Below are 57671 nucleotides of genomic sequence, written 5' to 3'. Positions count from 1 at the left end.
CATGCTATCTTACCCTATGAGGAAAGAAAATGGATCAGAAGAGGAAACGGAGATACCTATTTATATATAAAAGTCTTATAACAAACAGGTTTTAGAGAGTGAAAACGCCACTCTTCCCCGTCTTCGGGAACAATTGCCTATTCAATGTGTGATATCGCTCTTTCCCGAGCAGCGATAAGCACCTATCTTTGCAACATCAGATTTAAACAACTAAAACAATCCCGCGAACGTTATGAAAAAGAATTTATTAATTTTAGTCGCACTGCTGACTTCGGCAACGATCTCGGCACAGAACGGAGGAACCATTATGAAGAAGTATGAGAACCAATTGCCGCAAGCCGGCAGGGGAAATGTGCACGTTGCCTACCAGGGCAAGGCCATCGACCAGATGATTTACGATTTTATGGAAGAACAGGGAATACCGGGCATGACGCTTGCCATCGTACAGGCGCCTTACATCCCCCGGGTGGTGGGCTACGGAGTGACTGATTTCACGAAAGGAAACCTCGCCGCCGCCAAGACGCTCTGGCCCATCGGTCCCATCTCGCAAGGATATGCTGCCGTGGCGGTGATGCAACTCTACGAACGGGGCAAACTCGACCTGAACGACCCCGTCGGCAAGTACCTGAAGGATGTGCCGGAAAGCTGGAAACCGGTCAGCATCCTCCAGTTGATGCAGCACAGCTCGGGCATCGCCGACTACCGCGCGCAGAAGGGTTTCGACGTCTCTGCCGATTATCGTCCGGAACAGTTGATCGAGACCGTAGCCGCACTGCCACTGGCCTTCGAACCGGGAACGGATGTGAAGCAGAGCGCCACGAACTTCCTGCTGCTGACTTCCATCATTGAGAAGGCGGGCAAAATGCCTTACCACGATTTCGTGAAGAAGTATCAGATTGACTACCTGGGACTGCGGCAGACTTTCTTCGGAGAAGACCTGGCGAAAGTAAAACAGGAGGACGTGACCACTACGGGCAACGTGCACCAGACATTCAAGAAGGACCGGGACTATATCAACCCCTCGGAAACAACGACCGGATACGTTGAAAAAGACGGCCGGCTCGTCGCAGCGCCTGCTGTCAGCCCTACGGCACTGAAAGGTTTCTCCGACATCTGGGCATCGGCGGAGAACGTTTCCCATTGGGACATCGGACTGGCGGGAAGCGCCTTGATCGAGAAACCGGAAAACCGTGACATCGTGTACAAGCCCACCCGGCTGGCCAACGGCAAGGTGGTCCCCGCCATGGCAGGCTGGCAATTCTATAACCACAACGGGCTGATGGACATCAAAGGCGACGTATCGGGACATTCGGCTTTCCTGAGCCGTTTCACCGATGCTTCGGAACTGGTATGCGTCACCCTGCTCGCCAATAAAGAGGGAGTGGACCTGACGAACCTGGGACGCCGCATTGCCGCCGCTTTCGACAGCGCCAAGATGGGCACGGGAGCCAACGATAACCTACTTTACACCTACGAGAGCCAGTTCAGCGTAGACGAAACCATGGGACGCATTGAGCAGACGCTCCGGGCAATGGGAATCCCTGTCTTCGCCAAATTCGACCACGGAAAGAACGCAGAAGAGGTAGGCTTGACGCTTCGCCCGAACCAAGTGATCGTCTTCGGTTCGCCGAAAGTGGGCACAAAGCTGATGCAGGACAATCCGAGCATCTCGATCGAATTGCCGCTGAAGATCTCCGTTTGGGAGGATAAGAACGGCAGTGTATGGGCCACTTTCCCACAGATGCAGGTGATGGCGGCCGAATACGGGCTGGAAGCGGAACCGGTGATCGGAAAGATGCAGGAATTGCTGGAAAAGATCGTGATTAAGGGGGCAAGCGTGTATTGACTCCATGCCCGAGGGCATTCTTAAAATAAACACAGAAACGGGGAAATCACAAGCGGTTATGGGACAACGCGCAACGTGACTTTCCCCGTTTCATTCGGGTCCTCCCCGTTTCTATTTTCCTCCTACCGGCAGGCAGACTTCAAACCTCGCCCCCTCACCCGCTTCGGACTCCGCACGAATCTCTCCGCCGAAATGTTCCACAATCGTCTTGCAGATGGCAAGTCCCAACCCCGTTCCTTGAACAAAAGAATCTCCTTTATAAAAGCGCTCAAAAACATGCGCGATCACCTCCTCCGACATTCCCTTCCCGGTGTCTTCGACAAACAGCTCTACGTCCTTCTCCCCCCTCCGGCGATAGCCTATCCGGATGCTGCCCCGGCTCGTAAACTTTATCGCGTTATTGATCAGATTGTTCACCACCTGCTCCAGCCTTACCGGGTCCGCAGTAATCGACACATCCTCTGCGGGCAGATCCGCAATCAGTTCTACACCGGGCTTCACGTTCAGACGCTGCATGCGGGCTATGTCGGCAAACATCTTGTTCAGTGAGAAAACCGAAACGTTAAACTCCATGGTGTTCGATTCAATCTTCGAAAGATCCAGAATATCCGAAATCAGGAACATCAGCAACTGCCCGTTCTTCTCTATCAACGCAGCATACTCCTCGATGTCCTCCGGCCTTAAATCGGACTGCTCGCTCACCAGCAGTGTGGAAAAGCCCACGATGGCATTCAGCGGAGTACGGATCTCGTGACTCATATTGGCCAGGAAAGCACTCTTCAACCGGTCGCTCCGCTGTGCCTTCCGGAGGGCATCGTTCAGCCTGTCCTCTATATCTTTATGCCGCTGCGTACTCATGCAGATACCTACAATACGGAACGGCAGATCTGACAGTTGCCCCACATAAGTAGACTGCCCCTCGAACCACTCCCAGCCCCCGTCTCCCCGGCGCAGACGATAAGGTACGGGTGCCTCGTACAAGTTTCCCGTCAACTGCCCGGCAAGGGCGTCGAAAAGTACCTTCCGGTCATCGGGATGCACCAAGTCGGAAAACTGTTCCATGGTCAGCGTATAATCTTGAGTCGGAATCTTCAGGTAGTCGAAATAACGCGGGTCAATCACCATCAGGTTCCGCTCCATGTCGAACGACCAGGAAAAGATATGTGTTTTGCTCAGGGCGATATTCAGCACATGCCGTTGCGTCCGTTCTTCAAGCACATTGCGCAGGTAGACGATCATCTTGATCAAGCGCCCGCTTTCATAAATCCCCACAATGCCGCCTTGAATCAGGAAGCTGATATTGGAACGGGGTTCGCGAATGAAGCAATTGGTAGAAAACAAAATGTTGCGCTTTCCGCTCTGTATCTCTTCCAGAAACCGGGGCAAAAGGTTCTCCTTGTCCTGGATCAGTTCGATGATGTCAACTGCCTGCCGCCCGGCAACCTGCCTCAAATCCAGTTGCAGTTCTTCCAGCAACAACTTGTTCATCCGTTCTATCTTCCCGTCAGCGCCGAGGACAAGAATGCTCAGCGGCCACACATCAAACAGTTGCCTGCATACGGCATCTCCCACCAGCGCCTTTTTGAGCGCCCGCCTCTGCCCGTAGAGGCACTTCACCGCCACACACAAGGCAAACACGACAATAAGCAGCAAAACAATAACCGTAATCAGACTATTGTCCCCAATGGCCAAAGAAGAAAAAAAGACAGGAAAAACAAAGGTGTTGAATGAAGATCGGTTCATATAAATTCAGTTGTGTCAAGGCACAAAGATCGTACTAATATCAGTTATCGGCAACGGATCGGGTTGGAAATAATATTCTATTATTCTCACAAAATATTCCATCGTGTACGGATTGACCACTTTTAACTATGACAGGAAAAGCCCCGTACAGAATTAACAAGTCATTAACTATATTAGACCGTAATATAATGACTTTTGCAACCAAAAAGGGATCTCAGCGTTATAGCAAACAAAAGAACATGCTTACTCCAGAATTAAATATATCGGCCAATTTCACCACTGCCGACCGCATCAGCAGCGAAACACTGTGGGCATATTGTGCCGAACTCAAAAAGACAAAAGCCGTCATATTTGCCCTCTGCATACGGGGGCGTGTCAAGGCAATGATCAACCTGGTGCAATACAATATCGGTCCCGGTACGATGATCGCTATCCCCTCAGAAAGTTTCGTACAAGTGCTGAAGACATCGGACGATGTGCAGCTGCATGCGGTACTCTTTTCACTTGCGTTCATCCACGAAACCCACTTGGACAGATCGATCATCCATACGTTCTACATCATCAACGAACACCCCTTGCTCCCATTGTCCCCGAAAATTTTCGGCATCTACGTCCAGACTTTCGCGCTTTTGACACACATCCATAAAGACGCTCCGTTCCTTTTCAGTCATGCCACACTGAAGTCTATGCTTGAAGCACTCCTACAGGGGTTCACAGAGCTCAGTCAGCGAAAAGCGTTGTCGCAGGTAGCGCCCGCCAACAAACATTCCGCCGTCTTTCGCCAGTTTGTCCGACTGGTACAGGAGAATCATGCCCGCCAACATCAGGTACAGTTTTATGCGGCCGAAATGGGAATGAAATCGACTACCCTCTGCCACATCATAAAGAAAGAATCGGGCGGACAGACAGCAATGGAAATCATCAACAGTATCCTGATCCTGGCTGCCCGAACCCTGCTGCGAACCACACCCACTCCGGTGAAAGACATTGCCTTGAACCTGGGATTCAACAACGCGGCGTTCTTCAATAAGTTTTTCAAGAAGCAAGTGGGGATGACCCCACAGAAGTTCCGGAACGCAGAGAAATAAGGTCAAACCTACGAAACAGGCGGACCGAAACGAGTTTCAACAACTATACAGTCATCTCAAACCCCGTATCCGTCCGCCTGTCCTATATTATTCACACTTATTGGATGGCCTGTGTGCGGATAGTGAAAAGTTTATTATCCTTTTTCCTTCAGAATCACGTCGTGTGCCCCGCCTTCTACGATACTGGTAGACGAAACCAATGTAATCTTGGCGTTTTGCTGCAAATCGGGAATGGTAACGGCACCGCAACTGCACATCGTAGCTTTGATCTTGCTCAGTGTGGCAGCCAGATTATCTTTCATCTTACCGGCATAAGGCACGTAACTATCGACTCCCTCTTCGAACTTCAAAGATTCCGTTCCGCCCATATCATAGCGCTGCCAGTTCTGGGCACGGTTCGAACCTTCTCCCCAGTACTCTTTCACATAATTGTTCTTGATGCAGAGCTTCTTTGTAGGCGATTCGTCGAAACGGGCAAAGTAACGGCCCATCATCAGGAAATCGGCCCCCATGGCAAGGGCAAGCACCATATGATAGTCGTGCACCAGTCCGCCGTCGCTGCAAATAGGCACATAGATGCCTGTGCGTGCCTGATATTCGTCACGGGCACGAGCCACGTCCTGCAAGGCAGTCGCCTGTCCGCGTCCGATACCTTTCTGTTCACGGGTGATGCAGATAGATCCACCGCCAATGCCCACTTTCACGAAGTCCGCACCGGCTTCCGCCAGATAGAGGAAGCCTTCTTTATCTACCACGTTACCGGCACCTACCAGTACTTTATCCCCATACTGCTGCTTGATCCATTGCAGAGTCTCATATTGCCATTCCGAATAGCCGTCCGAAGAATCGATGCAAAGCACATCCACTCCTGCTTCTACCAGAGCAGGTACACGTTCCTGATAGTCACGGGTATTGATACCGGCACCCACCAGCAATTTCTTATCGGGGCTTGACACCTCGTTAGGGTTTTCCTTGTGGCTGTCGTAATCTTTGCGGAAAACGAAATAAGCCAGACGGCCGTCCTTGTCGATGATGGGAAGAGTGTTGAGTTTGTGGTCCCAGATAATCTGGTTCGCTTCGCTCAGTGTCAGTCCCACTTCGCCTACAATCAGCTTGTCGAAAGGGGTCATGAAGTCTTTGATCTTTTTGTCCAGCGGATCTCTGGAAAGGCGATAGTCGCGGCTGGTTACCAATCCCAGAAGATGTCCGTTCGGTGTGCCGTCATCCGTGATTCCGATGGTAGAGTGTCCGGTCTGACGAAGCAGGCGAAGTACATCATCCAACGTATGTTCCGGTGTCAGGTTCGAGTCACTGGTCACGAAACCGGCTTTAAATTTCTTCACTTTCCGCACCATTTCCGCCTGACTGGCGATGGGTTGCGAGCCGAAGATAAACGAGAGTCCTCCGTTGCGTGCCAGCTCGATAGCCAGTTCGGGACCGGAAACCGACTGCATGATTGCCGAAACGAAAGGAATGTTCAATTCGATTGCTGCTTGTGTGCCTGCCGCATGTTTCACCAGCGGGGTGCGTAAAGATACATTGGAAGGTACACACTGTTTGGTGGTAAGACCGGGAATAAGTAAATATTCACCGAAAGTTCTTGATACTTCTTCTACGTAAACTGCCATAAGATAAGTTGTTTTTTGGCATGCAAAATTACATCTTTCTTTTTAATTATGTGACAGGGACAGGGGTATTTTTTTCAATTATCCCTTCACAGCATCCTATTCTTCTGCCGTCCGTCCATTCAGGCACGGATATTATTGATAAGTCTCAAACGTATGTCCCTCTTTCCGGAGTTGGTCGGCATATTGCTGCAAGGCGGCATCGGATATGCCCAAAGGTTCTGACAATACAGACATAGCCTGATTTCTTTAGTTCACCGGCAAAGGTAATACAAACCGGACTACGTCATGCTTTCCTTATAGATTTAATCCGAAACCGGCATCCCTGCTTTTAAATTAACAGAAAACAACGCCATTTAGCAAACACTTTTGTACCTCCGGTGTTATTCATTACCATACTATAAATAACTACCGCTTATGTCACAAGAAATGAAAGCATTCTCCGGAATGAAAACTACACGGAATTTCAGTTTCAGTCATTCCGAAGTCATTATCAACAGCACACCGGGCAGAAAAGTTGTTCTGGAATCGACTCTGTTGGAACAGTCGCCAATTGAAAAAGGATGTGGAGATACCTCTTCACAGGCATGGAAGGCGACTCCGGCAGAAAGCCGGACAAGGCCTGTGTATAACGAGATCTGGTATACATAAGCAACCGCCTTTCCTGTTTTTATTCAATCACACACAAGAACCGGATACTTCGGTTCCATCCGGAGAATGCGTCGTTTGGATACGCATCCTACAGGGGGACATCTGTTACCTTAAATGCCGACTTCATTTACGTGCCGGGATAACCGGTTTTACGTGCCGGGGTAAATGGTTTTACGTGCCGGGGTAAACGGTTTTACGTGCCGGGGTAAATGGCTTTACGTGCCGGGGTAAACGGTTTTACATTGAAAGAAAAATATAGGTAAATACAATCTGCTGATTATCAAGATTACCGGGACGGATGTCGCAACTACGCATTTCCCAGAGAACTCCTATTTTATACCCGCCAACCTCGCCCTGTACTCCATCGGCGAAACCCCTTCGTGACGTTTGAAATACCGGCCAAGATAAGATTGGTCGGGGAAGCTCAGGCGGTCGGCTATCTCCTGGATACTGAGATCGGTGGACTGGAGGAGGACTTTGATCTCCAAGGCCGTGAAATCATCAATCACTTTTTTGGCTGAGCCGCCCATAAGGGAGCGGCAGATGCTCGTCAGGTATTTGGTAGAAATGCAGAGACGGTCAGCGTAGAACACAACGTCGCGCTGCGAACAACAATGCTCGTGCACCAAGGTGACGAACTTATGAAAAAGCTCGTTCGGACGGTTGCCGCCTTCGATCTCTTTATGGGTGAAAAGGCGGTGCACTTTGTCGTATACATCGAGCAGGAAGCTTTGCAGGTGGTTGCGGGCTATCTGGTTGCGGAAGCGGTGGTCGGTGTCGGCGAAGATGGCGCCGGTGGCGTGCAGAAGACCATTGATGGGGGCGGTAAATTCGGGAGGGAGCGTATAGCAGGGCTTCTCCTTGAGGAAGCGGAAGAAGGAGGGTTCGAAGCGGATGCAGGCTTCACGGAACATCTCGATGTGGGAGGCGAAAAAGGAGATCTGCAGGTCTTCGCTCTTCTCTTCAAGGGTGATGACGGAGCCGGGCAGGAGGACAACCTGGGTATTGGGGGTGATCTCGTATTTCTTCAGGTCGATGGCAAGCGTGGCATGACCGCTGCGGCAGTAGAGAATGATGGCACAGTTGAGCTTGTGCAACCGGTTGTAGAAAGGGGCGAAGTCGTCGGTTCCTGCCACGAAGGGCTGGTCGAGAGTGAGAGTGAGCAGATTACTTTTTTCCATATCGTGTTCTTTATTTCGCCTGCAAAGGTAGGTCTTTTTAGTGAATTAGGCGAAAAGTTGTTCCGATTATGAACAATAGTGGGGCGGGTATGAAAAGCTGCCGAAGGGGAAAACGCTCTACCTTTGCCGCGACAAAATTAAATAGGAACTATGATTGAAAAGGTAAGTAAAGTGAAACAGGCCGTGATACTGGCCTGCTGTCTGGCCGTCGGGGGATGCAAGCAAGCACCGCAGGCAAACGTGGAGTCGGGATACAAAGTGATGACCCTCGCGCCTGCCGACCGGACGCTATCGAGTACGTATTCGGCAACGATACGCGGACGACAAGACATCGAGATCTATCCGCAGGTAGGCGGCACGCTGACGCAGGTGTGTGTCAGCGAGGGGGAACGGGTGAAACGGGGACAGTCGCTGTTCGTCATCGACCAAGTGCCTTACGAAGCTGCCTTGCAGACTGCCCTGGCAAACGTGGAGGCGGCAAAGGCGTCGCTGGCCACAGCACAACTGACGTATGACAGCAAGCAGGAATTGTACAGGCAGAACGTAGTGTCCGCCTTCGACATGAGCACGGCAAAGAACTCCCTCCTGGCAGCGCAGGCGCAACTGGCGCAGATGAAGGCACAGGAGGTGAACGCACGCAACAACTTATCGTATACGCTGGTGAAGAGTCCGGCGGACGGAGTAGTGGGCACGCTGCCCTACCGGGTGGGAGCACTGGTGAGCGCCAGCCTGCCGGAACCGCTGACTACCGTTTCGGACAACTCGGACATGTACGTCTACTTCTCAATGACGGAGAACCAGCTCTTAGGACTGATCCGCCGTTACGGATCGAAGGAGGAAGCCTTGAAACAGATGCCGGAAATCGGCCTGCAACTGAACGACCGTTCGGACTATCCGCAGGCGGGACGGATCGAGACGATCAGCGGGGTGATAGACCGCACGACGGGAACGGTGAGCCTGCGGGCGGTGTTTCCCAACCGGGAAGGGCTGCTGCATAGCGGCGGCGCCGGAAACGTGATCGTGCCGACGGAGAAGACGGGAGCGCTGGTGATTCCGCAAGCGGCCACATTCGAAGTACAGGACAAGGTATTTGTATATAAGGTAGTGGACGGCAAGGCGCAATCGGCTCCGGTACAGGTGACGCGCGTCAACGGCGGACAGGAGTACATCGTGGAGAGCGGGCTACAGACCGGTGACGTGATCGTGGCCGAAGGCGTCGGACTGCTCCGGGAAGGAACGGAGATCAAAGCGGTGAACGAGGAACGGTGAACGCTCATCGTATGCAATAAAACAAAGAACAAGGCTCACTACAGAGTGGCACAAAGGAAACATATAACCCTATAATTATGAACTTACGAACATTCATCGAACGGCCCGTCCTATCGGCCGTTATCTCCATCACCATCGTCGTGGTCGGGATCATCGGGCTGTTTACGTTGCCCGTCGAACAATACCCGGATATCGCCCCGCCAACCATCATGGTCTCCACCAGCTACTTCGGAGCCAGCGCGGAGACGTTGCAAAAGAGTGTCATCGCCCCGCTCGAAGAGGCCATCAACGGAGTGGAGGACATGACGTATATGACCTCCAGCGCCACCAACGCCGGAACGGTCTCCATCACTGTCTACTTTAAACAGGGAACCGACCCGGACATGGCGGCGGTGAACGTGCAGAACCGGGTCTCCAAAGCCACGGGACAGCTCCCCTCGGAGGTGAACCAGGTGGGTGTCACCACCTCGAAGCGGCAGACGAGTATCCTGCAAATGTTCTCGCTCCACAGCCCGGACGACTCTTACGACGAGGCTTTCCTGGCCAACTACATCAGTATCAACCTCAAGCCGGAGATTCTCCGCATCTCGGGCGTGGGCGACATGATGATCATGGGAGGCGACTACAGCCTGCGCATCTGGATGAAACCGGACGTGATGGCGCAATACCGCCTGATCCCTTCGGACGTTTCGGCGGTGCTGGCGGAACAGAACATCGAGTCTGCCACCGGATCGTTCGGCGAGAACTCCGACGAGACGTACCAATACACCATGAAGTACAAAGGCCGCCGCATCACCCCGGAGGAGTTCGGCGAGATCGTGATCCGCTCCACCGACGACGGGCAGGTGCTGAAACTGAAGGACATCGCCACCATCGAGTTAGGACAGGAAAGCTACGCCTACAGCGGAACGACGGACGGGCACAACGGTATCTCGTGCATGCTCTTCCAGACTGCAGGCTCCAACGCTACGGAGGTGAACAACCGCATCAACGACTTCCTTGAAGAGGCGCGCAAAGACCTCCCCCGTGGAGTGGAACTGACGCAACTGATGTCCAGCAACGACTTCCTCTACGCCTCCATCCACGAGGTGGTGAAGACGCTGCTCGAAGCCATCCTGCTCGTGATCCTCGTCGTATACATCTTCTTGCAGGACATCCGCTCGACACTGATCCCGCTGGTGGGCATCATCGTGTCGCTCGTCGGTACGTTCGCCTTCATGGCGATGGCGGGATTCAGTATCAACCTGATCACGCTGTTCGCGCTGGTACTGGTCATCGGTACGGTGGTGGACGACGCCATCGTGGTGGTCGAGGCCGTGCAGGCACGGTTCGACGTGGGCTACAAATCGTCCTACATGGCGAGCATCGACGCCATGAAAGGCATTTCGAACGCCGTCATCACCTCGTCGCTGGTATTCATGGCGGTGTTCATCCCCGTATCGTTCATGTCCGGCACATCGGGGACGTTCTACACGCAGTTCGGACTGACGATGGCCGTAGCGGTAGGCATCTCCGCCGTGAACGCCCTGACACTGAGCCCCGCCCTCTGCGCGCTGCTGCTGAAACCGTACATCAACGAGGACGGCACGCAGAAGCAGAACTTCGCCGCCCGCTTCCGCAAAGCGTTCAACGCGGCGTTCGACGTGGTGATAGACCGTTACAAGGGCATCGTGCTCTTCTTCATCAAGCACCGTTGGCTGACGGGCGGACTCCTCGTGGCAAGTATCGCCCTGCTGGTGGTGCTGATGAATACGACGAAGACCAGCCTCGTGCCCGACGAAGACCAGGGCGTAGTGTTTGTCAACGTCAGCACCGCCGCCGGCAGTTCGCTGCGCACGACGGACGAGGTGATGAAGCGCATCGAGCAGCGCATGGAACAGATCCCGCAAGTGGAACACGTGCAGAAAGTGGCGGGCTACGGACTGCTGGCGGGCCAGGGAAGCTCGTTCGGTATGTTGATCCTGAAACTGAAACCGTGGGACGAACGCCCCGGAAAGGAAGACAACGTGCAGTCGGTCATCGGCCAGGTATACGGACGGACGGGCGACATCAAGGACGCCACCGTATTTGCCATCTCACCGGGAATGATCCCCGGATACGGTATGGGTAACGCCCTCGAACTGCACATGCAGGACAAGACGGGAGGCGACGTGAACACCTTCTTCCAGACCACGCAGCAGTATCTGGGCGCGCTGAACCAGCGTCCGGAGATCGCCATGGCCTACTCCACGTTCGACGTCCGCTACCCGCAATGGCTGGTTGAGATAGATCCGTCGAAATACAAGCGCTCGGGCATCACCCCCGACCAGGTGTTGAGCACCCTCTCGGGCTACTACGGCGGGCAGTACGTGTCCAACTTCAACCGCTTCTCGAAAGTATATAAGGTGATGATCCAATCCGACCCGCAATACCGCCTCGACGAAGCTTCGCTGGGCAACACCTTCGTGCGGATGTCGAACGGCGAGATGGCGCCTCTGAGCCAGTTCGTGACGCTGACCCGCACCTACGGAGCCGAGTCGCTGAGCCGCTTCAACATGTACAACTCCATCGCCGTGAACGCCATGCCGGCCGACGGTTACAGTACGGGTGACGCCATCCGTGCCGTACAGGAGACAGCCTCCACCGCCCTGCCCAAGGGCTACGGCTACGACTACGGAGGCATCACCCGTGAGGAGACGGAGCAGAGCGGCACGACGGCGATCATCTTCGGCATCTGCTTCCTGATGATCTACCTGATTCTGAGCGCGCTCTACGAGAGCTTCCTGATCCCCTTCGCGGTGCTCCTGAGCGTGCCGTGCGGACTGATGGGTTCGTTCCTCTTCGCCCGCCTGTTCGGTCTGGAGAACAACATCTACCTGCAAACGGGACTGATCATGCTGATCGGCCTGCTTGCCAAAACGGCGATCCTGCTCACCGAGTATGCCGCCGAACGCCGCAAAGCGGGCATGGGGCTGATAGCCTCCGCGCTGAGCGCCGCAAAAGCCCGTTTGCGCCCGATATTGATGACGGCACTGACGATGATCTTCGGGTTGTTCCCGCTGATGGTGGCGAGTGGCGTAGGCGCAAACGGTAACCGTTCGTTGGGAACGGGCGCCGTGGGCGGTATGGTCATCGGCACGCTGGCACTGCTGTTCATCGTGCCGTCGCTCTTCATCGCTTTCCAGTGGTTGCAGGAACGCATTCGTCCGGTACAGGCCGAACCGACGCACGACTGGCAGATCGAGGAAGAGATCGCAGTGAGCGACCGGGAAAAGAAGGAAGCGAAAGGAGGGGCTTTGAAGGAATAAAGGGTTCTTTTCACCACAGAGGAACACAGAGTGACACAGAGGAAGACAGGTTATTGGTATGAATGATCAAAAGAGCAAGATTCACCCGGTGATACTCTACCCGGTGATACTCTGTACTACTCCGCGATACTTTACTTCGTATCGCTCTGTATGACTCCGTACCACTCCATATCACTCTGTGATACTCTGTGTTACTCTGCGGTGAAAAGAGTTCTTCCCCCGTTCAACCCTATTTATCATTAGCAGCCCCCTCCCCTCCTCTTTCACTGGAGGAACCGGGGGAGGGAGGCTCCCATAAAACAAGCAATCATGAAAAAGTTAATCATATCCCTTGCCGCCACGCTGGCACTCAGCAGTTGCGGCATTTACTCCAAATACAAACCCGCTACCGAGGTTCCCGACGGCCTTTACGGCCAAGAAGGCGCGAATCCTTCCGACTCCGCCTCCAACCTCGGCAGCCTCCCCTGGCAGGAGGTCTTCACCGATCCTTGCCTCCGCACGCTGATCGACACCGCCCTCGTGCGCAACACCGACCTGCGTACGGCCCACCTCCGCGTGAAAGAGGCCGAAGCCACCTTGCTCTCCGCCCGACTCTCCTATCTGCCCGCCTTCTCCCTCTCTCCGCAGGGAACGGCCAGCAGCTTCGACGGCGGGAAAGCCTCGCAAACCTACTCACTGCCCGTCAGCGCCAGTTGGGAGATCGACATCTTCGGCCGGCTGACGAACGCCAAGCGGCGTGCACAAGCTGTCGTGGCGCAGAGCCGTGATTATGAACAGGCGGTACAGACGCAACTGATTGCCGCCGTCGCCAACAACTACTATACGTTGCTGATGCTCGACGCCCAGATCGAGATCTCCACCGCCACCGAAGCCGCCTGGAAAGAGAGCGTCGCCACCACCCGCGCCATGAAAGCTGCCGGAATGGTGACCGAAGCCGCCCTCTCGCAGACTGAGGCCACATACTACAATATATGTACCACCCTGCTCGACCTGCGCGAACAGCTCAACCAGGTGGAGAACGCCCTTTCGCTCCTCCTTGCCGACGTCCCCCGCACCCTTCCCCGCGGACGCCTCGCCGAGCAGCGCCTGCCGGAGAACCTTTCGGTGGGCGTGCCCTTGCAGATGCTTGCCAACCGCCCCGACGTGCGCAGTGCCGAACAGGCGTTGGCACAGGCATTCTACACTACCAACGCCGCCCGTTCCGCCTTCTACCCCTCGATCACGCTGAGCGGCAGCGCCGGCTGGACAAACTCGGCAGGTGCGATGATCGTCAACCCGGGCAAGTTCCTTGCCACCGCCGTGGCCTCGCTGACGCAGCCTTTGTTCAACCGGGGAGCGAACATCGCCCAGCTCCGCATAGCCAAAGCGCAACAGGAGGAGGCACGCCTCAGCTTCGAACAGACGTTGCTCAACGCCGGAAGCGAGGTCAACAATGCCCTGGTGCAATATCAGACGGCACGGGACAAGGCAAACTACTTCGAGAAGCAGGTGGCTTCCCTCGAAAACGCCGCCCGCAGCACACAACTGCTGATGAAGCATGGCAACACGACTTATCTGGAAGTGCTCACCGCACAGCAGACGTTGCTCAATGCGCAACTCTCGCAAGTGGCCAACCGGTTTACTGAAATCCAGGGGGTCATCACCTTGTATCAGGCATTGGGGGGAGGAAGAGAGAGGAGTTAAGAAGCGGAACTCACCACAGAGTAACACAGAGGGAGTCAAGCCGATAACCAACGACTTGACATCCACTCTGTGCTACTCTGTGCCATTTTATGGTAACCCTCTTTTCTTTATACTCCCTTTGCAAACATTTTCATCTCAGTACCGTTGTCCCGAGATAAGAATGTTTGTAAAGACCCGATAAAGAAAGTGAGGAAGCAGTAAAAAGGAAAGAGAAGAAGAAACAAAACATCCTGCTTCATCGGACAGAGATAAAACAGGATGTAAAAAAAGACGAGGGAAGGGGGTTATGCGTTCAGTGCCTGTTCGATATCCGCTATAATGTCATCCGCATTTTCGATTCCTACGGACAGACGGATCAGGTCCGGACGGACACCGGCTTCGATCAACTGCTCGTCTGTCAGCTGCCGGTGCGTATGGCTGGCGGGATGGAGCACGCAGGTACGCGCATCGGCCACATGGGTGACGATGGCGGCCAGTTTCAACGAGTCCATGAACTTGATGGACAACTCGCGTCCGCCTTTCAACCCGAAAGAGATCACGCCGCAAGAACCATTCGGCATGTACTTCTGCGCCAGTTCGTAGTATTTATTACCCGGAAGACCGCAATAGTTCACCCAAGCCACCTTATCGTTCTGTGCAAGGTATTCGGCCACCTTCTGTGCATTGCCGCAGTGCTGAGGCATACGCAGGTGCAGCGTCTCCAGACCCAAATTCAGCAAGAAAGCATTCTGCGGACTCTGTATACTGCCCAGGTCACGCATCAGTTGAGCGGTTGCCTTGGTCATGTAGGCACCCTTGCCGAAAGCCTTTGTATAAGTCAGTCCGTGATACGATTCATCCGGTGTGCAAAGTCCCGGGAACTTATCGGCATGGGCTTCCCAATCAAAGTTTCCGCTGTCCACGATACAGCCGCCTACGCTGGTGGCGTGCCCGTCCATATACTTGGTGGTAGAGTGCACCACGATATCCGCTCCCCATTCGAACGGACGGCAGTTGATCGGTGTCGGGAAGGTATTATCAACGATCAGGGGCACTCCGTGGCTGTGGGCAATGCGGGCAAACTTCTCAATGTCGAGCACTTCGAGCGACGGATTGGAGATTGTCTCACCAAACAGCGCTTTCGTGTTCGGGCGGAAAGCAGCCGAAATCTCTTCTTCATCGGCATCGGGGCTGACGAATGTGACGTCGATGCCCAGTTTTTTCATTGTCACCCCAAAGAGGTTGAACGTTCCGCCATAGATGGCCGACGAACAGACGAAGTGATCGCCTGCCTGGCAGATATTGAATATGGCATAGAAATTGGCAGCCTGGCCGCTGGAAGTCAGCATGGCTCCCACACCTCCTTCAAGGGCGGCAATCTTGGCAGCTACGGCATCGTTCGTCGGATTTTGCAGGCGGGTATAAAAGTAACCGCTCTCTTCAAGATCGAACAGACGGGCCATCTGCTCACTGGTTTCGTATTTAAAAGTAGTACTTTGATAGATGGGCAGCACGCGCGGCTCGCCCTTTTTCGGAGTCCATCCTGCTTGTACACACAGGGTTTCGGGCTTGAATTGTTTTGCCATAATGTTATTGAGTTTACGATTATATTGCCTTAAAAAAGTTATATCGACGCAAAAGTAGAGAAAATTATTGGTTTAAAAGGCTATCTTTGCGGGCGAAAAAGCAAAAATTCACCATAGAAGTCAAACAATTAGGTACAGCAGCCAAGCCTGCATCTTTTATACGTAGCAATATGAAAAGGAAACTCTGTCTTCTCCTGTTCTTCTGTTCCTTATTTACTGCCCCTGCTTTATGGGCACAGCAGAAAGCCACTCCTAAATCCGGTGAGGGAATCTCTTCCTTCCTCCTGCGCCACAACCGTGCTCCAAAGAAATATTATGATGACTTTATCGAACTCAACAAAACCCGATTAGGCAAAAGCAGAACTCTGAAGATGGGTGTCACTTATCTGATTCCTCCCGTCAAAAAGGCATCGGACACCACTCCTGAGAAAGCATCCGAAACGGGGTCTGCACGCCGGCCCAAACGTACGGAAGTCAACGAACCGCTGTTCGGAAAATGGCTGGCTAACGTCAAGGTAACCTCCGACCGCCTTGCCGGTGCCTGTTTCTATGTGGTCAGCGGACACGGCGGCCCCGACCCCGGTGCCATAGGCCGTGTTGGTAAACACGAACTTCACGAAGACGAATATGCCTATGACATCGCCCTGCGCCTGGCACGCAACCTGATGCAGGAAGGTGCCGAGGTACGCATCATCATTCAGGATGCCAAAGACGGTATCCGCGACGAGGCCTACCTGTCCAACAGCAAACGGGAAACCTGCATGGGCTCTCCCATCCCTCTGAACCAGGTACAACGCCTTCAGCAGCGTTGCGATAAAATCAACACCCTCTACCGGAAGGATCGCAAGAAATTCAAGTACTGCCGGGCCATCTTCATCCATGTAGACAGCCGCAGCAAAGGCACCCAAACCGACGTCTTCTTCTATCACTCCAACCGCAAGGCCGAAAGCAAACGTCTCGCCAGGAATATGAAAGCAACTTTCGAATCCAAATACGGCAAGCACCAGCCCAACCGTGGCTTCTCGGGCACCGTAAGCGGACGCAACCTGTATGTTCTGGCACACACCACACCCGCCTCTGTATTCGTTGAGCTGGGCAACATCCAGAATACTCTCGACCAGCGTCGTCTGGTGATCCCTTCCAATCGGCAGGCACTTGCCAAATGGTTGATGGAAGGGTTTATAAAGGACTATAAATAAAGCCGAGTCTCTTGTTTTTCTGAAAGATTACAAAAGGATGTGAACACAGCAGGAACAGATAACCGGAATGAGCTGATTAATCCTATATTTGTCTCCGGATGTAAAGTAAAACTTCTAAAGTCATTCTTATGGATCAGCTATCTTTTGTAGAATCATTCCGGACTTCTCCTTTCATTCTCACCGAAGGCGCTATTGTAGAACGTTTGCGTCACGAATTCCAGATCCCGTTGGACAAACATATCGTCCATGCCGCACTGATTTACAATGACTCTTACCGTGAGACACTGGCGGAAATCTATCGCCAGTATCTGCAAATTGCCGCAGACTTCCGCCTGCCGCTGATGCTGATGACTCCTACCCGCAGAGCCAATATGGAACAAATCGCAGAATCGGACTACCGGCATAAGAATGTATTGGCAGATAACGTATCTTTCCTTTCCAGGTTCCGCACCGGAACTTCCATTCCGGTTTACATCGGTGGGTTAGCCGGATGCCGCGGCGACGCGTACGACGGCCGTTATTGCCTGTCCGTTGAAGAAGCGATGGAATTTCATTTTCCGGCAGTCCGCACGATGGCGGAGGCAGGAGTAGACTATCTGTTTGCCGGCATCATGCCTCAGCTGACAGAAGCCATCGGAATGGCCAATGCCATGGCGGCAACCGGGTTACCTTATATTATCAGTTTTATGGTATGCCGTGACGGACGCCTGATAGACGGAACCTTTATCCATGACGCCATTGATGCTATCGAAAAAGAGACTTCCACCCGGCCTCTATGTTATATGGCCAACTGTATACACCCCGATATCCTGCATCAGGCATTGCTCCATCCCCGGAATGACACTCCTCTGGTGCGTCAGCGCTTCCAAGGTATCCAGGCCAATGCGGCCAACCTTAGTCCGGAAGAACTGAACGGGTGTGAGCATCTGATTTCCTCTCCGCCGGAAGAACTGGCAGACAGGCTGATGACACTTTTGTGGGATTTCCCGTTAAAAATCTGCGGGGGCTGCTGCGGCACTAACCACCAGCATATGCGTCGTTTTGCCGAAATGCTGGCTTGCCGCCGTGACAAGATGGGGCGATAATGGTCCGTACCGGGCCTGCAATACCCCCATCATTCCTTCCTTCTACGGTTCAGATACCTCCGCAACAGGGTAGGTGTAAAGCAAAACACTAACTGAGCCTTGCTCCATTTATAACACTGCTGAAAGACAAGCATGCCAATAGTAATAAACAAAGCGGCACCTATGGCAGCCTGCAAAGGTAACCAACGTATTCCCTCCTGTGGGATAATCAACGGTATCAGTGCCAACGCACCGGCAGGGGCAAAATACTTTCCGGTCCATTCGAAGATGGCAAACAAACAACAGATAACAGACAAGGCGACAATTGTTTCGGGCAAATGCAAATAAGAGTGTCCGACGATCTGAAAGGCAGTACCCAGACTGGCTCCGGTCACCAAAAACAGAAACACCTGCATGGGACGGTTTCTGAAGCCCGCTTTGGAATTGACAATCTCGGTAAAGGTGACAATCAACGGAGGAATAATGAAATAAGCATATCCGCAGAAAAGCGAAAAGGCAGCGACCAGAGAAACAAAAAACAGCAAAGCTCCCCAACGACAACTCTCTTTTTTCCACTCACGCTCCGGTACGGCATAATTGGTTTCTTTACGCAAACCAGCTTTTTCCATAAGTCTCTGCCCGCTGACAAGAATCACGGTAAGGAAAAATACGGCTGTCGGATAGATCCATGTCTCAGTATGCAGCAACACAGGCAGCATGCAAGCCGAAATCAATGGGATCAATGTGGTCCGGCTGAACATCAGGCAACAGGCAGCAAAGGTAAAAGCCATACATAAATTGCAGAGCAACGGCAAAGGAGAATAACGCACGATACAAACTCCTGCAACCGCTCCTGCCGTCATCATCCATATTATTTGCCAACGCCTGACTTTCCAAACTCTCTTATCAATCACCCACATCCCTATAGTGAGTGCTGCCATCTCCGGAAAAATAATTTCTTTCTCCCCTGCCCATTCCGCCAGGCCTACCATCAGAATAACCATGAAGGCAGAGAAAACGTATCTGATCTTTTTCGCTTTGTCCATAATGAAGTCTAATAAAGAACCGCAAAGATAGTGATTTTCAGAGTTAACGGTTGCAGACATAGTAAATTAACCGCAAATCCCGACTTCTATGTAATCATAATCCTCTCTTTTTTGTTACTATCTTTAAGTTTAACATCAAATCCTTATTATTATGTCCGATTTCATCCGAAAGCCGTCCGATAAGCTGACGAGCAATGAACGTAAAGAGTTAGATACTTCTGAGTTCGGTATTCCTGAGTTGAGGGAGTTTCCTATCCATGACGCTGCGCATGTACGTGCGGCAGAAACTTATTTCAGGTATGCACCCGAAGAATATAAAGCGCAATTGGCACGGAATATTCTCGCCAAAGCACACCTGTTCGGGGTGAATGTAAAGAGTCCGACCATTCTGGAATGGGCGGAGAAATGACAGGAGACAACAGAGATTTGGGTATTAAAGAATGATAAGCAGTAGAAGCAGGAGATTTAAAAAGCAAGAGAGCTTAAATTAAAAAGGTAATAGGGCTAAAAGACAGCCAATCCTTAAAAAGACAGCAAGATTTAAAAAAGACAGTAAAATTTTAAAAGGGCTAAAAAGCAATAGGTTACGAATAAGCAAAGAGAATCCCGAATTATTTTCTATTTTTGTATTCGTAATGCTAATTCACTAATAAAAACTGCTGTATATGAGCTTCTCGGGATTTGTTTTTGATATGATCAGGCGCAATAAGGAAAACAGGGATCTGCTTACTTTGCGCCGGGAACGGATGAAGGACCTCCAAGGTAAAATGTACCGGAAAGGAACGCTTCAGAATCCGAATATTACTGTTGAGGAGCTGGAAAAGATAGAAAAAGCCACCCGGGAAAAAGAAAAGGCGGAAACGCAATACTATCTCCGCTCCACACTGATCTTTCTGGCTGTGTTGGCAGTACTGGCACTCCTGCTCTGGTGGATCTTTTAACAGTCGCATGGGACAAATGGTCCGGCATCGGTTACAATCCACCGTATCATATTCCCGCTTGGTTTTACCATAAGTATTTTTCCGGCAAGTAACTTTCTTATTTCTTCTTTCATATCCTTTGTGCGGGGAGCAGGGTTTGTTTTATGGATGTATTCTTGTTGTACGGCACGGCCCTTTCATTTAACAACCGCCTTCCTCCCTTGTCCCCCCCCACAAAACCCTCCATTCGCACACAGCGATGCGGAAGCAGTGCTTCGTTGTTTCTTTTTTAAGAAAGAATCCGACCGGCTATTACCGGAGAAGTATAGTAGATTAACCATTGTCATACAACTCTTTATCCCAGCCCGCATACCCGGGCTGATGAGTCCACATGCCCGGGTTGATGAGCCCGCATACCCAGGCCGATGAGCCCGCATACCCGGGCTGAGATAAAGATCCGACCATTTGCACTAAAGAAAGTAAGGGAAATGAAATGCTCTTAGAGAGATAAACGGATAAGAAATTGGATATATCCATTTGTTTTCCAAATAGTTAATACTAAAATGTTCCCTAAAACAGCGGGTGGAAGATGGAAGATGGGGGTGGAAGATAAATGGCATAAAAACCGCATCTTCCACCAATCTATACATCTTACAATCAACGATATGCATTCTAAAAGGTGGAAGATGGAAGATCGAAGCGTATTTTTTGTATGAGAGGAAGGCGGGGTAAATGAAAGAGCCGTGGTTGTACGGCACAAAAGTAAAGAAGTTCCTTCGAATCACAGATTTATTTGTACTTTTGTTGCACCTTGACTTTACAAAGCACAAATGAAATGGAAATCAAAAAGTTAACGCAATCGGAAAAAAGGATGGCGATGGACCTTGCCTGGGAAGTATTTATCGAATTTGAAGGACCGGACTATCCGCAGGAAGGGACAGATCATTTCCGAAGTTTTATCGACAACACAGAAATGGTGGGAGAAATGGAAGTATACGGTGCCTTCGATGGCAACATACTTGCGGGAATGATCGCTCTCCGCAGTTCCGGCAGTCACATTTCCCTCTTTTTTGTGCGCAAAACGTATCAGCAGCGAGGCATCGGCAAGCGGCTGTTCGAGACTGCGATACGAAGCGGGCACGCAGAGACGATTACCGTCAACTCTTCTCCCTACGCCGTCGGGATTTATCGCAGTCTGGGCTTCACCGCCGTCACCGGAGAGAAAACCGAGAACGGCATCCGGTTTACACCTATGGAATATAAATCAGAACTAAAATCATGAACGCAAAAACTTATCCACGTACCAATGACTCCCAAACGATCTATCTGAATACGGTCATCCGGAATCCTAACATCACGGTTGGGGACTATACCATATATAACGATTTTGTCAACGACCCTACCCTGTTCGAAAAGAACAATGTGCTGTATCACTACCCGATCAACGGAGACCGCCTGATAATCGGCAAGTTTTGTTCCATCGCCTGTGGAGCTAAGTTCCTTTTCAACAGTGCTAACCACAGTCTGAAATCATTGTCGGGCTACACCTTCCCCCTCTTTTTCGAAGAGTGGGATTTGGACAAGAAAGATGTCGCTTCCGCCTGGGACAACAAGGGGGACATCGTCATCGGCAACGATGTCTGGATCGGTTATGAAGCCGTCATCATGGCAGGCGTACACATCGGCGACGGAGCCATCATCGCTTCCCGGGCAGTCGTAACCAAAGACGTGCCTCCTTATACAATTGTAGGCGGTACTCCGGCAAAAGAAATACGTCCGCGTTTCGACCGGGAGACCATCCTCCGATTGCAAAGCTTACGATGGTGGGACTGGGAAGTTGAGAAGATCCGCCAAGCCCTACCTGCCATTATGAAAGGAGATATAGAGGGGCTTGCGGCTGTGGCCGGATAATGCTTAGAGATCATAAAAGAAAGAAAAAGAAACAGTATCCAGACGGCACACGAACTTATAAAAAGAAGTATCATTACCAAACTTTCCCACCATCGGAAAAACAACCATAAGATCCTAAAATCCGCAAGCAATCTCAATGGCAATCTCAATTGCAGTAAAGAGCTTGAACACTATGCATCATGATAGTATGAGCGTGAATTTTGTCCGATTTGTGCATACCTTCCCCTTACCCCACAATGCGACTTGAGGCAATACGCAGATTAAAACCATAAGGAACGGACTTTATCCGAATCCAGTTTTGAAAGGTCTTGCATAAGCCCGGTTTTCAGTATAGATATTCAGCACGTATTGCCTTGCTGTCATGATCCACTTGGCAGGTACGGAGATGAAGCTGAAGACAAAAGCCTTTATGCGACTCGTTTCCTTGAGCCCGAAAGCCTTGGTGTCAAGCTTGCTAATGATGGTCTTATAGAAATTGTGTATCAATGCCGTAAGCAGAAGGAATACGGTGTTCTCTGACATGAACGACTTGGGGAGCCTGTTCCAGCCGAATCCGTTGTTCATATCATCGAATATACGCTCTTTGCCCCCACGCTTGTTGTAAAATTCGACGATGTCTCTTGTTGATGAGTCATAATCGTTGGTAAGAATGCATCTGTAGGTGTATTCACCTTCCCACAAGTCAAGCTCTCCATCCATGCGCTTTTGTCTCTGAATGACAAGACGATAGCACTTGCCTTCCCATTTCTCAACAAGAATGGAATTGAGTTCAAACTGGATGCCGTTGATTTCCTCCGTCTTCCATCCCCTCAGTGAAAACAAGTCATCGTAGAGCGAACTGCATCTGTTGGCGCGGATGTAGAAGTGCGTGCAATGCTTCTCTATCTCACTGACAATTTCCTTCGAGCACGAACCACAGTCGGCTCTGAAGCGATTCACACGGATGCTGTTGGCTTCCAGTAGGGCAAAGAATCTCTTGTGGGTCTCAGCCTGATAAAAGCGCACATTTGTGTTGCCATCGCTGTTCTCAACATAGACAATCATGTCACCGATGACATATACGCCAGGTCTGTAGCCGAGGAACTTCTTGTATGTCGGTTTTGCATCATACTTCTCTGTTTCAAGGAACTGATGGTCGAAATCAACATCATAAGATTCCACCTCATTCAGTTCACCGGTGGAAACCAAGGCTTTTATAAGCAAGGCGTTGAGCTTGTCTGCCGTATTGAAATCATAGGTCTTGCCCTTATCGGAAGTATATGAGATGTTTTCCTGTGTTAGTTCCTTGATGGCTCTGAGGATGGTATCAGAGCTGCATGTGCGCAAGGTCGGATGATACGAGAGATGACGCATCAGATGCGATGTTACATCCTCCACGCATGAACCGCCACAGAAGTATACGCTCATCAGAGAACGAATAATTTCGCTGTACTGGTATCCGATGATACTGCGGCATCTCTGACCAAGTGTCTGGTCGATAATAGGTGAAAGCATGGAGTCAAATTGCTCCATGATTGAAAAAATTCCTCCAAAAGGTGTGAGTTTTTCAGATTTTATTTGTACCTTTGCCATGTCTTGTTACGATTTACGCTCGTTTTGAATTGCAACACTAAGATAAGTGAAAAATCTGACATGGCAAAATCCTGAGCAACTTTTTGTTGCTCAGGAACTTATAAATAAAGTTAAATCAAAGTGTTGCGGAATTAAGGAAGATATAAATGTTAGTTTGAATACAGCATATAAAAGAATAAAATGAAAACAGTATTTATCCTTATCTCCATGCTTTTCCCTGTCGCAGTTATGGCACAGAAAAGCGTAAAAATATCCGATGACATCAGTATCACCCAACTCTCGGACAAAGTGTACACTTATGTATCCCTCGCCGAAATCGAAGGATGGGGTATGGTACCTTCCAACGGGATGATTGTTATCAACAACCACCAGGCAGCGTTGCTGGACACACCGATCAATGACGCACAAACGGAAATGCTGGTCAACTGGGTGACAGACTCTTTGCATGCCAAAGTCACCACGTTTATCCCGAACCACTGGCACGGCGATTGTATTGGCGGACTGGGTTACCTGCAAAGGAAAGGTGTCCAATCATACGCGAACCAGATGACGATAGACCTCGCCAAGGAAAAAGGGTTGCCCGTACCGGAACATGGATTCACCGATTCACTGACCGTCAGCTTGGACGGCATGCCTCTCCAATGCTATTATTTAGGAGGCGGGCATGCGACCGACAATATCGTGGTTTGGCTGCCGACAGAGAATATCCTTTTTGGCGGATGTATGCTTAAAGACAACCAGGCGACAAGCATCGGCAACATCTCGGACGCAGACGTGACGGCATGGCCGAAAACTCTCGATAAGGTAAAAGCCAAGTTCCCCTCGGCCCGCTACGTCGTGCCCGGACATGGCGACTATGGCGGAACCGAACTGATAGAGCATACCAAGCAGATCGTGAACCAATATATAGAAAGCACCTCAAAACCATAGCCCGAATTGTAGGCATCTACCCGGTATTCTATGAACGAAGAGGCGAGAACTTTTATCTCGTCCACAGAATGTAACGCCGGCCACAAACGAGACATAAAAATATCAATTGAACAACACAACAGATCCTTGTTTCATCTACGGCGTAGCACGGTTAAGTCTTTTTTTATCAATTGTTAAGCGTTTCTTCCCGATTATTAGCGATCTTTGCCATCAAAAAACAAACGATATGAATTGGATTATCCTAACGATTGCCGGATGCTTTGAGGTGCTGTTCACTTTCTGCATGGGGAAAGTGAAAGAAACAACCGGAACGGAAATGTACCTGTGGTTCACCGGATTCCTGATCGCAACTTTTATAAGTATGCTACTACTGGTGAAAGCCACCCAGAATCTGCCCATCGGCACAGCTTATGCCGTGTGGACAGGGATAGGCGCTGTGGGTACGGTGCTCGTAGGTATCCTTGTGTTCAGGGAACCCGCCAGTTTTTGGAGGCTCTTCTTTATAGTGATGCTGATCAGTTCAATAATCGGGCTGAAGATGGTTTCGCATTGAGGGGGAAGTTCATCCCCTCAGCACCTCCGGCAATTCCGCCAACGAACGGATCATCAGATACTCCTTCCCCGACGGATGAATCTCCTCGTGTTTCCACATCGCCTCAGCCGGTACGTGAATGGCCTGCCCACCCAATGACAGAACCGGGAGCACATCCGATTTCAACGAATTGCCCACCATCAGGAAGGATTGCGGAGCGACGTCCAGTGAAGAGATCAACCGCTGATAATCCTCCGGCGCTTTGTCGGTCATAATCTCCGTATGGTCAAAGTAATGGGCAATGCCCGAACGCTGTAGCTTCCGTTCCTGATCGAGCAGATCGCCTTTGGTTGCCACGACCAGTTTATAATCGTCTTTCAAGGTTTCGAGCGCTTCCGTCACCCCGCCGAGCAGCCGGATGGGCATCTCCAACAGCTCTTTCCCCATCTCCACAATGCGTCCGATCACTTCGGCCGGCACCCGGTTGCGGCTGATCGTCACGGCTGCCTCCACCATCGAAAGGGTAAACGGCTTAGCGCCATATTTATAGATATCCATATTCTCCATCTCTATGTCGAACAGGCGGGAGGAGACCTCTTCCGCCGTTCCATATTCACTCAGCAACCGGCAGAACTCACTCTCCACCTCGTCGTAAAACACCTGGTTGTCCCATAACGTATCGTCCGCATCGAATGCGATCACTTTTATCTCCTGCATGTCTCTCTTTTTTTTAATCCCTGCAAAAATACGCTTATAAAACGAATAAACGGCCAAAGGCTTGCATTTCTCCCCACATTTAACGAATATTGCAACCGAACTTATGAATAACCTCTTAACGAGAAAGACATGACTTATACACACTTCGGAAAGCAGGCGGATGTGCTGAAACATCTCCTTTTGTGTGAACTGCTACGCATCGAAAAGCCGCAGGTCTACGTAGAAACCAATGCTGCCTGCGCGCAATACGCCTTGGAAAGAACGCCCGAACAGGAGTACGGCATCTACCACTTTCTGAAGAGAGCCGAAGCCGCAGAAAAAGAATGTATACCCGAGCGTACTGAATATTATCACCCCCAAGAAGCGCTCCGCCGATCTTTCTATTATCAGCAGGAGAGCGAAGCAATGCAGGCAAACCGCTACATCGGCTCACCCGGACTGGCAATGAATATCTTAGGGGATACGGCACGCTATATTTTCTTCGATATCGAATCGGAACCCTTGGAGAACGTAAGCCAGTATGCCGGCACAAAGGAATTGAAAGAATGCATAAACTTGTTCAATCGTGATTCCATCGAGGGGACTCTTGAACTGCTTTCTTCCCTCCCCGCATCGTCGTTCCTCCACATCGATCCTTACGAGATAGACAAACCCGGCAGAAACGGCCGTACTTATCTGGATGTGTTCATAGAAGCGGCCAAGGCAGGGATGCGGTGTTTCCTTTGGTACGGCTACATGACGTTGAAGGATAAACGGCATCTGGAGGAATTAATCGCCCAAAGCTTACCGGAAGCGGGTATCAGAAACGCGACAGGAGTAGAACTGACCCTGAAGATGATAAAGGAAGACATCGCAGAGAGCAACCCGGGCGTATTGGGGAGCGGCATTTTAGGAGCGAACCTGTCTGAAGAATCGAATGCGGTAATCCAAAAATATGCCGCATGGCTGGAAGAGATCTACAAAGACGCAAAGTACAAGAATCTGGATGGATCGGTGTATCTGACCCAACGATAAACAATCGGATTCATACCCGCATCGCTCCGGACGCTAAAAGCGATGAACCGGATATATACCTTTCCGGCCTGTCTTCAATTATCTTGTGCCAATTTCGAGAACCAACCCCTACCTCTTTTGTTATTACCGCATTATCTTAGATGTTTAATTTCTAAATAGTAAATTCTAATGTGTGATAACCTAAAACAACAGAAGTATGAAAAAGTTAATGTTTGCTGTAATAGCTTGCGCGATGGCCCTGTCGGGCTGCTCCTCGGAGGATGACTGCACCACCGTAAATCCCCAGCCTGAAGAAAATGCCACGGAGATCAAATTAAATGCCGGCATCCTGGGCGTGGCAACCCGTGCACCGGTGTCGACGAATGATAACATTACAGCCTCGTTCGTGGCATCCACTACCGATGGAGACTATACGACGAACGCATGGAACTCTACCGTGACATTCGTAGCCTCCCCCACACCGACGTCTGCGCTCTCTTTCAGTCCGGCACGTTATTACCCGGTGAATAGTTCGACCATCTATATCAAAGGTTACTATCCGGCAGGGACACTCGCAGGAAAGAGCGTGACACTCGCAGCCGACGGAACAGAGGATGTGATGATCACCGCCCAGGCTTCCGGAACAAAAGCGACTGCCACCCCCTTGTCGTTCATCTTCAACCACCTGCTGACGCAATTGCAGTTCAAGTTCGTATCCGGCACGGGATATCCCGCATCGGGCGTCAACGTGACCAGCCTCGTAATCAAACAACAGAAGGCACCTGCCACGTTGGACCTGAATACAGCCGCCATGACGTACACCACCAAAGATCTTACGCTTTCGGGAACCTTTCCCATCACAACGGCCGGGGCAACGGTAAGCAATTATCCGATGGTGAAAAGCGGTGAAGCCCTGTCAGTTGCCGTTACCACAAGCGACGGAGTGACCTATCCCGAAACTACCATCTCCATAACCACCGAGGCCGGAAAGTCGCACCTGATTACGCTGACCTTCACGCCTAAAGAAATCACAGCCGCCATCAGCGTGACAGCCTGGCAGGTAGGAGGACAAGGATCATCCTCGTTACAATAATATACTTTCATAATACGCAGATTGCACAGTATAAGGTTTACGCAGGAGACTGTGGAACATGCCTGAACCGTACAGCCGAAGCCTTGCAGGATATAGGAGTCTACGCAAGTGACTGTGAAGTTTACTTGTCTGCGCAATCTGTGCCACGCCAAAAAAGAAAGGACGATGAAACGGGCTATCCTCACTCTGATGGGTTGGATGCTGCTCTCGCAAGGGTGCAGCTACGGAGTAGCAGACGACTGTCTGCCACCTGAAGAACCCGTGCCCATACGGATGGCAATCGCGGAAGAAAAACTGCCCACACGGGCACCTGTCACCACGATAGACGCTTCCAACCTGTCGAGTGTAGGCATTTACGCAGTCAGGGAAGGAAGTACTGCCGGGCAATATCCCTGGACACCCACTCCTTTCGCCTTAAATCTGACACCCAGTGGCATCAGCGGCAACCAGATCTCCTTCAATCCCAAGCTTTATTATCCGTTGGGAGGAAAGCGGGTCATCTTCTACGGTTACTATCCCCGCACAACGGCAACCACCGGCAACAATTACATCACCGCACCGGACAACGGCATCGCCCCCACCTACCATTTCACACTGACAGGAGCGGAGGATGTGATGTATGCCGTCAGCACTCCCACGGGAAGCACCAGCACTTCGCCCGTCAGCCTCACGTTCAACCATGTGCTGACCCAGCTCCGGCTGAACACTTCCCTTCTGGGTTCGCTGTCCAGCATCAAACTGGTAGGCGTATCCAATAAAGGAACGCTTAACATCGGCAACGGAGCTGTCACTTATGACAGCTCCGTAACAGACATTGCACTGACTATTCCCCTATTGGGGTCAGTGACCGATGCCGTGATGGTTCCTGCCGGCGTGGCAAGTTATAAGGTGGAAGTCGTCCTATTGCTTTCGCTGCTAAAACGGACGTACCTGGTGAAGCCCACTTCCGGCACTTTCCAGCCGGGAGTGATTTATACGATTAGTCTGTAAGAAGCAGAGCAACCCTAAAAGGAAGTTTGCGTTTCATTCTCCAAGACTTTTTATATCCCAACGATTAGAATCCAATTCACCATAGAGTAACACGGAATCTCACAGAGTTTTAACCAATATAGTCAAGCAAGAGAAAGAAAGCCTCTATGTACCCTGTGGGGAGTCAAGCAATACGATTTCACAACAGAAGGCACAGAATTCTAATTTACTACTTATCCGGATATGTAAGAAAGAAAAGTTTCTTTGTGAGACTCTATGGTACTCTGTGGTAAAAAAAGTTCAGAACAACCCTGAAAAGAAGTCAGTCCTTCATTCTCCAAAGCTTTTTGTGTCCTTTTCATTACGAGAAGAGCAACGACAGAAAGTTAGCCTCCTGCTCCCCGTCTTCGGAGTTGTGGATACAACCGTTTTCCGCCAGCAAGTCGCGATACATCAGGCAGAGCCGCATAGGTGAATGATAAGGTTCATACGTACTGGCGGGAAGTTGTGATACCGTATGCAACGCATCGGCCATCTTCATAGCCGCCCGTTTACTCTCCTGTATCTGTCGGAAGTACTCTTCCCGTTCTTCCCGGCTTCCGGCATTCACCATCCGCGACGCAAGCCCTTCCATCGCCTGAAGAGGTCCCCGAAGTTCCCGGCTGACATGGGAAAAAAAAGCGGAACGCAACCGATCCGCCTGTTCGGTACGTTCTTTCCCGATATGCAGTCGATTCATCTCCATCACCTGTGCGGTAATATTCTTGACATATCCTTTGAGGTAATAAAACCCGTTGCCGAGCGGTTGGCAGGTCACGACATGATTTTCGAGATAGAAGTCCTCTCCATTACCATGCACCTTATAGCGAATACCCTCCTGAGGAGGACGTCCGGCATGGAGGGCAGCCATAAATTGAGTGACTATTTGTGCATCTTCCCCATTCATCAGTTTCAGATAATCCAATGGATCCACATACTGTAATTCGTCGTGCCGGTGTATCGTATCGGCAAATCCAATGTAACGCAATTTCCCCGTTTCGGTACTGTACGTCCACATACCGACCCCTGCCACTTTCAGCATTTCCAGTAATACCTTCTCCCTAAAAAGGGCATCAAGGCTCTCTTTCCGATGTTTTTTCGTCATTCCGTAATGATTATGAATAAGATGGTTTTGAGTTGTTTTATAATTAAATCTATTATATAGGTCTATTATCCGATCAATTGCATAGTACTACATCTGGAAGATGTTTGCTGGATTACAACAATTGGGAAAAGAAAAAGTTCGGCATATATTAAGTTAAAGGCATCTTATAAAAAGAATGGGTGTGTGTCGAAACTCACCACAGAATGACACAGAGTGAATTTCAAGTCATTAATTATCCATATTGATAATCTGTGAAAATCCGTGCAATCTGTGGTGAAAAGACTTTCGACACAGCCCCATCCGTTCTTTACTTTAAGAGAGTATCACTTATCCCGGTATTTACAGCAACCGGGCAAGGTATCATAAACAGCCTTATCGGCTTTGTATTTATCGGTATCATGACCAACTTTAGCAATAGCTTTGGCTACGGCATCTGCAGAGGTTTTAGATGGATCAAACTGTAAGTGAATCATTTGTTTTTCCTGATCCCAGTCTGCGGTCCGGACACCGGGAACACGTTTAGCAGCTGTTTCAATACGCTCCTTGCACATACCGCAGGAACCATGAACAGTGAACATAGTATGCTCATTGTTCTGAGAGCCGGCATGACTGTCATGCGTACCAGACATATTATGTCCTCCATGTCCGACCATCGGAGCAGTACCCGAACCGTTCTCATTCATCATGGAGCGTTTGCCCTCAAGCTGCGCACTGGCATCAATAGAGAAAACTCCGTTAGTAACAATCTCTTCACCATCAGAAAGTCCATCGAGAACCACATAAGCTCCACCAAGGGAAGGACCAAGAGTTATCTCACGCATCAGGAAGGTGGGAATATCCGTACCAGGCTGACGTACATAGACCACAGCACGCTTACCAGTCCAGAGAATGGCAGTTTGGGGAACAATAATCTGATCTTTATAACCTTTCAAAGGGGCAGAAACCCGGGCAGTGGCATACATTTCAGGTTTCATCTCCTGAGCGGAATTAGCTACATCCACACGAACACGGGCAGTACGGGTGGTAGCATTGATGATAGGATCTATGAAGGAGATGCGACCGGAAAACTTCTTACCGGGAAAAGCAGAAAGAGTGAATTCCACGAGGTCCCCCTTGGTAAGGAACGGAAGGTCTGCCTCAAAAGCATCGAAAACAGCCCATACACGGGAGAGATTAGCTATGTCAAAAAGTACACTGCCTTGTGAAACATAGTCCCCCTGATTGATACGCTTGGCTATGACGATACCACTCGTATTAGATTTGATTTCTACCATAGGAGATGCCTGACCGGAATCGCGGATGGCATCGATCTGGGCATCTGTCAGATTCCAAAGACGAAGTTTCTCACGCGCAGCCTGCACAAGGGCAGGTTGCTGCATGTGGATGGCCTCAAGTAATTCCTGCTGGGCAGTAAATAACTCAGGCGAATAGAGAGTTGCAAGGGTTTGTCCCGCACGTACAGTCTCACCGGTAAACTCAATATTAAGTCGCTCGATACGCCCGCCAACATAAGCAGTCTGTGACTGAAGACTACGTTCGTCAGGAATAATCTTACCGTACAAACGAACCTGTTTCACAGGATTACTCCGGCTGACACGGGTGGTCTGGACATCAGCAAGTGCCATAGCCTCTTCGGACATCCGAATGGCATTGGGATCGATAGCGTCATCACTTCCGGAGGCTACATTCTTCTTGAGAGGGATCAGATCCATACCGCAGATAGGACATTTACCCGGTTTATCCTGACGAATCTGAGGATGCATGGAACAGGTCCAGACACCGGATTCGTCCTGTACAAGGTCATGGGATGATCCGTGAGTGTCGTGAATAGGAGGTTCAGACAGTATCCCTTCGGTAGTTCCCGATGAAGAGGAAGGACTGAACAAAAGCCCCCCCAAGATAAAGCCGGCAAAGGCTATCAATGGATAAAGTACTTGCTTTTTACGAAGAATATCTGATATCTTTTTCATATGGTTATCTTTTTTAGTGGTTCTATATCTATATTATCAGCGGGCTATTAGCTTTTCCATAGCCGCTACCATAGTATTATAAGCCGCTATAGCTTCACTTTTTTTCAGTTTATAATCAAGCATCTGGCGTTCCACCTGGATGACGTCAGTCAACGACTGACGCCCGGCGGAAAATTCACGTACCATCAGCTGCCACGTGGAAAGTGACAAAGAGTACTGCTGTTCGTAGAGCAACACTTTACGGGCAGCATCATCAAGTTGCTGACGGACATTTATATATTCGGCCTGCAACTGGTTTTGTATATTGTCACGCTTCAATTCACTTGCCACGCGGTAATTATGGCTCTCCCGTTGTTGTGCATTGTATTTACGTCGGAACAAAGGAAGACTGATTTTTAACATCGGCATTACCATATCCTTACCATTCATGTCGGGCATCCCCATGGGATCGGCCACCTTGTTGACCAAAGAGTATTGCAGTCCGATACCGATCATAGGATAACTCATACGACGCTCCATTTTTGCTTTGGCACGAAAAGCTTCACCTTCTGCCTCAAGCATAGTAATCATAGGATTATGTGTAAGAATGCTGTCGATCAGAATATGCTCATCTATGCGGTAGAAACGCTGTGTCAAAGAGTCAGGTACATGGACAGGAACATCAGACGGCCGGTTGAGCAGGGCATTAAAGCGAGCCTCAGCAGTCAGACGGGCGGACTGAAGAGTGGCAAGGTTATCTTCCAGTTCTGCACGTTCCATCTGGATACGAAGAACATCGGACATGCTACCGGTAGCAGTACTCCCCATCGATCCTCCACCCATACCAGACATGCCACCTGAAGAAGTACCGATTGAAGTTCCAGAAGCGATGGCAGACGCCGCATTTCCCATTCCTCCCATACCGGCCATGTCGTTACCGGAAGCTGACGCAAGTGGCATCGAGGAAATCGATTTAGCAGAAGAAGAAGAAGATGAGACAGACAAAGAGGTTGCCTGTGCCGACGAAGCAGAAAAACGATTCAGCGCCAATTGTTCAAGCTGACAGAGAAGATGAATATTAGTCTTCATCGTGCGATATTGCTCATTGAGGTTACAGAGCTGATACCACTGGGCTTTGACCTCATACCAAAGGTTGTTGCGAGTATTACGAAACTGTTCATAGGCCATACGTGCCATCTCGGAAGCCTCACCACGGGCTGCTTTACGGGTACCGAACCAAGGGAACATTTGCATCAAGGTGAAGTCGGCCACCTGTTTACCCATCAAGGTTTCCATGGGTTTGATAAAAAGGCCGATCTCTAATTCGGGATCGGAAAAGGCACCTGCCTGAGGAATCTTCTCCAATGAAGCTTTATAGAGCATGAAGTCCGCATTTACTTGCGGATTATTGCGGGCAGCCTGTTCCAGATAAACCGACAAGCTGTCGACCGGTTGCTGTCCTTCGGTAGGTGAAGCGGATTGCCGCGCAGAAACGGGAATAACAGCGGGACAAAGCAAAATATTAATTGCTATGACCAATGGATATTTATATTTTCTGTTCATTATTATATGATCGTTTACTTATGAAATACTATTATGCAAAAAGGTGAGACTTACCCGGGGGGTATATAGCCCCCATATGTGGGGAGTATACGGACCCCATATGCGAGGGGTACTCAGCCCCTATATATTATGGGGGGATACTACTCACCGTATGCTCCTTTCCGTTTCTTCTCCCGTCTACGCTCCACCGCCTCACGCCACCAGCATTGCAGCACCGGAACCACAAACATCGTCATCGACTGTATCAGCATCCCCCCAAACGTCGGGATAGCCATCGGAACCATGATATCCGCCCCTTTTCCGGTGGATGTCAGCACGGGAAGCAGCGCGATCAGCGTCGTCGCCGTTGTCATCGCCGCAGGGCGGACACGCTTCAATCCGGCCTCGACCACCGCCTCACGGATATCGTGTCGGGTCCTCGGGTCACGCTCCAGAAAGACGTGATGGATGTACGTCCCCATCAGCACCCCGTCGTCCGTAGCCACGCCGAAGAGGGCGATGAAGCCCACCCAGACCGCCACGCTGAGGTTGATGGGGTGCATCTGGAAGAGATCCCGCATGTTCTCACCGGCGATGCTGAAATTCATGAACCACGGTTGCCCGTAGAGCCACAGCAAGATGAACCCGCCCGCGAAGGCGACAAACACGCCGGAGAAATGGATCAGCGAAGCCGTCACCGTGCGGAACTGGAAGTAGAGCACCAGCAACACGATGAGCAGCGCCAGCGGGACGACAATCATCAGCCTGTCCGTAGCACGCTGCTGCTGCTCGTAGTTCCCGGCAAACTTATACGAGACGCCCTTGGGCAGCACCAGTTCGCCGCTCTTCACCTTGGCGTCGAGCATCGCCCCCGCCTCGTGCACCACGTCCACCTCGGCACGGCCGGAGAGCTTGTCGAAGATGACGTAGCCCACCAGGAACGTGTTTTCGCTCTGGATCATCTGCGCGCCGCGCGAATATTCGATGTCCGCCAACTCCTTGAGCGGCACTTGCGCCCCGGTGGCGGTGGGAACGAGCAGCATCGAGAGCGCCTCCGGACTGTCGCGCAGCTCACGGGCATAGCGCAGCCGGATGGGGAAACGCTCGCGGCCTTCCACCGTGCGGGTGAGCGCCATCCCTCCCACGGCAGCTCCGAGCACCTCTTGCAGGTCACCTACCGCTACACCGTAGCGTGCCATTGACTCCCGGTTGAGCTTAATCTCGAGGTAAGGAGCGCCCACCGCCCGGTCGTAGAACACGGACGAGGGGATGACGGACGGAGACGACTTCAATGCCTGTTCGATCAGCTTACCCCCCTGCTCGATGTCCTCCAGCGTGGGGCCATACACCTTCACCCCCATCGGCGCCCGCATGCCTGTGGAGAGCATCACGAGCCGCGCCTCGATGGGTTGTAGCTTCGGCGCCGAAGTCAGCCCCGGCAGGTGGGTGACGTTGACAATCTGTTGCCAGATGTCGTTGGCGTTCTTGATCTCCGGCCGCCACTGGCGGAAATAGTCGCCCCGGGGGTCGGCCACCAGGCTGTCGGCAGGCAAGAGGCGGAAACCGTCGGCAGGATTATACGTGCCCCCGTCCTTCAACACGAACGCCCCGTCCCCGTCCACCCGGAAACGTGCCCGCCGCCCGTCCTCGTCGAGGATATATTCGGGACGGTAGTTGATCGTATTCTCGAACATCTGCACCGGCGCCGGGTCGAGGGCGGAGTTCACCCGCCCCCACTTGCCGATGGCCGTCTCCACCTCCGGGATGGCGGCCAGGCGCTTGTCGAGTTTCTCCACATAGTCCAGGTTCTGCTCGATGCCCGCATGCGGCATGCTGGTAGGCATCAGCAGGAAAGAGCCTTCGTTCAGGCTCGGCATGAACTCCTGCCCGACGCCCCGCCAGATGAAGAACCCGCAGACAACCGTCGCCACGGGGATCATCATAAACTTCCAACGGTTGGCCAGGCACCAGCGCAGGATGCGCTCGTAGAAGATGACCAGCGCCCAGAGCATCGCCAGGATGATAGCCACGCAACCGGCCACGAAGAGCACGTTCACCGTTAGCCCCCGCGCCGGGCCCATCGGCAACCACTCTTCGGAGAGGTAGAAGAGCGCCACGAGCAGGGCGATGGCGATGTTGACGTAGTTGGCTATCTTCGAATTCTTCCAGCGCCCCGCCAGCAGATTGTTCACCCCTACCGCCGTCAGCCCCAGAGCGGGGATGCTGCCGTAGATAGAGCACAGCGCGACGCCCATCCCGATCAGCACGTAATTCATCCCCCGCCGGATCATCTTCGAGTCGATCCGCACCGAGAAGAGGAAATAAGCCAGTGTCGGCAACAGGATCAGCCCCAGCACGAAAGCCGAAGCCAGCGCGTACGTCTTGGTGTAAGCCAACGGCGAAAACATCTTCCCCTCCTGCGCCTGCATGGCAAACACGGGCAGGAAACTGACAATCGTCGTAATCATCGCCGTAGCGATTGCCCCCGACACCTCGCTCACCGCCTTGTATATCAGTCCAGCCAGCGCCTTCCCCTTCGTAATCCCCCGGTTCTCCGGCATCTCCATATACCGGATGATGCTCTCGACGAACACCACCCCCACGTCCACCATCACCCCGATGGCGATGGCGATACCGGACAGAGCCACGATGTTCGCCTCAATCCCCGTGTACCGCATCAATATAAATGTAGCCAGCACCGCGATGGGCAGCATGCTCGCAATCACCACCGACGCCCGCAGGTTGAGCACCAGCACGATAATCACGATGATACAGATCAGTATCTCGTGCGAAAGGCTCGACTCCAGCGTGCCGATCGTCTCCTTGATCAGTCCCGTCCGATCGTAGAAGGGGACGACGGTCACCTTCGATACCGTCCCGTCCGCCAGCGTCTTTTGCGGCAGACCGGCATCCATCTCATGAATCTTCTCCTTCACGTTGTCGATCACTTCCAGTGGGTTCGACCCGTAGCGGGCAATCACCACGCCGCCCACGGCCTCCACACCTTCCTTGTCCAGTCCGCCGCGCCTCGTGCCCGGCCCGATGTTCACGAAAGCGATATCGGAAATGCGCACCGGCACCCCCTCCCGGACGGTGACGACGGTGTTCTCGATGTCCGCCACATTCTTCACGTAACCCAGCCCACGGATCAGGTATTCCACCTTGTTCACCTCCATCGTCTCGGCGCCGATGTCGAGGTTGCTCTTCTTCACGGCGTTCATCACGTCCATCACCGACACGTTGAACGAGTACATCGCGTCTGGGTTCAGCTCTATCTGGTACTCCTTGACAAACCCGCCCGCGGATGCTACTTCGGACACGCCCGCGGCGGCGGACAGGGAGTACTTCACATAAAAGTCCTGTATCGTCCGCAGTTCCTCGGCGTTCCAGCCTCCGGTGGGTCGTCCCGTTTTCGGGTCGCGCCCCTCCAGCGTGTACCAGTAGATTTGCCCCAGCGCCGTAGCGTCCGGGCCCAGCGTAGGCTGCACGTCCTCGGGCAGCGTGCCCGGCGGCAACGAATTCAGTTTCTCCAGGATGCGCGAACGGCTCCAGTAGAACTCGATATCATCCTCAAAGATGATGTAGATAAACGACATCCCGAACATGGACGAGCTACGGATGGTTTTCACCCCCGGTATGCCCAGCAGCGAGGTGGTGAGCGGGTATGTAATCTGGTCTTGGATGTCCTTGGGCGAACGTCCCATCCATTCCGTGGCCACAATCTGCTGGTTATCACCGATGTCGGGGATGGCATCCACCGGGATCGGGTTTCTCGGCACGATGCCCCCATGCCAGTTGAAGGGTGCGGTAGAGACTCCCCAGACCACGACCAGCGCCAGCAGGAGCATGGTTATTACCCTGTTTTCGAGGAAATAACGGATTATTTTGTTGATCATATAGAAAGATATTTATTGTATAATAGTAAACACTTGGAATGCCCAAAAGGATATGGGAATCCCTGACAGAATGTCCCAGAGAATAGGATATTCCCTAATGAAATGCATCAAAAGGGTATACCAATTCCTGTCCCACATTGAAAATCAGAGGGGAATAACTTCTTTTCTTCTCTCCGGAAAGGAAGTAAAGTGAATACTAAATCAAATAAGTACAATGATAAACAAACAGAGGAACTCCCGTTTGCTTGGGTGGAGAATCAAAAGCAATAAAACTCTGGCAGGTATCTTCCACCTCCAACGACAGAAATCCTGCATAGAGCACCGGTAACAGTTCTGTCACCACAGGTACCAGGTTCGTCACCACCACATGGTTCACGTCCTGATCTACCGCCAGCTTGATGTAATGTGCCTCATCCTTACAACAATCCGAAGTCTTCTTCTGTCCACACATGGTGCAAGCAGATGCACTCCCCCATTCCACATCTGCCATACGGCCCATGCAGTAATGAACGTTGACTGTAATGCCTGATGACACCACAGCATATAATAACGTAAGGATGATTAATATGAACTTCTTCATGTGCGTTTTTGAGGTTGCGAAAATAAGTATCGGGATCGACACTTCCGAGCCCCGTTACATATAATTAACGTATGAATATCCTTTTTGGTTTAATCCTTTTGGTTATCTTTACCCCACCAACTAATAAAAAAACTGTCATGAAACATATATCTATCAACTATATCTTCACTACTGCCCTCGCCTTGGGCGCCGGTATCAGTATTCCTGTCCTCGTGGGGAGCACTTGCCTCAGCGAGCAACATTCTGTACAATCGGAAGTACCATACTGTGTCACTCCGCCTACCGTCCCCGAACAAGCAATCTTCGATGGCGACACCATCGACCTCCGTCGTTACGACCGACGTGAACGCATGGACCGTGAAATGATGTCGTTCACTTATATGCACTCCACCACCATGCTGATGTTGAAACGCGCCAACCGCTACTTCCCCATCATCGAACCACTATTGAAAGCCAACGGTATCCCCGACGACTTCAAATATCTGATGGTGATAGAAAGCAGTCTCAACCCTATCGCACGCTCCCCGGCAGGTGCCGCCGGCCTGTGGCAATTTATGCCCGCCACCGCCCGCGAATTCGGTCTCGAAGTCAACGATAACGTAGACGAACGCTACCACATCGAGAAAGCCACTGCAGCCGCCTGTCGCTATTTTAAGCAGGCTTATGCCAAATATGGTGACTGGATGGCCGTTTCCGCTGCCTATAATGCCGGACAGGGACGCATTTCTTCGCAACTGGACAAGCAGCTGGCTGATCATGCCATGGACCTCTGGCTGGTAGAAGAGACTTCCCGCTATATGTTCCGCCTGCTGGCCGTGAAAGAGGTATTCGGCAACCCGCAACGCTTTGGCTTCTTGTTGAAACGGGAGCATCTCTATCCCGTCATTCCTTACAAAGAAGTGACGATAAATACCGAAATCAGTGACCTGAGCGACTTTGCACAGAAACAAGGCATCACCTATGCCCAATTACGTGACGCTAATCCCTGGTTACGCGGCTCTTCACTGAAAAACAAAACCGGAAAGAAATACGTTATCCATATACCCACACAAGAAGGTATGAATTATGACCCGAAAAAGACCGTTCCATACGAACGGAAATGGGTAATTGATTAATAATTGACTCTGGCAGTTACATTAACATATTAACACATTGAAAAGTGATTCTTGGCTCTATCGTTTTCTGCACAACCAGGCTCTGAAGCGTAAGTTGTACGTCATTATTTTCGAATCCGACACCCCCGCAGGGAAGGCATTCGATGTAGCCCTTATCATATGTATCCTATTGAGTATTCTGCTCGCCATTATCGAAAGCCTGCAAGGTCTTCCTTCCTGGCTTTCGACTCCGTTCATCGTACTCGAATACCTTTTTACGGCTTTCTTCACTTTTGAATACGTCACCCGTATTTACTGTTCGCCTCAACCACGGAAATACATCTTCAGTTTTTTCGGTATCATCGACCTGCTCGCTACGTTACCGCTCTATCTTGCCTTCTTTCTGCCCGGTGCGCGTTACTTGCTTATCATCCGTGCTTTCCGCATCATACGGGTATTCCGTGTCTTCAAGCTCTTTAACTTCTGGCTTGAAGGCGAACGATTGCTCACCTCACTCAAAGAAAGTAGTAAAAAGATAGCCGTTTTTTTTCTCTTTGTCGTCATCCTCGTCGTCGCCATCGGTACGCTGATGTACATGATCGAGGGAACTCAGCCCAATACACAATTCAATAACATCCCGAACAGTATTTACTGGGCCATCGTCACCATGACCACCGTCGGTTATGGAGACATTACCCCCGCTACCGCCCTCGGCAAATTCCTATCCGCCTGCGTTATGCTGATCGGCTACACTATTATTGCCGTACCCACAGGTATCGTCTCTGTATCTATGATGAAGGAGTACAAAAAACTTAAAGATTTGCAATGTCCCAACTGTCACAAAACGGGGCATGAAGAGAATGCAACATATTGTAAATATTGCGGACATAAACTAAAAAACGAAGAAACGCCCCAACAAGAATCCCAGACTAACGGACCGCGCCGGACTACTTCATAAGTATCTTGTCACCTTCAATTTTAGCCTCTTCCCTGTCCAACAACATCTGGACCCCCCTACGCATAGCAGTCTCCACATTCAGTCCGAAACGAGCATAACCTAATAACTGGGCAGTTATTTTCATTAAGTCAGTCAAAGGTAAAGCTATTTGTTGTTCCAATATACTCAGAGCTGCATTGGCCACCTCACGTGGAGGTAAATCTGCCACCTCACGTTTGGAATCAATACGAAATTTAGTATATGCCTCTGCTTCCTCTTTCGTATTCCAATAAAAAGTCAGTCCGTCAACTTCTTGCTTGTAATAAGGGGTTCTACTCAATATATCATCCATCCAGGCAATCAAACGGGCTGTTTTACGAAGAATTCCATAAGCACTGAAAATTCTGTTACTCAACAATGAACGACTGATAGGCGCTTCTGTATGCATAATTTCATCCAACTGTTTTCTGATACGGGGTTCTCGTCGAGGCATCATAAAGTCCCAGGAAGAAAGATTCACTGAAACCAAAGAAGCTGTTTCATAGATCTCCGATTCCACAGACTTTACTCCCTCCCGAATCACCTGTTCCGGAACGTTTACCAAACAAGGTTGTGCACTACATAGCAATCCGGCTTTCTGTCCTTGATTCAATACAGGAACAGGAAGAGAAACCGATGCCGGAATCTCCGATTTACTGCAACGTGCTTTCTCCAATTCTCCCTCTATACGGTCAATCACTTTTTGAGAATTTTCCCACCAGTCCATTGTCCATACCTTACAGATATTCCATCCCAGCATCTTCAAGACACTGCTTTGCACAATTTCCCGATCCCGGGCAGTTTTCGCAGCCCGATAATTTTCACCGTCACACAAAATTCCGAGCAAATAACGGGAAGAATTATCCGGATCGACAACACCTACATCTACCCGGAATCCGGAACATCCGATTTTAGTTTTTACCTGATACCCCCTCTCACGAAGCTTTGAGGCCACCAGTGTACCGATATCAATACTCTCGGACGCCATTGCATTAGAGTGATTCAAAACACCGGTGCCTTTACCGGCATATTCGAGGAAGTATTTCAAACCTGCCACTCCTACGGAAGATGTTTTTTTCAGGTCAATCTGATCAGCCTTTAATGTAGAAAAGACTTTCATCTCATACCGGGCACGAGATACCGCTACATTCAAACGACGTTCACCACCATCACGGTTCAGCGGACCAAAATTAAGGCTGACCCGTCCGTTGATATCCGGACCATAACCTACTGAAAACAAAATGACATCCCGTTCATCTCCCTGTACATTCTCCAGATTCTTAATGAAAACAGGTTCTTCACGGTTAAAAGCAAGATTCTCCAAATCGGCATTTTGCATAACAACATCCGACAACATATCTTCAATCAGAGTCTGCTGTACAGAACTGAATGTTACCACTCCAATACTTTGACGACTCAGCTTCGGATCGGAAAGCCTACGAACAATCTCGTCGACTACAGCCTGTGCCTCAGCTTGATTCTGCCGGCTTTTTCCTTTATCATAATATCCCTCAACAGATACCAGCGTAACTTTTGCAGCCAGATCGTCAGGAGACGGAAAAGTCAACAATTTATTATCATAATACTGTGAATTACTAAAAGCAATCAGGCTCTCATGTTTACTGCGATAATGCCATAACAAATATTTGGAAGGCATAGACAAAGCCAGACAATCATCCAGGATACTTTCCAGATCTTCCATCTCGATATGCTCTTCATCTACAGAGTTGCTGGTGAAGAAACTGGTTGGCGGCATCTGCTTCGGGTCACCTACAACGACCACATGGTTTCCACGGGCAATGGCACCAACAGCTTCGCATGTAGGCATTTGGGAAGCTTCATCAAATACAACCAAATCGAACTTATCATGGTTCACATCGATATATTGCGCTACAGACATAGGACTCATCAGCATACATGGGCACATGCGTGGCAATAAATTAGGGATAGAATCAAACAGTTTACGGATAGGTACCCCACGCCCATTACTACGGATACACTTCTGCAAAATTCCCACTTCCGAACTTTGGGCAGCCGCATACACAAACGATGGAATGTTAGAAGCCAATTTTGCATAAAGTTCTTTCTTTATCAATTCCTGATACTGTTCATTCAGTTCACGAAAACGGAGAATGCTGTCATTGAACAACTCTCCACTAAAGAACTGCAGTACCTGTTCCGTACCAATGGCATATTCCGTAAAACTACGATAAAATCCTTTCAAGTAAATATTCATCATCCGTTCGGTAGGCAGGTTACACTCCGTATACGCTGTAAATACAGACTCCAAGCCACAAGCTTCGAACCGACGGGACACATTCAGCCAACGATACCAGTCCTTCAATTTATCCGTGTTCTTTGCCCAAATTTCACACTGATGTAACGCTCCCGCCAGCCAATTGTCTTCACTGACATGAAGCACCTCTTTGGAAATACCCAGCAGTTGCAGCATCGATTCCTCCAATTGCTTTTCACGTTCCCAGTCCTGTACCACTCCCTCAAGTTGTTCCTTGTTCATTTGCCGGAATGAAGAATAGCCTTCTGAAAGCTGTTCTGCCAACTTCTCCTTAACCAAGCGTACTGATGACGCATCTTCGGCTAATCCCATCAACAATCTGTTCAACTGAAGCAGTCCCTCACTCATCGCTTCTATATCAGCCCACTGCTCTTCGCCTGAATGGGCCTTAGCACCAAACAAATTCTGCAGCCAACTGCTTTTGCTGTCCACTTCCTGCTTTTCTTGCTGATAAGAAAGCAATTGCTGCAATACCGGAAGTACCTGTTCTTTGCCTATACGCCCTTGCAACGAAAAGAGAGACATCTCTTTACAGAACTTACGTTGCTTCAGCCAACGGGGAAGGAACCAACTTTGTGTAATCTCTTTCCACTCCGCCAACTTTTGCTGTGCTGGAAAAGTAAAAAAAGCATCTTCAAACGATTGTTTCAGCAAACTGTAGACAGCATCCCTTTTTCGCCCATGTTCAATGATACGGCGTATCTTTTCAACATTCTCATTTGGCTCGGTCATCAATACCAAATTGGCAGTCATCCCCGGAAGTTGCATTAAGATACGAATAAACCGAACCAGACTCTCCAACAACTTCTCCGTATATTTATTACCTATTCCATATATTGAAAAGCACTTTTCCACCTTTTTCTCCATCACCTGTAAAAGAGTTATATACTCTTTCAAAAGCTTATCCGTTTCTTCTTTCAGTTGCGAAGAGTACTCCTTTATATTAATTCCGGTGAGGGGATGATGATAAGAATGTCCGCTTACTTTTCCAACTCCCACCAATTCTTCCACAGCATGGTTCCACTCGTTCAACCGTTCTTTGGTCAATGTGGTAAGCAGAAAAGCGGGTATCATTATTTCTTCTTTTTCGTCAATAGAACTGTAACGTGTGACCGCTTCATAAACGGAAATACCGCAAGGATATACCCGGTGCAGCGCCTCTACATATCCATTGATCTGCTGACGCATTTTAAACAGTCTCTCCGACTCTTCCTTAAACTCTTCCGGTTCTTTATACCGGAAAATCTCTGTTGACTCTTTTAACTGTCTGAGCACATCTGTTTTACGTGCTTTATTGGAATGTAATTCCAGACAAAAAGGAGCCAAGCCAATATTTGTAAGCCTTTTTTGTACCACAGAAAGTGCAGCCATCTTTTCGGCCACAAACAACACCCGTTTGCCTTGATACAATGCATTGGCTATAATGTTCGTAATGGTTTGCGACTTACCGGTTCCGGGGGGGCCGTGTAAAATGAAACTCTTTTCACTCACAGCTTCATAAACCGCTTCAAGCTGCGATGAATCCGCACTGACAGGCAGAGCAATATCAGCAGGCGTCAAAGTGTGGTCCAGCTCTATGGCACTGGCATCGACATCTGCAACCTCCCACTCCATTTTACCACTCATCAGGCTCCCGACTATCTTATTTTTACTTAACTCTTCAGCATTTGAATGAATGTCATTCCACATAATGAACTTACTGAACGAAAAAGTACCCAAAATAGCCTGTTCTTCCACATCCCAGCGTTTCTCATTCATCACTGCCTTCCTGAAAATAGAAAAGACACGTTTCACATCGGCACCATTCTCATCTTTCGGCAACGATTCGAGTCCGGAAATAGTAATGCCGAAGTTTTGTCTCAGCATCTCCAACAGAGTGATATTGAGCATACTCTCTTCTTCACGGGCACGGATGATGTACCCTTTGGACACAGACTTGCGAATCATCTCAACAGGAAGCAGCAAGATAGGTGCATAGCGGGGACGCTCACTATGTTCGGTTTCATACCATCTCAACAAGCCCAGAGCAAGATATAAGGTGTTTGCCCCATTCTCCTCCAGAGCTACTCTGGAAGAACGGTATAAATAAGTAAGCGACTTTTTCAGATCCTGTTCGTTCAAATAGGTTCTCAATCTTTTCTGTGTCAATTCCTGCTTAATCAAACCGAGCATCGGATCAGATTCCGTCAAAGCTCCATAAAGTCCGAAATCATACAATGGATTATCCCAGTCAGAGGGTTTGCCCAAGATCTGAAATTCCGTTCCGTCAGAAAAAGCATCCTCCATCTTATCCACATCCGCCGAAATCACCTGAAGAGCATTTCGGGTAATGCGAAGGTTCAGAAAATTATTACGGAGACTCAAGTCCAATAACTTTCTCTCCCATAAAAGTTGTTTGGTGACTTCCACGTAACAGTCCTGATTTCCCCAATCATATTGCTTAATCTCTTCCGGGGCATTGCTGTAACTGACGTGCGACTCGTCTTCCGGTGTCTGAATCATCTCCGGATTTACGCTCCATGCTTTCCCATGCATTATCCTCTGAGGCAAAGGCAGGATATGGGCAAAACGGCTACGTGCCACATCAATAAAACAAATAAAATCGTTCACCGCTAACATTTTACCATTAGCCAATCCGACTGCTGCATCGAAAGTCACATTTTTTCCATCGTTCATGCAGGTAGCTTCCAGCAAAATAATTTCGTTGATCCCGTCTGCAGTTCGTTTTGTCAACAGCGAAGGATCATCATTCACCGCATCAGGAAATGTTCCGTCAATCAGCCAGCATCCCACCAAAGCATGTCCCTGAATAACCACCAGTAATGGATGCAATCCCATAGCTTCGGCACACGAAGCATACAATAAGGACATATCCAGGCAAGTTCCCAATTTGCCGGAAAGCACATTATCCGAAAGTCTGATTCTCTGCCCGGCATCTCCAAAACTGGCAGGAGGTGTACAATAAGCAATGTGCTGCTCCTTAACAGCCTCGTACAAAGCAGCTAATTGTATCTTTACCCTATTAGGATTACAACTCTGATAAGCATCCAACGAGGAGCTACCTGACCACTCTTTCAGAATGGATGCTGTACGAGAAATAATTCCTGTAAGTATGGGATGATTGGGGACCACAAACGCCGACAAAAGTTCGGGCAACACCTGAATACCTCCCCACTGATCGAAGGCCAATATATCAATGGGATATTTACTTTGGAAGACTACTTCTTCATCACAAGAAACAATCAGTCCGATAGCACCGGAAAAACGTTCGGTTTGCCGAATGAAAAAAGAAGGATCCAAAAGTAGGTTCAATGTGGTTATTTTGATCATTTCACCTGGAGATAACCTTTCTATCATCACAGGTGAAGCTGCTGCAAACTCAGGCTCAAAAATCAAAGATACCTTTAAATCCGCAAGTGGATGTTCCGTATTATTTTTGATAGAAAACAACCGTACAACAGGTATCCGGTTTTGCTGCATGGAATAATTGACGACAGGCAAATAAATAAACTCCACATCCAATTTGGAAGAAGGATTCTCTTGACTCATGACAAACAAGATTAATTAGTTCACATTCAAACAATAACATGCAGCAAAATTACATAATAATTTATAAACGAAGCCTACTTATTTCAAAGAATTTACAAAACAAGCAGAAAAACTGTTCTTATTTTCCTTTCTTACCCCAAAAACGTTCCACCAACAGAACAAATACATATCCGCCGGCATAACTGACTATATCTTTCAAATCGAAAGTAGCCCCAAGTATAATACGGGTAACAGAGTTCGTTATTCCCAACACATCGACTAACTGGAAGTACTGAAGAACCTCAATAAAACAGGCAAAAGCAAATACATAGAAAGGTAATTGAGATAAACCTTTCGGAATAAAAATCCGTATAAAGCAATAAATCAACACAACAACCAATGCATCACCCATATAAGGACGTACAAAACGATCGTGAACATACATACCGATTATGATTTCAACTGCCAATATTATAGCAAAGCCAATCAAATAAAAAAGTCTTTTATTCATTGTGTGTTTTAAGTTTTATGCAGTACTGAATATATAGTCTTTCCGAAAGAAATAATCTTTTAGCTGCGAATATACGTTATTTCTAAAAACAATCGTATCTTTAGGTTACGAATAAATTATTGGAATAAAGACAGAAAGGAGATTTTCGTATAATGTTGAACTTCGATTTTGTATTAAGATTATTGGTTGCCGGCATCTTGGGTGCCGTCATCGGTCTGGATAGAGAATACCGTGCCAAGGAAGCCGGCTATCGCACACACTTCCTGGTTTCACTGGGAAGTGCACTGATAATGATCGTTTCCCAATATGGCTTTCAAGAGATAATAAAAGAGGATAGTGTTACACTCGACCCAAGTCGTGTAGCGGCGCAGGTAGTAAGTGGCATTGGCTTCATCGGTGCCGGAACAATTATCTTCCAAAAGCAGATAGTGCGGGGACTGACCACAGCGGCCGGTATCTGGGCGACAGCGGGAATCGGCCTGGCAGTAGGTGCGGGCATGTACGTTATAGGCATTGCCGCCATGGTACTGACTCTCGTGGGTCTTGAAGTATTAAGCTACTTGTTCAAAAGTATAGGGATGAAAAGTTCAATGATTACATTCTCCACCGACAATAAACAAGTATTGAAAGGAATAGCGGACCGTTTTAACTCCAAGGATTATCTGATAGTGTCGTATCAGATGGATAAGCAAGAACACGGAGGAATAGAAACTTATCAGGTGACTATGGTCATTAAGTCCAAACGGAACAATGACGAAGGTCATTTATTATCATTGATACAGGAGTTTCCCGAGGTGACAGTAGAACGGATTGAATAAGGTCATTTCTGTTTCTCAGTGATATACTTCCAATAACGTACCGGCATATCTTGCTTGTGTTTCCGGGGATTCAGCCTCTCTCTGATCGTGATAGATTTAAAATAAGTCTTCCAAAGCTGCTGAAACAGTTTTTCGTCTTTATCCATCAGACTTTCGTCGAGCATACCGGTAACCAGGTGGGCGGCTGGGGTATCCTGATCAAACGTCACCTCTTCCACTGTATGCAGGTCATAATAAAACCCATAACGCCGTTTCATATCATAAATCAGCCACCGCTGATCGGCAAACCGATCTTTAAAGTGAGCAACCGTCAATGGTAATGCGTTGTGCTGAGGTTCAAAAGCAGCAAAGAAAGTGCCATCCGCTGCTTTCTGAAAGCGAACGAACTGCAACATACGCAGCCGCTCCCAATCCACTCGTTTCCATATCCTGGAAAGGGCAAGTACATCCGGATCACCAAAATTCGTTTCAATGGATACAGGGGAATCAATGGCTTTACGGATGTACCGGAACAGGAGTAAACCCACCTCGGGCAATTCCGACAGCCAACACCAGGTAATGGCCGAAAGTGCAGACACCGATACTTTTTTTTGCAATCCCCGCCAGACACGTCCTGCCTTTTCGTCATCGGTAATAACCGTAAAAACTTCATCATAAAAAAGTGGCAACGCCTCCCCATCCGTAAGTAAAACATCGGGGAAAGTCTTGCGGTAATAAGCATCAAATACTGCTGTCAACAAGCCATCAAGCGTTTTATCGTAAATAAAAAGAGTCATAACAATCTCAATCGGAAAAAACAAACGACAACTGATTTTCATCCGTCTTTTTCCTAACAGGCTTAGGCAACAACAGGCTGCGTACGGTCTGTGGCGTCATCTCATTCACTGTCCGTATAGGCAATTCACTGCAAGTAATAAAGTATTGTGCTTTTTTCATGACCACACCTATCTTTTTAAGTTGATAATATCCCAACTTTGAGTAGCGGCGAGAAGCAACAATCAATTTAGCTGATTTCACTCCTATTCCCGGAACACGGAGTATCATTTCATAATCCGCTCTATTGATATCGACAGGAAACTGTTCCGGATGACGCAACGCCCAAGACAACTTGGGATCTATCTCCAAATCAAGATCGGGATAAGCGTCATCCACAATTTCATCAACCTTAAACTGATAAAAACGCATCAGCCAATCCGCCTGATAAAGGCGGTTTTCGCGTACCAGAGGAGGTTGCTTAAGTGCCGGCAAACGGGTATCGTATGTATTCACTGATACATAACCGGAGTAATAAACCCGTTTCATCGTAGGGCGTTGGTAAAGAGCCGAAGAGAGAAAAAGGATATCCTTATCAGTTTCGGCTGTGGCACCGACAATCATTTGTGTACTCTGCCCTGCCGGAGCAAAACGAGGAGCATAGCGAAACTTTTTCCGTTCTTCACTACTCTCCAGTACCCCTTGCTGGATATAAAGCATCGGTGCAAACACGCTCTTATGATCTTTTTCCGGAGCCAGCAGTTTCAGATTCTCTTCTTTAGGTATCTCCACATTCACACTCAGGCGGTCGGCATAACGCCCGGCTTCATTCACCAGTTCACGGCTGGCTCCGGGAATGCTTTTCAAGTGGATATATCCATTAAAACGGTGCACTTCACGCAAATCTTTTGCCACACGTACCAGACGCTCCATGGTATAGTCAGGGTTACGCACCACACCAGAGCTTAAAAACAGTCCTTCAATATAATTCCGGCGATAAAACTCAATCGTCAGATCTACCAGTTCGGATACGGAAAGCGTAGCTCTGGGCAAGTCGTTACTTCTCCGATTGATGCAATAAGCACAATCATATATACAATAGTTGGTGAGCATCACCTTTAATAGCGAAATGCAGCGACCGTCTTCCGCAAAACTATGGCAGATGCCCCAGCCTCCCACAGTATTGCCCAACATGCCGGGTTTGTTGGAGCGCACCGTACCACTGGAAGCACAAGAAACATCATACTTGGCCGACTCTGCCAGTATCTTCAGTTTTTCAAGTACATTCGCATTCATAAGTGATAAAGGGTTTGCATATTTCTTATCTCATCTTTTATCGTATCCCTTAATGACCGGGGCTCCAACACCTCCAATGCCGCTCCCTTAGACAACAACTCCTGTACAAAATCATACGTATGTGATATATACAACTCAAAATCAACGTAATTCTCGGTAACAGCAATTTCCTTCTGACTGGAATGTAAAGGAAGGTTTCTCAGATATGGTGCCTGCGAAATTGTGGCTCTAAGTACTGTGCGCTGAGGAACCAGACTCTCATCTCGAATGATACCAAAACTATTGCGAAAATGATCTTGGGGAGTGAATTTACGCGGAAAACTGAAAGTATCTTCTGAAAGGCTGATCTCCCTGACCCGGTCGAGAGAATAAGAACGGAAAGCCTTATATTCCCGATTCACTCCTATCAGGTACCAACGGTGCCGAAAAAGTTTCAGGAAATAAGGTTCAAGCAATACACTCTTGGATTGCTCCCAATTATATGCCTGATATTCCATAACAAGCACATTCCCGCTACGCATAGCATTGATAATGGTATCCATAAATTGTATTCCTGAAGGAACTTCTTCAAACACAATCCGGTTCTTCATATCTACATTTTCTTGCAGTACATTGTTTAATGAAAAACTATTCAGTAACCACATCTTCAACTTATCGCCCAACATACCCTCGGCATCTGCTATATAATAGGTATTATCCCGCTTATCGCATTCAATGTTGATGTCGAACATCTCCTCGATAGCTTGTCGATGGTTGTGGAAAGTCCGCAAAGGAATATCCACACGGCTACCGTCTCCCGCCCGCCAGCGACGGTTGATTTCGGCGAATGTCACAGGTCCGTTCCGAAAGATCGTATCCACCAGCCAAATTAGTTTATTGAATTGTTGTTTTGCCATACTGAACTCTTTTTCTGCTGCAAAGCAAGAGAATGTTTATGCCAAAAGTAAGCACAATCCCTTGAAAGAACAAAAGATAATCTCTTTTTAACCACTTTATGGAAGGATACAACAGTTCTTAATAATCAGAAATTGATGTTCATTTGTTATTTATAAAAGAGACCAAGGATTATGAAAAAGAAGTTCACTATATTTGTCGTGCTGTTGGCAGGTATCATTTATACCGGCTATGCACAAGGCGTACAATGGATTTATCAACAAAAACAGGAGAAAAAAAGTATGAAAAATCAGAGTGAGATATATTTTGCGGGCGGCTGCTTTTGGGGAACTGAACATTTCCTGAAACAAATCAGAGGAGTAAAGTCAACCCAGACCGGATATGCCAATGGAAACATTGCCAACCCAACCTATCAACAGGTATGTACAGGGAAAACCAATTTTGCGGAAACCGTTAAAGTGGACTATAACCCACAAGAAGTGTCACTGAAACTTCTGATTGACCTGTTTTTTAAAACGATTGATCCCACAAGCCTGAACCGGCAGGGAAATGACCGTGGAACACAATACCGCACCGGTATCTATTATACGGACGAAGCAGATCTGCCTGCAATCCGGAGCGCCATCGGTGAATTGGCCAAAGAATACTCTAAACCTATTATAGTGGAAGTGAAGCCTTTGTCCAATTTCTATAAAGCAGAGGAATACCATCAGGATTATCTGGATAAGAATCCCGGAGGATACTGCCACATAAATCCGGCACTCTTTGAATTGGCAAAGAAGGCCAATGCACAGGGTGCCGAAACACCACAGGCAAGTTATAAAAAGCCGGATGATGCCACACTTCGCAACAAGCTGACAGCCGAACAATATGCCGTCACACAAAAGAATGCAACCGAACCAGCCTTCCATAACGAATACTGGAATGAAAAACGAGATGGCATCTACGTAGATATCACCACCGGAGAGCCCCTTTTTATTTCAACAGATAAGTTCGATTCCGGATGTGGTTGGCCCAGCTTCACCAAACCGATCGAAAAAGAGTCAGTGAAAGAAAAGACGGATACATCACACGGAATGGTGCGGACGGAGGTACGGAGTAAAACGGGAGACGCACATCTGGGACATGTTTTCACCGATGGTCCCAAAGACAAAGGAGGATTGCGCTATTGTATCAACAGTGCATCCTTACGCTTCATCCCCAAAGAGAAAATGCAGGAAGAAGGATATGGAGAATACTTGAAACTTTTACCTCAGAAATAAAAGAGGAAACAGTATCTGCAAAAAAAGAGGATACCTGCTAATTTACTATTTCTGCCAATAGATACAAGCTTAGTTTCTGTAAAATAAAAAAGCCGGTCACAAAACTGAGACCGGCTTTTCATTTTCTTCTATTCGTAAGATTACTTCTTTGATTCTTCTAAAGATACTTTACGGAATTCTTTCATTGCTTTTTCGATTTCCAATGAAGCTTTACGGGCACGAGTTCCTGCAGCTTTGTTACCATTTTCGATCTGAGCATTTGCATCTTTGTTGAACTCAGCTACCAAAGTAGCAATCTTTTCTACTAATTCTTTCATAATCCTTATTTATTTCTTCGTTAATAATGATGGGCAAAAATACATCCTTTCCCGAAATAAACGCATAAAAACGATATTTTTTTTGAAATTATCGGCTAAAAATCGGCAAAAAAATGAGGTTTAGTCTTTTTTATCTACTTTTGCAAGCATGAAACCGCTTACAGATACTGATTACATACACGCATTGATAGCCGAAGGGGAGCATCAGCAACAAGACTTTAAATTTGAAATATCCGATGCCCGCAAGATTGCTAAAACGCTGTCGGCCTTTGCCAACACCGATGGAGGACGGTTGTTGATCGGAGTAAAAGACAATGGGAAAATTGCCGGTGTACGTTCGGACGAAGAAAAATACATGATAGAAGCAGCTGCCCAACTTTACTGTCAGCCGAAAGTGCATTATTCCATGCAAACATTTCACGTCGAGGGACGTTCTGTATTAGTCGTACAAATAGAGGAAAGTGAGAACAAGCCTGTTTATGCCAAGGATGAAACCGGTAAACCACTGGCATATATCCGCATTAAAGACGAGAATATCCTGGCTACTCCGGTACATCTGCGCATTTGGCAGCAAAGTGGAAATCCGGCAGGTGAACTGATCCAATATACCGAGCGAGAACAGTTATTACTCGACTTACTGGAAAAAAATACCTCACTCTCACTGAATCGCTATTGCCGGCAAGCAGGTATTTCCCGACGAGCCGCAGAGCATTTATTGGCTAAGTTGATCCGGTTCGACATTGTGGAACCAATATTCGAAAACCACAAATTCTACTTCCGACTGAAATAGAAGGGGGGGGCCGGAGAATACGGTGTTTTGACGCGCACCCTAAGGGAGAGCATCTGCTGCCTTGAATGCCAGTTCCATTTACATGCCGAGGTAAATGCTTTTACATACCGAGGTAAATGGATTTACATGCCGAGGTAAATGCTTTTACACGCCGAAGTAAATGGATTTACATACCGAGGAAAAAGCAGGTAAATATAATCTGCTGATTATCAACATTATTAAAACGATGGTTCAACTACGTATCGGCCGGATGAACCATAGAACAATGCACCGATGGTTTAATTAACAAAGATATGGATCTGATTAACGATATATTATGGACCTACATCCTTATCGCAATGCTGTTGGGGTGCGCCGTTTGGTTCACGCTTAAAACCCGTTTCGTACAATTCCGGATGATTGGCGAAATGGTACGTCTTCTGAAAGATTCCGGCGGAAAAGAGGAGAACGGAGAAAAACATATTTCTTCATTCCAGGCTTTCGCCATATCACTGGCAAGTCGTGTCGGGACAGGAAATCTTGCAGGCGTAGCTACAGCTATTGCCGTAGGCGGACCGGGTGCGATATTCTGGATGTGGATCATTGCCTTGTTAGGAGCATCAAGTGCTTTTGTCGAATCTACCCTTGCACAGTTATATAAAGAAAAAGGAAAGGAATCATTTATAGGAGGTCCTGCTTATTACATGAAGAAGGGATTGAAGAAGCCATGGATGGGAATTCTTTTTGCCATACTAATTACCATTACTTTCGGTTTCGCTTTCAATTCGGTACAGAGTAATACCATTTGTGCGGCCGTAGAGCATGCATTCGGCATCAACCACATACCGATGGGAATCATCCTGACCGGACTCACTTTATTGATCATCTTCGGAGGCATCCAGCGCATCGCCAAAGTAAGCAGCATCATTGTCCCCATTATGGCACTGGGATATGTAGGGCTGGCACTGGCCATTGTACTCCTGAACATCACGCATCTGCCAGGTGTTATCGAAACCATCATCAGTCATGCTTTTGGTTGGCAACAAGCTTTGGGAGGCGGTATGGGAGCTGCTCTGATGCAAGGCATCAAACGGGGCCTGTTCAGCAATGAAGCCGGTATGGGTTCCGCACCCAATGCAGCCGCCACAGCATACGTGTCACATCCCGTCAAGCAGGGCCTGATCCAGACTTTAGGAGTTTTTACAGATACACTTATCATCTGTTCGTGTACGGCATTTATCATTCTTTTCAGTGGTGCTCCGCTCGACGGTTCGACCAATGGAGTGCAACTTACCCAGCATGCACTGAACAATGAAATAGGGAGCCTCGGAGGTATTTTTGTGGCAATCGCTCTCTTCTTTTTTGCGTTCAGCAGTATCATTGGAAATTATTATTACGGTGAAGCAAACATCCGCTATCTTACCCACAGGAGATGGGTGGTATACCTCTACCGGATATTGGTAGGCGCCATGGTATGGGTAGGTGCCATGTCCACACTCGACTTCGTATGGGGACTGGCAGATATTACCATGGGATTAATGGCTGTCTGCAACCTGATAGCAATTTCCTTCCTCGGAAAATATGCTTTCCGCTTATTGCAGGACTATCGTGAACAGAAGAAAGCGGGCATCCAAAGTCCGGTATTCACCAAAAACAAAATGAAAGACATAGAGCAGGACATCGAATGTTGGTAAAGTACCTCAAAAAGAATAGATGTTATCCATATAATCTGTAGCAATTTAACAAGTTATTTAGTAAATTTGCAGCCTCAATCTATAAATTGACCAAATGACTTATGAGCATATTCGCTAACTTATTCAAGAAACAAGCCGACGCTGACGCAAAAGTAGTGGGCAATGTCGAAGACTTCGTATCACTGACACGTGTATATTTTCAATCTGTAATTGCAGTAAATTTGGGTATCACAAATATCCGCTTCCTGCCGGATGTAGCCAACTTCAAACGTTTGTTCAAAGTAGCCACGCAAGGAGGTAAGTTAGGATTAGCCGAGAAATCGGCATCCCGCAAGATGCTGATGCAGGATTACGGCATCAGTGAATCATTCTTTAAAGAGATAGACACATCTATCAAAAAAAACTGCCGTACGCAAAACGATGTACAAGCATACCTTTTCATGTATCAGGGATTCTCAAGCGACCTGATGATGCTGATGGGCAACCTGATGCAATGGAAATTCCGTATGCCGGCCCTATTTAAAAAGGCCCTGCGCTCCATGACAGAAAAAACAGTACATGATGTATGTACCAAAACGGTATGGAAAGCAGATGACGTACACAAAACGGCAGCGGCTGTACGTCAATACAAAGAACGTCTCGGATTCTCGGAACAATGGATGTCAGAGTACGTTTATAACATTGTCTTGTTGGCTAAAAAGGAGCCTAAACACAAGGACGAAGAAGCAAAAACAAAATGAAAAGCTGAATGTTATTAAACAAAAAAGAATCGTAAAGAATAGCACGAATAGCAAAGCGGAGGTTTTCTACCTCCGCTTTTTTTATTATATTTATGCAAATATTTCAATTTTAACAACTTAAAAACAATCGCGTATGAAACAAAAGAAAATGCTTTCACTCACACTTTCCCAAATCCATCAACTATACTGTCAGGAGTTACCCGAACTCACAGCAATGGCCCGGCAAAGTCTTGATGACACAGACTTTAAAAGCCACCTGCAAGAGTTCCTTGCTTCTCACATATCCGGAGGGAACAAAGCGGGTGAGCAAATTCGACTCCTTATCAACTACGACGGAAAGACAGTTCATGAATTGTCTAACGAACAGGATATGCAAATACAGACCTTATCCCTTCTCCGACGCTTCTTGACCGGGAATCTGGAAAATGCAGAAATGCCTACTGACTTGTTCCTGGATCTGTATAACCTCTTCAAAAGACTGGAGGACCCGGAAATGCCCCTACCCTCTCCGCAACGAATCAAAAACAGAACCGAACGCTGGGCCACCGGACTGGACGAAGACGTGATAGAGCTACGCACCGAAAACAAAGAACGAATGCTGCATCTGCTGATACAGAAAATAGAGAACCGGAAATCAAAGCCATCCTCCCGGTTCCACTTTGAAGAAGGATTGAGTTATGAGGAGAAATACCATCAGGTCTGCCGGTGGTGGGATGATTTCCGCTTCCACCTTTCGATGGCTATCAAAACTCCTGCCGAACTCAACCGCTTCCTCGGAAATTCTCTTTCCAGCGAAACAATGTATTTATTGTCCAGAGCCCGTAAAAAAGGGATGCCTTTCTTCGCCACGCCCTATTATCTTTCTTTGCTCAACACCAACGGCGAAGGATACAATGACGAAGCTATCCGAAGCTACATCCTCTATTCACCCCGTTTGGTGGAAACCTACGGCAATATCCGTGCCTGGGAGCGCGAAGATATTGTAGAAGCCGGAAAACCGAACGCTGCGGGATGGCTATTGCCGGACGGGCATAACATTCACCGTCGCTATCCGGAGGTAGCTATCCTGATTCCCGATACAATGGGACGTGCCTGCGGAGGACTGTGCGCTTCATGTCAACGTATGTACGACTTCCAAAGCGAACGACTGAATTTTGAATTCGACGCGCTCCGCCCTAAAGAAAGTTGGGATAAGAAACTACGCAGGTTGATGACTTATTTTGAAGAAGACACCCAGTTACGAGATATATTGATTACCGGAGGAGATGCTCTGATGAGTCAGAACAAGACTTTGCGAAACATTCTTGAAGCCGTATATCGCATGGCCGCACGAAAACGAAAAGCAAACCAAGAACGTCCGGAAGGAGAAAAATACGCTGAATTACAGCGTGTCCGTTTAGGATCGAGATTACTGGCTTACCTGCCTATGCGCATCAATGACGAACTGATAGAGATTCTGAGAGAATTCAAAGAAAAAGCCTCTGCCATCGGAATGAAGCAATTTATAATTCAAACCCACTTCCAGAGCCCGTTGGAGGTGACACCACAAACCCGGGAAGCCATCCGGAAAATCCTTTCCGCCGGATGGCTTATCACTAATCAGCTCGTATATACCGTGGCAGCATCCCGACGAGGACATACCACAAGGCTACGCCAAGTGCTCAACTCGCTGGGAGTGGTCTGTTACTATACCTTCTCTGTCAAAGGATTCAATGAAAATTATGCTGTATTCACACCTAACAGCCGGTCGATGCAGGAACAGCATGAGGAAAAAACATTTGGTAAACTAACTCCGGAACAAGCTGACGAACTATATTCTCTTCTCGAAACAGGTGAAGACACAGCCGCCCGTATACGCCGTTTCATGAAGAAACACCATCTACCGTTCATGGCTACAGACCGAAGCGTACTCAATCTGCCTGCTATCGGCAAGAGCATGACATTCAACCTGGTGGGAATCACCGAAGAAGGTAAACGCATCCTTCGCTTTGACCATGACAGTACCCGACGCCACAGTTCTATTATTGACAAGTTGGGGAAAATATATATCGTGGAAAATAAATCGCTCGCAGCTTATTTAAGGCAATTAAGCAAAATGGGGGAAGATCCGGAAGACTATGCCAGCATCTGGAGCTATACGGAAGGAGAAACAGAGCCCCGCTTCAAACTATATGAATATCCGGAATTTGAATTCCACACAACAGACCGGATGAGTAATCTGGAAGTATTATAAACGATAAACGAGGGTGTGTCGAAACTTCTTTCACCACGGAGTAACACAGAGTATCACAGAGTCTTTTTATTGATAATCAACAACCTAAAATCGTCTCTATGTTACTCTGTGTACTCTGTGGTGAGTTTTGACACAGTCCCGTTCATCATTCATCGTTCTTCTTCCTCTTTCACCCGAATTACGATATTTGCTATAATCGCAGTCAAGCCACCGGTAGTGATGCCTGACGAAAAGATACTGCGGATAGCTTCGGGAGCCTGACTCAATACATCAGGCATCAATTCCACTCCCAGCCCTAATGAAAGACTGACAGCCAGCACCAATGTCTCCTTACGTCCGATGTTTTGTGACGAAACGATGCGGATTCCGGCTGCTGCCACTGTTCCGAACATCAGCAAAGTAGCTCCGCCCAACACCGGGTCCGGCATCAACGAAAAAACAGCTCCTACAATCGGGAATAATCCTAAAAGAATCAGCATTGCCGCTATATAGTCG

Annotated in this window: 45 protein-coding genes; 26 read left to right on the top strand and 19 right to left on the bottom strand. The window is 48.8% G+C overall.

The window, feature by feature from the left end; all coding sequences use genetic code 11:
• Positions 1-232: 232 nt before the first annotated feature.
• A complete protein-coding gene (locus AB3G73_RS00225) occupies positions 233-1846 on the top strand; it encodes a serine hydrolase (RefSeq protein WP_005821486.1) in 1614 nt (537 codons plus the stop codon).
• Positions 1847-1957: 111 nt separating this feature from the next.
• On the opposite strand, the gene AB3G73_RS00220 is transcribed toward AB3G73_RS00225, so the two are convergent.
• A complete protein-coding gene (locus AB3G73_RS00220; protein WP_005808018.1) occupies positions 1958-3589 on the bottom strand; it encodes a PAS domain-containing sensor histidine kinase in 1632 nt (543 codons plus the stop codon).
• Between the two features lie 128 nt (positions 3590-3717).
• Here AB3G73_RS00220 and AB3G73_RS00215 point away from each other — a divergent pair, with 128 nt between their 5' ends.
• On the top strand, positions 3718-4677 hold the full coding sequence (locus AB3G73_RS00215) for a helix-turn-helix domain-containing protein (protein WP_367741628.1): 960 nt from the start codon (positions 3718-3720) through the stop codon (positions 4675-4677).
• A 134-nt stretch (positions 4678-4811) separates the two neighbouring features.
• On the opposite strand, the gene AB3G73_RS00210 is transcribed toward AB3G73_RS00215, so the two are convergent.
• Positions 4812-6305 carry an IMP dehydrogenase gene (locus AB3G73_RS00210; protein WP_022011579.1) on the bottom strand — a complete coding sequence of 498 codons (1494 nt, stop codon included), beginning with the start codon at positions 6303-6305 and terminating at the stop codon, positions 4812-4814.
• A 414-nt stretch (positions 6306-6719) separates the two neighbouring features.
• Here AB3G73_RS00210 and AB3G73_RS00205 point away from each other — a divergent pair, with 414 nt between their 5' ends.
• Positions 6720-6953 (top strand): hypothetical protein, encoded by a 234-nt coding sequence (locus AB3G73_RS00205; protein ID WP_022011580.1) that lies wholly within the window; start codon positions 6720-6722, stop codon positions 6951-6953.
• A gap of 329 nt (positions 6954-7282) precedes the next feature.
• Here the strand turns inward: AB3G73_RS00205 and AB3G73_RS00200 are convergent, their stop codons facing one another.
• Positions 7283-8134 carry a helix-turn-helix domain-containing protein gene (locus AB3G73_RS00200; RefSeq protein ID WP_005808028.1) on the bottom strand — a complete coding sequence of 284 codons (852 nt, stop codon included), beginning with the start codon at positions 8132-8134 and terminating at the stop codon, positions 7283-7285.
• A gap of 150 nt (positions 8135-8284) precedes the next feature.
• Between AB3G73_RS00200 and AB3G73_RS00195 the strand changes: the two genes are divergently transcribed.
• The 3 genes from AB3G73_RS00195 to AB3G73_RS00185 all read left to right on the top strand — a co-directional run bounded on the left by AB3G73_RS00195 (position 8285) and on the right by AB3G73_RS00185 (position 14373).
• On the top strand, positions 8285-9403 hold the full coding sequence (locus tag AB3G73_RS00195; protein WP_005782767.1) for an efflux RND transporter periplasmic adaptor subunit: 1119 nt from the start codon (positions 8285-8287) through the stop codon (positions 9401-9403).
• 77 nt (positions 9404-9480) lie between these two features.
• Entirely contained in the window at positions 9481-12690 is a 3210-nt protein-coding gene (locus AB3G73_RS00190) for an efflux RND transporter permease subunit (RefSeq protein WP_234069151.1), read from the top strand.
• A gap of 309 nt (positions 12691-12999) precedes the next feature.
• Positions 13000-14373, top strand: coding sequence for a TolC family protein (locus AB3G73_RS00185; RefSeq protein WP_032543200.1), 1374 nt, complete (start codon positions 13000-13002; stop codon positions 14371-14373).
• Between the two features lie 284 nt (positions 14374-14657).
• Here the strand turns inward: AB3G73_RS00185 and AB3G73_RS00180 are convergent, their stop codons facing one another.
• Positions 14658-15938 carry an O-acetylhomoserine aminocarboxypropyltransferase/cysteine synthase family protein gene (locus AB3G73_RS00180; RefSeq protein WP_005782776.1) on the bottom strand — a complete coding sequence of 427 codons (1281 nt, stop codon included), beginning with the start codon at positions 15936-15938 and terminating at the stop codon, positions 14658-14660.
• A gap of 170 nt (positions 15939-16108) precedes the next feature.
• Between AB3G73_RS00180 and AB3G73_RS00175 the strand changes: the two genes are divergently transcribed.
• Together AB3G73_RS00175 and AB3G73_RS00170 are read left to right on the top strand one after the other, a co-directional pair.
• Positions 16109-17137: an N-acetylmuramoyl-L-alanine amidase gene (locus tag AB3G73_RS00175; RefSeq protein WP_032531657.1), complete on the top strand. Its 1029-nt coding sequence runs from the start codon at positions 16109-16111 to the stop codon at positions 17135-17137.
• A gap of 128 nt (positions 17138-17265) precedes the next feature.
• Positions 17266-18222: a homocysteine S-methyltransferase family protein gene (locus AB3G73_RS00170; RefSeq protein ID WP_217737013.1), complete on the top strand. Its 957-nt coding sequence runs from the start codon at positions 17266-17268 to the stop codon at positions 18220-18222.
• Positions 18223-18251: 29 nt separating this feature from the next.
• Here the strand turns inward: AB3G73_RS00170 and AB3G73_RS00165 are convergent, their stop codons facing one another.
• A complete protein-coding gene (locus tag AB3G73_RS00165) occupies positions 18252-19247 on the bottom strand; it encodes a hypothetical protein (protein ID WP_044300690.1) in 996 nt (331 codons plus the stop codon).
• 151 nt (positions 19248-19398) lie between these two features.
• Here AB3G73_RS00165 and AB3G73_RS00160 point away from each other — a divergent pair, with 151 nt between their 5' ends.
• The 4 genes from AB3G73_RS00160 to AB3G73_RS00145 all read left to right on the top strand — a co-directional run bounded on the left by AB3G73_RS00160 (position 19399) and on the right by AB3G73_RS00145 (position 22078).
• On the top strand, positions 19399-19656 hold the full coding sequence (locus AB3G73_RS00160; RefSeq protein ID WP_032539509.1) for a hypothetical protein: 258 nt from the start codon (positions 19399-19401) through the stop codon (positions 19654-19656).
• Between the two features lie 256 nt (positions 19657-19912).
• Entirely contained in the window at positions 19913-20188 is a 276-nt protein-coding gene (locus AB3G73_RS00155; RefSeq protein WP_005780965.1) for a hypothetical protein, read from the top strand.
• 814 nt (positions 20189-21002) lie between these two features.
• Positions 21003-21449, top strand: a complete 447-nt coding sequence (locus AB3G73_RS00150) for a GNAT family N-acetyltransferase (protein WP_234078306.1) — start codon at positions 21003-21005, stop codon at positions 21447-21449.
• Positions 21446-22078 (top strand): CatB-related O-acetyltransferase, encoded by a 633-nt coding sequence (locus AB3G73_RS00145; RefSeq protein ID WP_005808058.1) that lies wholly within the window; start codon positions 21446-21448, stop codon positions 22076-22078. The genes AB3G73_RS00150 and AB3G73_RS00145 overlap by 4 nt, the downstream gene beginning before the upstream one ends.
• A gap of 282 nt (positions 22079-22360) precedes the next feature.
• Here the strand turns inward: AB3G73_RS00145 and AB3G73_RS00140 are convergent, their stop codons facing one another.
• Positions 22361-23650 (bottom strand): IS1380-like element IS614 family transposase, encoded by a 1290-nt coding sequence (locus tag AB3G73_RS00140; RefSeq protein WP_350011512.1) that lies wholly within the window; start codon positions 23648-23650, stop codon positions 22361-22363.
• 180 nt (positions 23651-23830) lie between these two features.
• Between AB3G73_RS00140 and AB3G73_RS00135 the strand changes: the two genes are divergently transcribed.
• Positions 23831-24580 (top strand): subclass B1 metallo-beta-lactamase CfiA/CcrA, encoded by a 750-nt coding sequence (locus AB3G73_RS00135; RefSeq protein WP_005808062.1) that lies wholly within the window; start codon positions 23831-23833, stop codon positions 24578-24580.
• A gap of 226 nt (positions 24581-24806) precedes the next feature.
• On the top strand, positions 24807-25133 hold the full coding sequence (locus tag AB3G73_RS00130; RefSeq protein ID WP_005780971.1) for a multidrug efflux SMR transporter: 327 nt from the start codon (positions 24807-24809) through the stop codon (positions 25131-25133).
• A gap of 9 nt (positions 25134-25142) precedes the next feature.
• Here the strand turns inward: AB3G73_RS00130 and AB3G73_RS00125 are convergent, their stop codons facing one another.
• Positions 25143-25829, bottom strand: coding sequence for an HAD family hydrolase (locus AB3G73_RS00125; RefSeq protein ID WP_015083751.1), 687 nt, complete (start codon positions 25827-25829; stop codon positions 25143-25145).
• A gap of 129 nt (positions 25830-25958) precedes the next feature.
• Between AB3G73_RS00125 and AB3G73_RS00120 the strand changes: the two genes are divergently transcribed.
• From AB3G73_RS00120 to AB3G73_RS00110, 3 genes are all read left to right on the top strand, one after another.
• Positions 25959-26843 carry a hypothetical protein gene (locus AB3G73_RS00120; RefSeq protein WP_234069155.1) on the top strand — a complete coding sequence of 295 codons (885 nt, stop codon included), beginning with the start codon at positions 25959-25961 and terminating at the stop codon, positions 26841-26843.
• A 352-nt stretch (positions 26844-27195) separates the two neighbouring features.
• Complete coding sequence (locus AB3G73_RS00115; protein WP_367741583.1) at positions 27196-27915, top strand: fimbrillin family protein; 720 nt, start codon at positions 27196-27198, stop codon at positions 27913-27915.
• Positions 27916-28080: 165 nt separating this feature from the next.
• A complete protein-coding gene (locus AB3G73_RS00110) occupies positions 28081-28905 on the top strand; it encodes a fimbrillin family protein (protein ID WP_186993000.1) in 825 nt (274 codons plus the stop codon).
• A 340-nt stretch (positions 28906-29245) separates the two neighbouring features.
• Here the strand turns inward: AB3G73_RS00110 and AB3G73_RS00105 are convergent, their stop codons facing one another.
• The 5 genes from AB3G73_RS00105 to AB3G73_RS00085 form a co-directional block, all read right to left on the bottom strand.
• Entirely contained in the window at positions 29246-30028 is a 783-nt protein-coding gene (locus AB3G73_RS00105; protein ID WP_234069158.1) for a sensor histidine kinase, read from the bottom strand.
• Positions 30029-30351: 323 nt separating this feature from the next.
• Positions 30352-31998 carry an efflux RND transporter periplasmic adaptor subunit gene (locus AB3G73_RS00100; protein ID WP_032536007.1) on the bottom strand — a complete coding sequence of 549 codons (1647 nt, stop codon included), beginning with the start codon at positions 31996-31998 and terminating at the stop codon, positions 30352-30354.
• Positions 31999-32034: 36 nt separating this feature from the next.
• Entirely contained in the window at positions 32035-33543 is a 1509-nt protein-coding gene (locus AB3G73_RS00095) for a TolC family protein (RefSeq protein ID WP_234069374.1), read from the bottom strand.
• 137 nt (positions 33544-33680) lie between these two features.
• Positions 33681-37415 carry an efflux RND transporter permease subunit gene (locus tag AB3G73_RS00090; protein WP_044300816.1) on the bottom strand — a complete coding sequence of 1245 codons (3735 nt, stop codon included), beginning with the start codon at positions 37413-37415 and terminating at the stop codon, positions 33681-33683.
• 196 nt (positions 37416-37611) lie between these two features.
• A complete protein-coding gene (locus AB3G73_RS00085; RefSeq protein ID WP_032531627.1) occupies positions 37612-37995 on the bottom strand; it encodes a hypothetical protein in 384 nt (127 codons plus the stop codon).
• 137 nt (positions 37996-38132) lie between these two features.
• Here AB3G73_RS00085 and AB3G73_RS00080 point away from each other — a divergent pair, with 137 nt between their 5' ends.
• Positions 38133-39110, top strand: coding sequence for a lytic transglycosylase domain-containing protein (locus tag AB3G73_RS00080; protein WP_044300815.1), 978 nt, complete (start codon positions 38133-38135; stop codon positions 39108-39110).
• Between the two features lie 37 nt (positions 39111-39147).
• A complete protein-coding gene (locus tag AB3G73_RS00075; RefSeq protein ID WP_234069159.1) occupies positions 39148-40047 on the top strand; it encodes an ion transporter in 900 nt (299 codons plus the stop codon).
• On the opposite strand, the gene AB3G73_RS00070 is transcribed toward AB3G73_RS00075, so the two are convergent.
• Positions 40037-45910: a DUF3320 domain-containing protein gene (locus AB3G73_RS00070; RefSeq protein ID WP_234069161.1), complete on the bottom strand. Its 5874-nt coding sequence runs from the start codon at positions 45908-45910 to the stop codon at positions 40037-40039. The two genes, AB3G73_RS00075 and AB3G73_RS00070, sit on opposite strands and share 11 nt — an antisense overlap.
• Before the next feature lie 118 nt (positions 45911-46028).
• Complete coding sequence (locus AB3G73_RS00065) at positions 46029-46400, bottom strand: DUF2809 domain-containing protein (RefSeq protein ID WP_234069162.1); 372 nt, start codon at positions 46398-46400, stop codon at positions 46029-46031.
• Positions 46401-46549: 149 nt separating this feature from the next.
• Between AB3G73_RS00065 and AB3G73_RS00060 the strand changes: the two genes are divergently transcribed.
• Positions 46550-47218 (top strand): MgtC/SapB family protein, encoded by a 669-nt coding sequence (locus AB3G73_RS00060; RefSeq protein ID WP_032531631.1) that lies wholly within the window; start codon positions 46550-46552, stop codon positions 47216-47218.
• A gap of 2 nt (positions 47219-47220) precedes the next feature.
• Here the strand turns inward: AB3G73_RS00060 and AB3G73_RS00055 are convergent, their stop codons facing one another.
• The 3 genes from AB3G73_RS00055 to AB3G73_RS00045 are packed head-to-tail and all read right to left on the bottom strand — an operon-like array spanning position 47221 to position 50163.
• A complete protein-coding gene (locus AB3G73_RS00055; protein ID WP_220654409.1) occupies positions 47221-47994 on the bottom strand; it encodes a TIGR03915 family putative DNA repair protein in 774 nt (257 codons plus the stop codon).
• Positions 47995-48001: 7 nt separating this feature from the next.
• Entirely contained in the window at positions 48002-49267 is a 1266-nt protein-coding gene (locus AB3G73_RS00050; protein ID WP_234069164.1) for a putative DNA modification/repair radical SAM protein, read from the bottom strand.
• On the bottom strand, positions 49264-50163 hold the full coding sequence (locus AB3G73_RS00045; protein WP_044300812.1) for a YafY family protein: 900 nt from the start codon (positions 50161-50163) through the stop codon (positions 49264-49266). Before AB3G73_RS00045 ends, AB3G73_RS00050 begins: the two co-directional genes overlap by 4 nt.
• Before the next feature lie 171 nt (positions 50164-50334).
• On the opposite strand from AB3G73_RS00045, the gene msrB reads away from it, so the two are divergent.
• A complete protein-coding gene (msrB, locus tag AB3G73_RS00040) occupies positions 50335-51423 on the top strand; it encodes a peptide-methionine (R)-S-oxide reductase MsrB (protein ID WP_005808092.1) in 1089 nt (362 codons plus the stop codon).
• A gap of 140 nt (positions 51424-51563) precedes the next feature.
• Here the strand turns inward: msrB and AB3G73_RS00035 are convergent, their stop codons facing one another.
• A complete protein-coding gene (locus AB3G73_RS00035; RefSeq protein WP_005780999.1) occupies positions 51564-51740 on the bottom strand; it encodes a histone H1 in 177 nt (58 codons plus the stop codon).
• Between the two features lie 148 nt (positions 51741-51888).
• Between AB3G73_RS00035 and AB3G73_RS00030 the strand changes: the two genes are divergently transcribed.
• From AB3G73_RS00030 to AB3G73_RS00010, 5 genes are all read left to right on the top strand, one after another.
• On the top strand, positions 51889-52530 hold the full coding sequence (locus AB3G73_RS00030) for a helix-turn-helix domain-containing protein (RefSeq protein ID WP_005781000.1): 642 nt from the start codon (positions 51889-51891) through the stop codon (positions 52528-52530).
• Between the two features lie 160 nt (positions 52531-52690).
• Complete coding sequence (locus AB3G73_RS00025) at positions 52691-52816, top strand: hypothetical protein (RefSeq protein ID WP_005781001.1); 126 nt, start codon at positions 52691-52693, stop codon at positions 52814-52816.
• A gap of 7 nt (positions 52817-52823) precedes the next feature.
• The gene (locus AB3G73_RS00020; RefSeq protein ID WP_005808095.1) at positions 52824-54203 is read left to right on the top strand and encodes a sodium:alanine symporter family protein; all 1380 of its coding nucleotides are present in this window, start codon (positions 52824-52826) and stop codon (positions 54201-54203) included.
• Between the two features lie 101 nt (positions 54204-54304).
• Positions 54305-54943, top strand: a complete 639-nt coding sequence (locus tag AB3G73_RS00015; RefSeq protein ID WP_005781003.1) for a hypothetical protein — start codon at positions 54305-54307, stop codon at positions 54941-54943.
• Positions 54944-55076: 133 nt separating this feature from the next.
• On the top strand, positions 55077-57176 hold the full coding sequence (locus AB3G73_RS00010) for a KamA family radical SAM protein (protein WP_032539521.1): 2100 nt from the start codon (positions 55077-55079) through the stop codon (positions 57174-57176).
• Between the two features lie 149 nt (positions 57177-57325).
• Here AB3G73_RS00010 and AB3G73_RS00005 read toward each other — a convergent pair.
• Positions 57326-57671: solute carrier family 23 protein (locus tag AB3G73_RS00005; RefSeq protein WP_367741534.1), on the bottom strand; the 346-nt coding region annotated here is incomplete at its 5' end.

The sequence above is a fragment of the Bacteroides sp. L008 genome, assembly GCF_040812255.1.
Lineage (GTDB): Bacteria > Bacteroidota > Bacteroidia > Bacteroidales > Bacteroidaceae > Bacteroides > Bacteroides vicugnae.
This window is presented reverse-complemented; position numbering and strand designations above follow the sequence as displayed.

What these genes read in the sequence shown, in the direction of transcription:
- AB3G73_RS00050 (WP_234069164.1), bottom strand. Translation starts at nt 49,267, where the DNA reads ATGAATGCGAATGTACTTGAAAAACTGAAGATACTGGCAGAGTCGGCC.
- AB3G73_RS00055 (WP_220654409.1), bottom strand. Translation starts at nt 47,994, where the DNA reads ATGACTCTTTTTATTTACGATAAAACGCTTGATGGCTTGTTGACAGCA.
- AB3G73_RS00205 (WP_022011580.1), top strand. Translation starts at nt 6,720, where the DNA reads ATGTCACAAGAAATGAAAGCATTCTCCGGAATGAAAACTACACGGAAT.
- AB3G73_RS00140 (WP_350011512.1), bottom strand. Translation starts at nt 23,650, where the DNA reads ATGGCAAAGGTACAAATAAAATCTGAAAAACTCACACCTTTTGGAGGA.
- AB3G73_RS00195 (WP_005782767.1), top strand. Translation starts at nt 8,285, where the DNA reads ATGATTGAAAAGGTAAGTAAAGTGAAACAGGCCGTGATACTGGCCTGC.
- AB3G73_RS00120 (WP_234069155.1), top strand. Translation starts at nt 25,959, where the DNA reads ATGACTTATACACACTTCGGAAAGCAGGCGGATGTGCTGAAACATCTC.
- AB3G73_RS00110 (WP_186993000.1), top strand. Translation starts at nt 28,081, where the DNA reads ATGAAACGGGCTATCCTCACTCTGATGGGTTGGATGCTGCTCTCGCAA.
- AB3G73_RS00045 (WP_044300812.1), bottom strand. Translation starts at nt 50,163, where the DNA reads ATGGCAAAACAACAATTCAATAAACTAATTTGGCTGGTGGATACGATC.
- AB3G73_RS00105 (WP_234069158.1), bottom strand. Translation starts at nt 30,028, where the DNA reads ATGACGAAAAAACATCGGAAAGAGAGCCTTGATGCCCTTTTTAGGGAG.
- AB3G73_RS00215 (WP_367741628.1), top strand. Translation starts at nt 3,718, where the DNA reads ATGACAGGAAAAGCCCCGTACAGAATTAACAAGTCATTAACTATATTA.
- AB3G73_RS00030 (WP_005781000.1), top strand. Translation starts at nt 51,889, where the DNA reads ATGAAACCGCTTACAGATACTGATTACATACACGCATTGATAGCCGAA.
- AB3G73_RS00035 (WP_005780999.1), bottom strand. Translation starts at nt 51,740, where the DNA reads ATGAAAGAATTAGTAGAAAAGATTGCTACTTTGGTAGCTGAGTTCAAC.
- AB3G73_RS00160 (WP_032539509.1), top strand. Translation starts at nt 19,399, where the DNA reads ATGTCCGATTTCATCCGAAAGCCGTCCGATAAGCTGACGAGCAATGAA.
- AB3G73_RS00165 (WP_044300690.1), bottom strand. Translation starts at nt 19,247, where the DNA reads ATGGACAAAGCGAAAAAGATCAGATACGTTTTCTCTGCCTTCATGGTT.
- AB3G73_RS00090 (WP_044300816.1), bottom strand. Translation starts at nt 37,415, where the DNA reads ATGATCAACAAAATAATCCGTTATTTCCTCGAAAACAGGGTAATAACC.
- AB3G73_RS00125 (WP_015083751.1), bottom strand. Translation starts at nt 25,829, where the DNA reads ATGCAGGAGATAAAAGTGATCGCATTCGATGCGGACGATACGTTATGG.
- AB3G73_RS00070 (WP_234069161.1), bottom strand. Translation starts at nt 45,910, where the DNA reads ATGAGTCAAGAGAATCCTTCTTCCAAATTGGATGTGGAGTTTATTTAT.
- AB3G73_RS00015 (WP_005781003.1), top strand. Translation starts at nt 54,305, where the DNA reads ATGAGCATATTCGCTAACTTATTCAAGAAACAAGCCGACGCTGACGCA.
- AB3G73_RS00085 (WP_032531627.1), bottom strand. Translation starts at nt 37,995, where the DNA reads ATGAAGAAGTTCATATTAATCATCCTTACGTTATTATATGCTGTGGTG.
- AB3G73_RS00080 (WP_044300815.1), top strand. Translation starts at nt 38,133, where the DNA reads ATGAAACATATATCTATCAACTATATCTTCACTACTGCCCTCGCCTTG.
- AB3G73_RS00145 (WP_005808058.1), top strand. Translation starts at nt 21,446, where the DNA reads ATGAACGCAAAAACTTATCCACGTACCAATGACTCCCAAACGATCTAT.
- AB3G73_RS00220 (WP_005808018.1), bottom strand. Translation starts at nt 3,589, where the DNA reads ATGAACCGATCTTCATTCAACACCTTTGTTTTTCCTGTCTTTTTTTCT.
- AB3G73_RS00190 (WP_234069151.1), top strand. Translation starts at nt 9,481, where the DNA reads ATGAACTTACGAACATTCATCGAACGGCCCGTCCTATCGGCCGTTATC.
- AB3G73_RS00175 (WP_032531657.1), top strand. Translation starts at nt 16,109, where the DNA reads ATGAAAAGGAAACTCTGTCTTCTCCTGTTCTTCTGTTCCTTATTTACT.
- AB3G73_RS00020 (WP_005808095.1), top strand. Translation starts at nt 52,824, where the DNA reads ATGGATCTGATTAACGATATATTATGGACCTACATCCTTATCGCAATG.
- AB3G73_RS00065 (WP_234069162.1), bottom strand. Translation starts at nt 46,400, where the DNA reads ATGAATAAAAGACTTTTTTATTTGATTGGCTTTGCTATAATATTGGCA.
- msrB (WP_005808092.1), top strand. Translation starts at nt 50,335, where the DNA reads ATGAAAAAGAAGTTCACTATATTTGTCGTGCTGTTGGCAGGTATCATT.
- AB3G73_RS00185 (WP_032543200.1), top strand. Translation starts at nt 13,000, where the DNA reads ATGAAAAAGTTAATCATATCCCTTGCCGCCACGCTGGCACTCAGCAGT.
- AB3G73_RS00135 (WP_005808062.1), top strand. Translation starts at nt 23,831, where the DNA reads ATGAAAACAGTATTTATCCTTATCTCCATGCTTTTCCCTGTCGCAGTT.
- AB3G73_RS00025 (WP_005781001.1), top strand. Translation starts at nt 52,691, where the DNA reads ATGGATTTACATACCGAGGAAAAAGCAGGTAAATATAATCTGCTGATT.
- AB3G73_RS00180 (WP_005782776.1), bottom strand. Translation starts at nt 15,938, where the DNA reads ATGGCAAAACAATTCAAGCCCGAAACCCTGTGTGTACAAGCAGGATGG.
- AB3G73_RS00210 (WP_022011579.1), bottom strand. Translation starts at nt 6,305, where the DNA reads ATGGCAGTTTACGTAGAAGAAGTATCAAGAACTTTCGGTGAATATTTA.
- AB3G73_RS00155 (WP_005780965.1), top strand. Translation starts at nt 19,913, where the DNA reads ATGAGCTTCTCGGGATTTGTTTTTGATATGATCAGGCGCAATAAGGAA.
- AB3G73_RS00200 (WP_005808028.1), bottom strand. Translation starts at nt 8,134, where the DNA reads ATGGAAAAAAGTAATCTGCTCACTCTCACTCTCGACCAGCCCTTCGTG.
- AB3G73_RS00010 (WP_032539521.1), top strand. Translation starts at nt 55,077, where the DNA reads ATGAAACAAAAGAAAATGCTTTCACTCACACTTTCCCAAATCCATCAA.
- AB3G73_RS00100 (WP_032536007.1), bottom strand. Translation starts at nt 31,998, where the DNA reads ATGAAAAAGATATCAGATATTCTTCGTAAAAAGCAAGTACTTTATCCA.
- AB3G73_RS00170 (WP_217737013.1), top strand. Translation starts at nt 17,266, where the DNA reads ATGGATCAGCTATCTTTTGTAGAATCATTCCGGACTTCTCCTTTCATT.
- AB3G73_RS00150 (WP_234078306.1), top strand. Translation starts at nt 21,003, where the DNA reads ATGGAAATCAAAAAGTTAACGCAATCGGAAAAAAGGATGGCGATGGAC.
- AB3G73_RS00130 (WP_005780971.1), top strand. Translation starts at nt 24,807, where the DNA reads ATGAATTGGATTATCCTAACGATTGCCGGATGCTTTGAGGTGCTGTTC.
- AB3G73_RS00225 (WP_005821486.1), top strand. Translation starts at nt 233, where the DNA reads ATGAAAAAGAATTTATTAATTTTAGTCGCACTGCTGACTTCGGCAACG.